The sequence below is a fragment of the Mucilaginibacter arboris genome, assembly GCF_009754915.1.
GTDB lineage: Bacteria > Bacteroidota > Bacteroidia > Sphingobacteriales > Sphingobacteriaceae > Mucilaginibacter_A > Mucilaginibacter_A arboris.
This window is the reverse complement of record NZ_WPIK01000007.1, coordinates 56400-114070: the sequence shown is the minus strand read 5'-3', so window position 1 is coordinate 114070 and position 57671 is coordinate 56400. Positions and strand designations below refer to the sequence as shown.

Here is a 57671-nt window from a genome sequence, read left to right as displayed (position 1 = left end):
TATATTAATTAACAATGTGGCAACTAATTCCGGCTATAATTCTCAATACTACCAGGATCAATCTTCCATTGGTACAGGCTTCAATGCTAAAGTTGGCTTTATTTATAAACCGGTTGAAGCTGTCCGTATTGGCGCTTCTTTTACCACGCCAACCTGGATGACTATTTCTGATAACTACGCCGAAGCTTTACAAACACTTTATGCACAAGACCCTCCAGCTTATCTTAACAGCACTGGCAATCAACCTTATTTAACTACTTATAATTTGCGTACGCCGTTAAAAGCAAGTGGCGGAGTGGCTGTGTTTATAGGTAAATATGGCTTTATTTCCGGCGATGTTGAATATGTCGATTACAAAGGAATGAAGTTGAGTAGTGGTGATTATGATGCCTCTCAAGATAACTTTGATTTGGCACGCCTTTACAAATCTACTGTAAATGCTCGTATCGGCGCAGAAGCTAAATTAGAAGATTTCTTTATAAGAGGAGGTTTTAATTACCAGGGTAACCCCGAAGTTGGTATTGGTAGCCCGGTAAAAACTAGCAGTGCAGGTATAGGTTATCGTTTTGGTAAATATTATATTGATGCAACTTATCAATATGTGATGCACAACACTACCGTTTATCCTTACGAACTTGATCCGGCTTATAACACTGTTTTAAGTCCGGGGGCTAACCTTAAAAACACTTACAACAATGCCTTCCTTACTTTAGGTATGCGTTTTTAAAGAAAGAAGATTTTTCATAAATGTAAAGCCGCTGTAAAAAACAGCGGCTTTTTTTATGCGGTAAAAGAAGTATCAGGAATTAACAAGACCTTAGCTGTACGAAATATTATGGCTTACAAAAACCTGCAACATTTTATAGATACGCTTGAAAAAGCCGGCGAACTGGTACGGATCAAAGAAAAAGTTGATCCGAAATTAGAAATAACCGAAATAACCGACCGTGTTTCTAAGCAATATGGCCCTGCTTTGCTGTTTGAAAATACTGGCTATGATTTTCCTGTGCTGATCAATTCCATGGGAAATTATAAACGCATGTGCATGGCTTTAGGCGTGGAAGAAATGGACGATATTTCTAAAGAAATTGAAAGCTTGTTTAAAACCCTGACCGGGCCAAAAGACACCATTTTAGATAAATTGAAAATGTTGCCGAAGTTAGGACAGATTTCCTCCTGGATGCCGAAAACCATTTCGGGGAAAGGCACCTGCCAGGAAGTGGTCATGCAAAACCCCGATATGACCAAACTGCCGGTTTTAACCTGCTGGCCGGAAGATGGCGGCCCGTTTGTTACACTTCCGGTTATCCATACCAAGGATCCTTTAACCGGAATCCGCAATGTGGGCATGTACCGGATGCAGGTTTTTGAACCGCAACTAACCGGAATGCACTGGCATAAACACAAAGTTTCTGCACGCCATTTCCAGGAATATAAAAAGTTGGGCAAAAAAATGCCGGTTGCCGTTGCTTTAGGCGGAGACCCGGTTTATACTTATGCTGCAACCGCCCCCTTGCCTGATGGAATTGATGAGTATATGTTAGCCGGTTTTCTCAGAAAGAAAAAAGTAGAACTGGTACAATGTTTAACCCAGGATGTACAAGTTCCGGCGGATGCAGATTTTATTATCGAAGGTTATGTTGACCCGGAAGAAGATTACATCTGGGAAGGTCCGTTTGGAGATCATACCGGTTATTATTCCTTAGCCGATTGGTACCCGCGTTTTCATATCACCGCTATTACACATCGTAAAAATGCGGTTTACCCGGCCACGATTGTTGGCATTCCGCCGCAGGAAGATGCCTGGATTGGTAAAGCAACCGAACGTATTTTCCTCGCTCCTATTAAAATGACGATGGTGCCGGAAATTGTAGATATGGTTTTACCAATGGAAGGCGTATTCCATAATTTGGCAATTGTTAAGATCAGAAAAGATTATCCCGGACAAGCGATGAAAGTGATGAACTCACTTTGGGGCGCCGGACAAATGATGTTCACCAAAATGATTGTGGTGGTTGATGGCGATGTTAACATTCAGGATAACGCAGCAGTTGCAAAATACATTTCTGAAAATGTTGACCCGCAGCAGGATTTTATTTTCACTTCCGGTCCGATGGATGTGCTGGACCACTCCTGTTCTAAAGCTGCTTTTGGCGGGAAAATGGGAATCGATGCAACCAAAAAACATCCGGAAGAATTAAGAACAAACGAAGAAAAAGTATCGATAAAAACAGCATCAGCCATAAACAAGGAAGCCATTAAAATTCAAAATCCTGCTATTACGGACATGAATGATTCTTTGCTTCAATTAGGGATTTCGCTGATTTTTATCTCCGTAGAAAAAACAAAACCTGACCAGATCGAAGAACTTAACCAAAACCTGTTTAAACAAGGTTTGCTGGACGAAGTTAAAATTGTGCTTTATCTCGACCATACAATTGATATTTCTGATACGGCTGATGCCGTTTGGCGCTTTGCCAATAATATCGACCCAAAACGGGATGCTTTTGTTGTTAAGGCAAAAAACAATCAAAGCCTTTCTCATATTGGTTTTGACGGAACCAGAAAAACCAAAGAACTGGACGGTTTTGAACGCGACTGGCCAAACATCCTGGCAAACACAACCGAAGTAATTGAAAAAGTTGATGAAATGTGGCCGCGTTTAGGTTTAGGCGAGCTGATCAAATCACCTTCGTTAAAATACCAGAAGCAACTTTACAAAGGCGGAGCCGTGGTTTCAGAATAATGCTTCTTTTATCAGCATAAAATCAAAAACCTCGTTTGCTATTAACAAATAAGGTTTTTTATTGATAAAAGAAGTATTAGGGAATATGATTTGTCGGCATTATTCAAAAACCGGCAACCTGCAACCCTTAACTTACAACCGATCTCAGTCCTGATTGATAAATGAACGCAGCATCCAGGTATTTTTCTCTTTGTATTGCATAAACCCGTTCACCATATCATTTGTTCCCTGGTCTTCTGCGTTATCTGTTATTTCTAATATTTCGCGTTCCATTTCAATTAAAACGGCCATATCATCAACCAAAGCTTTCACCATAGCATCTTCGGGCATTCCAATTGTATTTACTTCTTTTATCTTAGAAGTTTTAATATAATCATTAAAAGTGCTGTAAGGCGGTTTTCCTAACGTTAAAATACGTTCTGCTAGTTCATCAATTGTAGTTAAAGCAGTTGTGTATAATTCTTCAAATTTTACATGTAATGTAAAGAAGTTGTGGCCTTTAACATTCCAATGGCAACCTCTAATTTTTTGATAATGAATATGATAATTTGCAAGCAAATCGTTTAAATGATCTACTACGGGTTTAACTTTATTTTCTTCCAGGCTTATTGCTTCCGCTTCCATAATTAATTTAATGTTTTTTATCACCAACACCGTTAAACTAAGTATTGTTTTGATCGGTGTTAACCCAAGTTTTATCCCCTACTTTGCAAACAAATGTCAGTAAAATTAAACCCAGTTGTTGATCATACTTTTTCCAGCTTGATCTGGAAATTAGAAAGTGATGCAGCAAATGATTTACTTTATATAGAAACCAGAAGTGCTGAAAACCAATCAACCGGTTTTTCTTCGTTTAATATAAAAACCGGGCAGGTGAATTTTCTTGAACTGGTTCCGGAAGAAAAATGGCTGGTTGGTATGGATGGCGGCCGGAAAGGGATACTCTTTTTATACGGTTATAAATCCGGCCAAAGCCCGGAACACAAAGGCATTATTGCTTTAAATGGGTTAACCGGGAAACAGGTTTGGGCAGATTACAACCTGGTACTGGAAACATTTACAAAGGAAGGCATCGTAGCTGCCGACCAGCGTTTTCAAACGAAGCGGAATGTGTTGCTTGATTATAAAACAGGGAACGCCTTAACCGATATTAAGAACCAGCAGGATGATGTAGAACCGGTTCAATATCCTTTTATGCTTCGTTTACTGCCAGAAAATATTGCTGCTTTAATTACCGGGACAATAACTGGCGATGTATGTTGTTTAAATTACAATTCGTACTTAATTATATCTTTGCACTCCAAAAATAACGGATATTTGGTACAACAGCTTTTTATTATCGAAAATGATACCCTAATATATCACGATTTATTGAACGAAAACATACAAAAGTTACAACCCGAAGCGTTTGTACTGATAAAAAATCATCTCGTTTATCTAAAAAATAAAATTAACCTTAAAGTTTTGAACCTTTAAACAGGAATTATAAACATGTTAAAAATTAAATACTTAGCCACTGTGCTATCGTTTTTCAGTCTTTGCAACCCTCTTTTTGCACATCCTTTAGCTGATTCTGTTGGTATCGAAAATCAGAATGGCAAGATGATCATTCTGCATAAACTCGACCCAAAAGATAATTATTACTCCATTGCAAGGCGTTACAACGTTAGGCCGAAAGCAGTGATGGATTATAACAACAATGCAAAAATGCAGATTGGCGCTATTATTAAAGTACCAACCGAACGGGCTTTTGTATCAAATTCTTCACCGGTAAAAACAGCATCGCCGGTAAATCCATCTTACACCAAAACCACTACCACAGAAGTTACCACAACTGCTGCAGCAGTAAATACTAATGCAGACCAGCCGGAATACACACAGTATAAAGTATCAGCCGGAGAAACGCTTTATGCTATTTCCAGGCGTTTCCAAGTTAAAGTTGATGATATTATTAACTGGAACAGTTTAAAAAGTAATAATTTAAATGCGGGGCAAATATTACGCATCAAACGCGAAGAACCGCAACCTGCAGCAGCGCCCGTAATAACGGCACCAGCAGAAACGGTGATGACGGAACCAAAAGACCGTACACTAAAAAGAGATTCTACACGTGTTACCACTGCATCAGACAGCTCCTCCGGTAACCGCCGTTTGCCAAATAACCGTTACGGGTTAACAGAAAAAAACGAAAAAGGAACGGCCGTTTGGATTAACGACCCAAACCTGGACCCTAAAAAGAAATATGTATTGCACCGTACTGCACCGGTTGGAACAATTATTAAAATTACCAACCCGATGACCAACAAAACTACTTTTGCTAAAGTTGTGGGCAGTTTTACAGAGAACGAAACCAATAAAGACGCTATTGTGGTGATGACTAAAGATGTTGCCGAATCTTTAGGGGCGTTAGATAAACGTTTTTATGTAAATTTAAGTTACGGCAGTCCGAACACGAATGAACAATAAACCTTTTGTAATTGGTATTGCCGGTGGCAGCGGATCTGGCAAAACCTTTTTTCTAAACTGCTTTTTAGAACATTTTTCTAAAGATGAAGTGTGTTTGATCTCTCAGGACGATTACTATATTCCGGTTGCAGCAGGAATGACAGCAGAAGAAAATAAACTATATAATTTTGATCTGCCAACTACCATTGACGAAGCTGCTTTTATAGCCGATGCGAAAAAGCTGTTAAACCACGAAACAGTTTATAAAAAAGAATACACGTTTAATAATGCTTCTGCTGTTCCAAAAATCCTGGAAATTAAATCGGCACCAATAATTATTATAGAGGGTTTATTTATCCTGCATTTTAAGGCAATTGCAGAAATGCTGGATTTAAAGATTTTTATTGATACGGAAGAAGAAGTTGCTTTACACCGCCGTTTAAAGCGCGATTTGATAGAAAGAGGCTATTCTGCAGAAGATGTAAACTATAAATGGATTAATCATGTATTGCCGGCTTACAAAGAGTTTTTGCTTCCGCACAAGCATCATTGCCATAAAATTGTGATCAACAATACACAGGTTGCAGAAGATATTATCCGTATTACCAGAGATATTTCTAAAGAAATTAGAGATACAGTTTTAAACTGATAAAAGAAGCATCAGCAAAAAACCTGATGCTTCTTTTATCTGCAAAAAATTTAAGGCCGCCGGCTTTGGTAACAAACCTTGTGTATAAAGCTTAGCTTTTCTACTACAACAGGTGTAATTATAAACGGATATAAATCTCTATTGCCCATACTTCGGTTAATGCTGTTCATGGCAAAACTTACTGGCAACCAGGTAGCAATAATTTTGGTAAAATCAGCAATCTCATAAGGATCTTGCTTTACATCTACATCTAAATGATCTGCTGATTTTGCAATTTGCGGATGCACACTTAAACCAAAAGAAGAACTGGTTTGCAGCGTATCCATAATATGCAGGTAGTGTGCCCAGGTTTCTGCCCAATCTTCCCAGGCATGAGAACTTGCGTAAGAACTGATGAAATGTTCGTTCCAATCAGCAGGAGGGCCTTGATTATAATGCTTTTGCAAAGCTTCGCCGTAATCTTCACGGTCATCACCAAACAATTGCCTGAATTCTTGTAAATAAACAGAGTTATCGATCAGCCTGTCCCAATAATAATGTCCAACTTCATGCCTGAAATGGCCAAGTAAAGTACGATAGGGTTCCATCATTGCTTTACGCGATTTTTCGCGTTCCACATCATCTGCTTCTATAATATTTAAGGTGATCAAACCATTATCGTGGCCTGTTAAAACACGTGGTTTCCCTTTTAAATCTGCTAAAAAATCAAATGTTAACCCTTTTTCTTCGTCATTTTTTTTACTTATTAAAGGAAGCCCCATCTTTAACAAACTGTACACTAAACGGTGCTTTGCATTTTCGATAACACGCCAATGTGCTTTTGCTTCGGGCTGATTTAAATTTGGAATGGTACTGTTTAAGTTGCAAGCCTGGCAATAAGGTGTTTCGCTGTCTTCTTTTACCAGCCAGTTGCAAACACCGTACTGATAGTTAAGGCAGTAACGATATTTTTGTTTTGTTTGATTATAAATGGTGTAAGTTTTATCTCCGGCAAAAACAAGCGGATATAGTTTCAAATCTTTCGCTTCAAAACCCAACGGATAACCACATTGAACGCAACTGGTATTTTCAAAATAAATAATTTGACTGCAATGCGTACATTTAAAAATTTCCATTGATGAGAATAATATTTTTTTTACTAAACTCACATTCTGCCTTTTTGATTGACTTCATACAGATTATTCGTTAGCTTGATTTATTCAGGGTTACTTTGCCAATCCGATTATTGCCCAAAGCGCTCCGATTGATATAATCGCCCATAAAAATACACCTTGCAACAAAGGCTTTGTGCCTACTGCTTTTATCACCTTAAAAGATAAACCGGAACCAATTAAAAACAAGGTAAGTGTTAAACCAGTTTTAGCGGTTCCAACAATATATGGAGTCAAAGTATTTATAAAAGGCAGGTAAGTATTTGCAATCATGGCAAGAATGAATAAACCGATAAAATAAGGAACAGCAACTTTGGTTTTATCAGTTTTGAACAAAAAAGCTGTACCAAAAGCTACCGGAATAATCCATAAAGCACGCGCTAATTTAACTGTTGTTGCCACTTGCAAAGCAATTGGGCCATATTTACTTGCTGCACCAACTACAGAACTGGTATCATGAATGGCAATGGCGCACCATAAACCAAATTGGGTTTGTGAAAGATGCAGGGCATGGCCAATCATCGGGAAAATAAACAAGGCAATAGAATTGAGGATAAAAACAGTTCCTAACGCTACAGAAATTTGCTTTTCTTCGGCTTTCATTACCGGAGAAAGGGCTGCGATTGCACTTCCACCACAAATTGCTGTACCAGCAGAAATAAGAAAAGATGTTTTTTTATCAATTTTCATCCATCTTCCCACGAAAGCACCTAACGCTAATACGCTAAAAATAGAAACAATGGTAAATAAAACACCTTCCCTTCCGGCTTGCATCGCACTGAAAATATTCATGCCGAAACCTAATCCTACTACCGATACTTTAAGTAATAGGTTTGTTGCCTGATGATTAAGGTGAAGATATGGATGCTTAATAGTTTGGGCAATAATCAAACCTAAAACCAAAGCCAACGGTGGCGACATAAAAGGCGCGAAACAAAAAGCGGCGGCGACAAGAAATATAATTTTTCTGCTTCGTAAACTTATATTTATAGGAGAAGAGTTATGATTTGTGAAATTTACAGCTTCCATTTTTCTTTGTTTTGTTGAACAAAGATGAACAGACAGCACAAGCCGGACAAGTTGCTAATTTTAATCTGCCATTACTTTAAGTTATGATAATGCTTGGCAAAACGCATAAATATTTCTACTAAACCTTCTGCTTTTCCCTGCAAACGGATCATATAAAACTTTCGTTCTATAGTTAAACCTTCTACATCTATTATGCGTAACTCTCCGTTTTGCAACTCTTTAGCAACAGCGTGAACAGATAAAAAAGCCATACAATTGGTATGTAAAAGATATGATTTAATGGTTTCTGCATTACCCAGATGGATTTCGACATTCAAATCAGCGATGCTTAAACCTAAACTTTTAAAAGCATAATCAATTACTTCCAACGTTCCTGAACCTTGTTCTCTCAAAACAAGACGAACTTCTTTTAATGATGCTGTTTTTATCGATGCTTTTTTTGCCCAGGGATGATTTTTGCTGCAAACCAGTACAATTTCATCTTTAATAAATTCATGGTAACTAATTTCCTGGTTTTTGGAGCGGCCTTCAATCAAACCTAATTCTATTTCTCTGGCTAACAGTGCTTTTTCAATCTGTTCTGTATTTCCGTTAATTAAACTAAGTTGTATAGCTGCAAATTTCTCCTTAAAACCTGCTAATAGGGGCGCAATTACATATTGGGCAATCGTTGTACTTGCGCCCATTCTTAACAAACCCTGGTTGTGCTGTGTTAAATCATGCAAATCAAAATCAATGCGGCGGTAAACAGCAAAAATATCTTCAGTATGTTTAAGAAGCAATTCCCCTGTTAAACTTAGCTTAATTTTATTACCGTTCCGCTCAAACAATTTAGTTTTATATTGTTCTTCCAGTTCACGAATATGTTTGGTAATGGCAGGTTGCGTAATAAATAGTTCTGTAGCAGCTTTAGTAAAACTCAATCGCTTGGCAACAGTATAAAAAACTTCTAATCTAAAATCAGCCATTGCGTCTAAAATAATGATTAATTTTTCCGAATCTAATTTTTGTGCTGTAAAAGAAGCATATCACTACCTTTATACCATTCTTAGCCCCGCCGTTCCCCATTAATTATTTCTGCTTTCCCCAATCAATTCGATGTATAAAACAATTACTTTTTTTTTAATTGCTTCCCTATCATTTCAGCGTACCTCTGCACAACAAACAGACACGTTAAAAAAACTGCAGGAAGTAGTTATAAAAGCTTATTTAACCCAGCAACCGCTTTTAACTGTTCCGGCAGCAGTTGGTACAATTAATTTGCCGCAACTGCAAATGCAATCCGGTTTTTCGCTCGTTCCGGCAGTAAATACAGTACCGGGCGTACGGATGGAAGAACGTTCGCCTGGAAGTTATCGACTTTCTATTCGTGGAAGTTTATTGCGTTCGCCTTTTGGAGTGAGAAATGTGAAGATTTACATGGATGAATTTCCGTTAACGGATGCTGGCGGAAATACTTACCTCAACCTGCTTGATTTAAGTGCGATACAAAACATTACTGTTTTGCGTGGCCCGGATGGAAGTTTATACGGCGCTAATTCCAACGGTGTGGTTTTGATCGATCCTTTTGGCAGCCATCAGCAGGAAAGTACAGCTTCTGTTGGGTTTGATGCTGGCTCTTACAACAGCTATCGCGAAAATATAGCGGTAAAAGAAGCATCTAAAAATAACCAGCTCAACATCAGCCAAAGCTGGCAACAATCGAATGGTTACCGGCAAAACAGTGCTTTAAAACGGAAGTTTATACAAGCTGCTGATACCTGGACTTATGCTGCAAACGGACAATTAAAAGCTTTATTTTTTTATACTGACATAGATTACCAAACGCCAGGCGGTTTAACGCTGCCCGAGTTTCTGCAAAACCCGCAGGCAGCACGGCCTGCAACTGCAACTTCGCCCGGGGCCATAGAGCAGCATGCAGCAGTTTACAATAAAACTGTTTTTGGCGGTGTTGCTAACGAGTCTTTTTATCTGCCTAACCTTAAACATGTTATTGCTGTTTACGGTATGCACACCAATTTTGATAACCCTTTTATTACCAATGAAGAAGTAAGATTAGAAAACACAATTGGTTTAAGAAGTTATTTGGAACTAAGCAGCAAACAGCATAATCAATTAGACTGGAAATGGGATTTGGGAACAGAAATGCAGCAAACCAAATCTGACATCAACAATTACGATAACAATAAAGGTGTGCGTGGTAGTTTACAGGCTTCAAGCCATATCCTCAGCAAACAAAGCTTTTATTTTACGCGCTTTGCTGCAACGATTATCAAAAAAATTCATGCTGAAACTGCGCTCAGTTTAAACAATTATAGTTACAACTTTACTGATGTTGCTGCCTCAGCCGGTAATAATCATTTCAAACCTGTACTGATGCCGAGGGTTGCCTTATCTTACCAAGTAACCAACAATTTTGCCTGGCGCGCAACTGTTAGCCGCGGTTATTCTACACCTGCAACAGCAGAAGTAAGGCCAACCAGTAACATCATCAATAATAATTTACAGGCAGAAAAAGGCTGGAATTACGAAACCGGTTTCAGAAAGCAAAGTACAAACGCACGTTTTAATATAGATGCTGCTGTTTTTTATTACCGCTTAAACAACGCAATTGTGCGTAGGTTAAATGATAACGGAACAGAATATTATTTGAATGCCGGCGGAACAAACCAGGCAGGAATAGAAACTTCGGTAATTTTCCAGATCATCCCTGCAAATGCAAATGATTTTGTCAGGAGTTTAACAATTAGCAACAGCTTAACTTTAAGCAGGTTCCGTTTCCGCGATTATTTCAATGCAAGCGCAAATTATTCGGGAAATAAATTAACAGGTGTTCCGGCAACAGTATCAGTCAGCCAGTTAAATGCAACGTTCCCTGCCCGGTTCTACTTCTTTTTACAGCACAATTATACTGCAAAACTTCCGCTTGATGATGCCAATACAGCTTTTGCAAACGCTTACCATTTGATACAAACTAAAGTTGGCTGGAACAAAAACCTCAGCAAAAAAACTAACTTAAACATTTATGCTGGAATTGATAATTTACTAAATCAGCATTATAGTTTAGGTAATGATTTAAATGCAGTTGGATTAAGATATTATAATGCTGCACCACTTCGTAATTGGTTTGCTGGCATTCAAGTTCAGTTTTAAACAAAAAACCGATACTGTTTTTATCTTGATAAAAACAGTATCGGTTTAATAAAAACTTATAACTATAATTATTGCCTTACAAAACTGTAAACCACGTAGCCGGTTTTTCCTCCGTATTCAACTGGCGATTTTATAGTCATGGTATTACCTGTATTAGCTGTAACTAATAAACGGTAACCTTCTGCTACATCTTTAGGCTTTTGATTCTCTGCTAATTTTTTCAACTGAAATTCTGCCCCGTTTGCACCCGAAGAAAATGACCAGTAAATGTTCTGTTTCGTGCCAACCGGACAACCGGTTGCATCGTTGTTAATTAAAAAATTACCATTTCCGCTATTGGTTAATTCCCAGGTACTGTTTTCGAAACATTTATAGGGCGCAAAACCAAATACAGATTGTACATTTTGTGGAAGCAATCCTTGTAAAGAAACGGCAGTTATTCCCCACTTTCCAGAAATTTTTCCTCGGGAAATAGCATTAGGGTTCTTTTTAAGACTTGAACAAGCCGAAAAAGCAAAGCTGATCATCAGAGCAGTTACTGCTATTAATAATGATTTTTTCATAATAAATATTTTGTTTTAGGTTGAGAAAGAAAAGATTGTAAATATAATTATCCTTTTACTACTAAAAAAATATATACTAATCTTCTTTCTCTGTTGAGGTTTATTAACAGAAACAATATTTATTTGTTGATAAAAGCAGCAAAAAATGCAATGTTACTTTTTATTCCGCTCGATCCAGGATTGATAAATCTCCTGGAAAACTGTTTCCAAGGATTTTGTAATCCCCCAATTCGGATAATGCGACTGCATTTTCCGTAAATCGCTGTAATAGCAAATATGATCGCCAATGCGGTTGGTTTCGCTGTAAGTGTATTTCATTTCTTTTCCGCTGATACCTGAAATGATATCGAAAGCTTCCAGGATAGAACAAGTATTCTCTTTCCCTCCGCCTAAATTATAAACTTCTGCTACACGCGGCGCTTTGATAAATTCTTCAATAAAACGGGCTACATCAAAAGAGTGGATATTATCGCGCACCTGTTTGCCTTTATAACCAAAAACAGTATAAGGTTTTCCTTCGAGATTACATTTAATCAGATAACTTAAAAAGCCATGCAGTTCTACACCTGTATGGTTTGGCCCGGTCAAGCAACCGCCACGTAAACAAGCAGTTGGCATATTAAAATAACGGCCGTATTCCTGCACAGAAATATCTGCCGAAACTTTAGAAGCGCCAAATAAAGAATGTTTGGTTTGATCTATTCTGAAGTTTTCGGCAATGCCGTGTTCATAATTCTGATCAGCGTAATCCCAGCGCTTTTCCAGTTCTGCCATTTCAATTTCGTTCGGTGCATCACCATAAACCTTGTTGGTTGACATGTGCACGAACGGGACTTCGGTATTATATCTCCGCGTAGCTTCCAACAGGTTAAAAGTACCGACCGCATTCGTATCAAAATCATCAAAAGGAATATCGGCAGCACGATCGTGGCTGGGTTGCGCAGCAGTATGAACGATGGCATCAGGTTTTACAGTGCTGATCAATCCGATCACGCCATTGCGGTCACGGATATCCAGTTCATGGTGATGAAAGCTTTTGATCCTGCTTTTTAAACGGCTTTCGTTCCAGCGCGTATCGCCATTGGCACCAAAAAAAACAGCGCGCTGGTTATTGTCAATTCCGTGGATTTCCCAGCCGAGATCAGCAAAATGGATACAAACTTCTGAACCTATTAATCCTGACGATCCTGTTACTAATAATTTTTTCATGTATAAAGTATCAGTTGCTTGTATGAGTTTATGCGTAAAAAAGTTTCAGAAAAGTATTTTAAGGGCAAAATAATTACAACCGGCCATCTGCTTCGCCAGCTTTCAATGCTCCTTTTATATCATAAATAATGGCGCGCTGCTGGTTTTTTAAACTGTTTAAATCCAACTCCTGAAATTCCTGATGTGCCACCGAAAGAACAATAGCATCATAATTATTTTTTAACTGTTCAGGCTGATTAAAAGTTGCAAAGCCATATTCCTGCTTTACTTCTTCCGGATCGGCCCAGGGATCGTAAACCGTTAATTCCGTTTCAAATTCGTTAAAAACCTTTACAATATCAATCACACGTGTATTGCGGACATCCGGACAATTCTCCTTAAACGTAAAACCAAGGATTAAAACTTTAGCCTGTTTAACCGGAATATCCTTTTTCACCATTAATTTGATTACTTCCAGTGCAATATACGCGCCCATCCCGTCATTTAATCGTCGCCCCGCTAAAATAATTTCGGGGTGATAACCTACTTCCTGTGCCTTTTGTGCTAAATAATACGGATCGATGCCCGTACAATGGCCGCCCACCAAACCTGGCTTGAACTTTAAAAAATTCCATTTCGTACTGGCCGCTTCTAAAACTTCGCCGGTATCAATTCCCATTAAATTAAAAATTTTGGCAAGTTCGTTCACAAAAGCAATATTGATATCGCGCTGCGAATTTTCGATCACTTTTGCCGCTTCGGCTACTTTAATGCTTGGCGCCAGATGTGTTCCTGCCTCAATAATTTCCAGATAAAGTCCGTTTACAAAAGCAGCGGCTTCGGGCGTAGAGCCGGAAGTGATCTTTTTGATGTTGACCAGTGTATGTTCTTTATCGCCTGGATTGATCCTTTCTGGAGAATAACCTGCAAAAAAATCCCGGTTAAACCTTAAACCGGAAACAGCTTCCAGAACGGGTACGCAGTCACCTTCTGTTAAACCCGGATAAACCGTTGATTCATAAATCACCAGGTCGCCTTTTTTTAAAGCTTTCCCAACCAATGCACTTGCTTCTTTTATCAGCCTTAAATCCGGACGGTTATGCTGATCTGTCGGCGTGGGCACCGCAATAATAAACACGTTGCAATCCGCTATTTTTTCTGCTTCCGAAGTACAAAAAAGCTTTCCGTTTGGGGCAAGAACAGCTTGCAGGCGTTCGGCTTCTACTTCGCGCGTACGATCAAAACCGGTAAGTAAACCGGCAATTCTTTTCACACTTACATCAAAGCCAATTACTTCAAATTTGGATGCAAATTCTACTGCCAGCGGCAAGCCAACGTAACCTAAACCAATAACAGCAATTTTAACCCGGGCAGGTTTTGGGTAGATAGAATAGGGTTTTGTTCTGCTTAGATCGGGCATCATGAATTGAGAGAGGGCAAATATATCAATTTTACCGAAGCAAAAACCAGTAATTAAGGCCGATGGATCAGGTGTTATAGATCTGATATACTCCTTTTACCACCCTTTTTTCTGCATCGCCAACTAAAACCGTGGCGATCTTTTTCTGGATCATCAGGTTTTCTGCTTCGCTGATAAATTCATTTTCGGCAATAATAACCGGGTTTGGGTTGAAGATATCTGCAATTTTAATAGTAGAAGTATCCGGGAAACGCATCAATCCGCGACGCAGGTCGCCATCGGTAATAATGCCTTCTGCCTTTTCTTCATCACCAATAATTACCAAACCTAAACGCCCTGCCGACATCTTTAAAATCAGGTCGGTAAAAGAAGCATTAGCTTTGATAAAAGGCAGGTTGTCTGTCCGCATTAAACCTTTTACCCGCGTTACTAATTTTCGGCCCAAACTTCCGCCCGGATGAAAGCGGGCAAAATCTTCCTGCATAAAATTCCGGGCTTCCATTAAAGCAACAGCCAAAGCATCGCCTAAAACCAGCATGGCTGTAGTTGAAGAAGTTGGTGCAAGCTGCAAAGGACAAGCTTCCTGCGTTATGACTAAGTTAAGGCAACAATCGGCATTTCTGGCCAGAGTAGAATTTGGGTTTCCGGTGATGGCGATGATTCGATTTTTATGCCATTTAAGAAAAGGGATTACTTTAAGCACTTCGTCTGTTTCTCCGGAAAAAGAAATCAAAACAATTACATCTTCTTTGCTGATAATCCCTAAATCGCCATGAAAAGCTTCGCTCGGATGCAAAAAAAAAGCTGGCGTGCCGGTACTGGAAAGTGTGGCAACAATTTTTTTTCCGATCAAACCCGATTTCCCGATTCCGCATACAATTACTTTGCCTTGGGTATTTAAAATCAGTTCTACAGCTTGCTCAAAAGTTTCGTTGAGATGATTGGCAACGCGTTGTAACGATTCTATTTCTGTTTGAAATACCCGTTTGGCAACTGCTAACCTGCTACTTTCCATCGGCCAGTTCGCTAATCAAATTTTCTACATCTTCTAAATAAAGCATATTTGGCCCGTCGCTTAAAGCATTGTCCGGATCAGGATGTGCTTCCATAAAATAGCCATTTGCACCGAAAGCTTTTGCGGCGCGCGCCATAGATGGTACGAACTTTCTGTCGCCGCCAGTTTTGCCCCCTGCCCCGCCCGGCCTTTGTACGGAATGCGTGCAATCCATACAAACCGGATGACCAAATGCTTTCATATCATCGATATTTCTGAAATCGACCACTAAATTGTTATAGCCGAAAGAGTTACCGCGTTCTGTTAAAATGATTTGGTTATTGCCTGCTTCTACCACTTTTTGTGCCGGGTAGAACATATCCTGACCGGATAAAAACTGCGCTTTTTTAATGTTCACAATTTTACCGGTTTGAGCAGCAGCAACCAATAAATCTGTTTGCCTGCATAAAAAAGCGGGAATCTGTAAAATATCAACTACTTCGGCAGCAACTGCAGCCTGAAAAGGTTCGTGAATATCGGTAGTTACCGGTAAACCAAAATTCTCTTTTACGGCTTGCAACAATTCCATTCCTTTTTCTATTCCCGGTCCGCGATAAGATTTGATCGAAGTGCGGTTGGCCTTATCAAAAGAAGATTTAAAAATGATGTTTACATCTAACTTTTCGCGGATGGCAACCAATTTTTCTGCCACTAAAAACAGCAGTTCCCGGTTTTCCATTACGCACGGGCCGACGATAAAAAAGGGTTTGGTTTGGAGGAGGTTGAAATCCATTGGCTTTATTTAAATATGAAGCCCAAAGATAGGAGTTGAAGCAGAAAAAGTGTAAGTTGTTTAGAATTACTACTAATTAGTAATGACCTTTTAAAGAGTGTATAATTATTTTTTCATCTTGCAATTCATAAATAAGCCGATGCTCTAAGTTTATCCTTCTTGACCATAATCCAGTTAAATCATGTTTAAGCATTTCTGGTTTCCCAATCCCTTCAAATGGTTCTTCGGAAATAGCTTCAATCAATTGTGTTATTTTTTTTAAAACTGATTTGTTTCCGCTTTTAACCCAAAAATCTAAATCTGCTTTAGCCTGGGGTTGAAAGACTATTTGCATAGTTCTTTCAATTCGTCAAGTGTTATTACCGTCCCTTTTCCATCTTTCAAATCCTGTTGGGATTGCTTAATCTTGGCCACAAACTTTGGGTCATAAGGGCTTTTTTCTGTTTCAAAATCCACTTTTAAAGCTTTAGCCAAGGCTTTAAAAACAGACAGTTGCTCTTTATTTTTAGGATGAAGGATTAAAATTTCCATATTTCAGATTTATGATTTTTATTTTTCGCTTGCTAATGCTTCTTTTATCGGTAAATAAATTTGTTAAGCTACAATTAAAAGTAAAAAAACCTTCTGAAATTATTTTCAGAAGGTTTTTATTAATTCTGATTTATATTAATTTTTACCAGAAAATCGAATAAATAGCAACCAGCAATCCGCAGATAATTAAACTTCCGGCGGTAAAAGCAGGTGTAACACGGAACATTTTGGTATCCACTTCTAAAGCATTTGGCCTTAAACCTTTGCTGTTTTCAATTATGCTAATGATGTACATCCCGATCATACAAATAATAAATACGAAACCCATCCGGTCTAAGAAAGGGATTTCATAAATACCTTGTGCATTTGCTTTCGAGAATCCGGTTGAAGCCAGAAAACTTAGATCAGCAAAGTTTGGCAAGAACTTAAATATTACGGAAAAGACAAACCCACCGATAGTTGCAAATAAAGCAGCGTTTGAAGTAGCTTTTTTCCAGAAAAAACCCATTAAAAACATAGCCAAAATTCCGGGGGAAACAAACCCGGTATATTCCTGAATATACTGGAAACCCTGTTTGCCTTCGCCCATTAAATTATTCCCTACCAGTAAAGAAAGTATCACACCTAAAATCATAGATACAACTACTGCAATTTTACCAAGGTTAACTAAGTTTGTTTCACTTGCATTTGGCCTGATCACTTTTTTGTAAATATCTAATGTGAAAATGGTAGCAATACTGTTTACTTTTCCAGCCAACGAAGCAACGATGGCTGCTGTTAAGGCTGCAAAAGCAATACCTTTCATCCCTACTGGCAATAAATTCAGGATGGCAGGATAAGCCTTATTTACATCGGTAGCACCAGTTGAAGTTAACATTTCGGTATGGAACATCCCCTTTTGGTACAACACATAGGCTGCAATTCCGGGAACAACCACAATAACAGGCATTAAGATTTTAAGGAAAGCAGCAAAAAGCAAACCGCCCCGTGCTGTTTTTAAATCAGCGCCCAAAGCTCGTTGGGTAATGTACTGGTTACAGCCCCAATAGTTTAGATTGGTAATCCACATACCGCCGATTAAAACACTTAAACCCGGCAGATCCATATAATTTTTATTATCCCTTTTAAAAATCATGTGAAAGTGATCGTTTGCGTTTGTAGTTAATAACTTCAGGCCATTAAAAACGCCGGTTGTCCCTGATTTTTCGCTTACCAAGTTTAAGGCGATATAAGATGCAACCAAGCCACCTAATATTAGAAAGAAAACCTGGATAACATCTGTATAACCGATAACCTTCATCCCGCCTAAAGCAATGATGATCGAGAAGATAGCAAGTAAAACAATACATAATACTACACTAAACCCGGAAATTCCGCTAATAGCCAAAGCGCCTAAATAAAGGATAGACATTAAGTTAACCACGATATACAGCAACAACCAGAAGATAGCCATAATCATAGCAACCGTACCATTGTAGCGCTGGTTAAGGAATTGGGGCATTGTAAAAATTTTATTTTTGAGGTAAACCGGAATAAAAAAGATAGCTACAATAACCAATGTCAGAGCTGCCATAAACTCATACGAAGAAATAGCAAGGCCCATTTGAAAACCAGAACCGCTCATGCCGATAAATTGCTCAGCAGAAATATTGGAAGCAATTAAAGAGGACCCGATGGCCCACCAGGTAAGGGAACCTTCGGCAAGAAAATAATCTTTAGAAGATGAAACGGCAGTTCTTTTACGTTGGTAAACCCACCATCCGTATAAGGCTACGATTAAAAAATAAATTACGAATACAGCGTAATCCGGTGTTTGAAGTCTATTCATTTTTAACTTAGGTTTGAGGGTGTCAATTTAGACATTTTTAGTAATTGTTATACAATCTTTAGCAGATAAACTTACAGTATTATTCTGATTACAATCGATTGCAACAATAGAAGAATAAAAATTAAGCCCAGGTTTAATTATCTAACCAGTGTAAACAAAAAAAGACCTGCATTTTGCAGGCCTCTTTTTTCAATGCTTCTTTTATCAACTATTTTTATACCCCCAGCAGTAATCTCGCCGGATCTTCTAATAATTGTTTTACGCGGACTAAGAAACTAACCGATTCCCTGCCGTCCACAATCCGGTGATCGTATGATAAAGCCAGATACATCATCGGGCGGATAACCACTTGTCCGTTTACTGCCACCGGCCGCTCAATAATATTATGCATACCTAAAATTGCAGATTGCGGCGAGTTGATAATTGGCGTAGATAACATCGAACCAAAAACGCCACCGTTGGTAATGGTAAAAGTTCCGCCTGTCATTTCATCAATCGTCAACTTGTTTTCACGCGCTTTACCGGCTAAGGCAACAATTGCTTTTTCAATTTCTGCCAGGCTCATGCTGTCTGCATTACGGATAATTGGAACAACCAGGCCTTTTGGCGCAGAAACAGCAATAGAAATATCAGCAAAATTGCTGTAAACTACTTCCTCACCTTCAATGCGTGCACCAACTGCAGGCCAGTCTTTCAAAGCTTCTGTAACTGCTTTTGTAAAGAAGGACATAAAGCCCAAACCAACCTGGTGCTTTTCTTTGAATTTATCTTTGTATTTGGAACGCAATTCCATAATTGGCTGCATATCTACTTCGTTAAAAGTAGTCAGCATGGCTGTTTCATTTTTTACGGCAACCAATCGTTTAGCAACTGTTTTTCGCAAGGAAGACATCTTTTCGCGGCGTTCTCCGCGACTGCCAGCAACAACAGGCTGAGGCGCAGGAGCAGCAGGTTTTGCAGGAGCCGGAGCTGGTTTACTTTCAGTTTTTGCTGTCGGTTTAGAAACTTCCGCTTTCTGTGCATCTTCTTTGGTAATCCTTCCGCCAACACCGTTACCATTGATATTTTTCGGATCAAGTCCTCTTTCAGCCAATATTTTCGCTGCTGCAGGCGAAGGAACACCAGAAGCATAAGTTTTAGGCTGATCACCGGAACCGGCAGAAATTTCTGCTTTTTCTGCTACTTCTTTTACCGGTGTTTTTTCTGTTTGAGGTGCACCTGCGCCAGCTTTAATCTTACCAACCAACGCCCCAATCATTACCACATCACCTTCCTGGGCAATCGTAGTTAGTGTTCCGGCGCTTTCTGCATTCAGTTCAAACGTTGCCTTGTCTGATTCCAGTTCGGCAATGGGTTCGTCCATTTCTACCTGTTCGCCGTCTTTTTTCATCCAGCGGGTCAAGGTAACTTCCTGTATTGATTCGCCAACAGCCGGAATTTTGATCTCAATTTCCTGTGCAGCAGATGCTGTTACTGTTTTCGGAGCTTCTGCTGATGCCGGTTCAGTGTTTACTGGTTTTGTTTCTGCCGATGCTTCTTTTACCGGCGTTTTTTCTGCAGGTGCTGTAGCGGCATCAGCAGATTCAATGGTGCAAACAACATCGCCAATAGCCAGTACATCACCTTCTTTTGCAGTAGTTCTAAGTGTTCCTGCTGCTTCGGCTGTTAATTCAAAGGTAGCTTTGTCTGATTCCAGCTCGGCAATAACATCATCCATTTCTACATGGTCACCATCGTTTTTTACCCAGTTTGATAAGGTAACCTCAGAAATGGATTCGCCTACCGGCGGAACTTTGATCTCTAAACTCATATTTTTTATAAACTATATTTCAGGATTTAATCAGCTCCGGCATTCGCCATATCAGCTGTTGTTTCTTCTACTTCTTTTTTTACGGCTTTACCGGCCGGTGCTTCAAAAGCTTTGCCTACAATATATAACTGTTGTGCAGCGTGTTGTTTGGCATAACCTGTTGCGGTGCTGCTGCTTTCTTTACGCGATACAACCTCCAGTTCCAGTTCTGTATGGCGAAGCTTGCGGCATAAATAAGGCCATGCACCCATATTTTCCGGTTCTTCCTGTACCCAAACCCAACTTTCTGCCTGGTTGTATTTAGTTTTAATTTTTTGCATTTGTAATACCGGCGTCGGATACAATTGCTCTACACGAACAATGGCAACATCTTTACGCTGATCAGTTTGCTGTTTTTCCAGCAGATCGTAATAAATTTTTCCGGTGCAAAATAAAACCCTTTTTATCTGTGCTGCATCAACAAAATTATCATCAATTACTTCGTGAAATTTTCCTTCCGTAAAATCAGTAATGTTGGAAATACATTGAGGGTTTCGTAATAAACTTTTGGGGGTGAAAACAACCAAAGGTTTACGGAACTCATGCACAAGCTGGCGGCGAAGAATATGAAAAAAGTTTGCCGGTGTAGTGCAATTGGCAACCTGGATATTGTTATCGGCACAAAGCTCCATAAAACGTTCTATCCTTGCAGATGAATGTTCCGGCCCTTGACCTTCATAACCATGCGGCAATAACATTACCAAACCGTTTCCGCGCTGCCATTTTGTTTCTGCACTGGCAATATATTGGTCGATAATAATTTGGGCACCATTAGCAAAATCTCCAAATTGAGCTTCCCAAATGGTTAAAGCATTTGGGTTGGCCAAAGCATAACCATAATCAAAACCTAAAACACCATATTCGGAAAGGTGGGAATTATAGATATGAAAAGCTGCCTGCTGATCAGAAATATTTCTTAGCGGAACATATTCTTCCTCAGAATCTTCTAAAGTCAAAACCGCATGGCGATGGGAGAATGTACCGCGTTTTACATCTTCTCCGCTTAAACGGACCACGTGGCCTTCGTTTAATAAAGTACCGTATGCCATCAGTTCGCCCATTGCCCAGTCAAAAGTTTTGGTTTCGTTTACCATCTTTTGGCGGTCCTGGAACAATTTCTCAATCTTTTTAAAAAACTGCTTTCCTTGCGGTAAAGCTGTTATTTTTTTAGCAATGGTTTCAAATTCTTCTGTACTTACTGCAGTATCCGGAGAAGACAGAAAATCTTTATCCGTAGCCAAACGCAAACCTTTCCAGGCGCCTGCAAATACTGGTTTTACTTCCGAAAACTTCTCTTCGGATTTAGATTCGTTCAATTTTTCCTGCAGCATGGCGCGGAAATCCTTTTCCATTTGCTTAGCCAGTTCTGCATCTATGCTGCCTTCAGCTATCAGCTTCTGGTTGTAAATTTCTTTTGGGTTCGGATGGCTTTCTATTGCTTTATACAAAAGCGGCTGCGTAAATTTTGGCTCGTCGGATTCATTATGGCCAAACCGTCTATAGCACAAAATATCAATAAAAACATCTTTATGGAAAGCCTGGCGATATTCCATTGCCAGATTAATAGCGTAAGTTAAGGCTTCAACGTCATCACCATTTACGTGAAAAACAGGCGATAAAACAGTTTTGGCAATATCGGTACAATAAGTACTGGAACGGGCATCTTTATAATTGGTAGTGAAACCAATTTGGTTATTGATAACTAAATGAACTGTTCCGCCCGTACGGTAACCTTCCAGTTTCGACATCTGCAAAACCTCATATATAATTCCCTGGCCGGCAACAGAAGCATCACCATGAATTAAAATCGGCGCAATTTTTTTATCATCGCCACCATATTTAAAATCGATTTTAGAACGTGTTAACCCTTCAACTACCGGATCAACTGCTTCCAAATGCGAAGGGTTCGGACAAAGGCTTAAATGTACTTTTTTACCGTCAGAAGTTTCTACATCGGTAGAATAACCTAAATGGTATTTTACATCGCCGCTAAAAGGTTCTTCTTCATCAAATCCTTTTCCTTCAAATTCAGAAAAAATAGTTTTATAGGTTTTTTGCAGGATGTTGACCAGTACATTCAAACGGCCACGATGTGCCATGCCAATTACAAATTCTTCGATCCCTAATTTCGACCCTTTTTCGATAACAGAATCCAAAGCCGGGATTAAAGACTCTGCTCCTTCTAAGGAGAAACGTTTTTGTCCGAGGAATTTTGTTCCCAAAAAGCTTTCAAAAACTACAGCTTCATTCAGCTTTTTTAACAGTTGTTTTTTTTCTTCCAGAGAGAAATGCGGCGTGTTGCGGCTTCTCTCCATCCGTTCTTCAAACCAGGTGATTTTATCCGGATCGCGCAGGTAACGATATTCTGCACCGATAGACTGGCAATAGGTTTGTTCCAGCAGATCGCGGATGTCGCTTAGTTTTGCAGGCCCTAAACCTACTTCAACACCTGCGTTAAAAACGGTATCCAGATCAGCATCGCTTAAACCGAATGTTTCCAGTTCTTTTCCCGGAACGTATTTCCGTCGCTCGCGAACGGGATTGGTTTTAGTAAACAAATGACCGCGGGTACGATAACCGTTGATCATGTTTAAAACGTTGATTTCTTTTAAAAAATGTGATTGATCTGTAGGAGCTGCACCAACGGTTTGTGCTGCAGCTGTTTGTTCTGAACGCCCGAAATCAAAGCCTTCAAAAAACTTCTGCCAGCCAAAATCAACCGATTCCGGGTCTTGCTGGTAGTTTTGATAAAGTGAATCTATGTACGCTGCATTAGCGTTATTTAGGTATGAAAGAGTATTCATGGAAAATCCAATCAGTGAAACACTACAAAAGTAAGAATTTAAAATACAAACAAACCCATTTTTTGTAGCTTAAATAATACCGGCCAAAAGTTTAACTTTTTGTATTTGAAATAAATAAATTTAGGTTTAATCCTTTTTAAAATAAGTATAAAACATGTTTCTATCGGCAATGCTTCTTTTATCACCCTAAAATTAATTGACTAACGTTATGCATCTATTATATATAAATAACTGTAATTTAGGTAAAGCTTTTAATTTATAGACAGATGGATACTATGCTTATACAATTGACCAATCAAAAAGCAGCAGGGCTTTTACGTGAGTTGGAAGAATTGAACCTGATTAAAGTTTTGGAAGAAAATAGGCTTGATGAAAAAACCAAACTATCCGACAAGTACAGAGGTATCATCAGCAAAGAAGAAGGCGAAAAACTGAATGGACACATACAACAAATGCGTAGCGAGTGGAGCAATATTTGATTGATACCAATGCTGTTTCCGATTATTTTTCTTCTTCCTTTTCTGAAGAAGGCATACAATTTATGGATGCTGTTTTAGACGCCGTTCCCAATCTTTCTGTTATTACACAAATAGAACCATTGTGCTGGAATACCAATACTGCTATTGAACAAAAAGTAAATGAATTTATTGATGACAGTACTATTTTAGCCATTACAACTGATGTTATTCGTTATTGCATAAAAGTACGAAAGGCAAAAAAATAAAAACGCCGGATGCCATTATAGCTGCTACAGCTTTAGCTTATGATTATACACTTATCACTAATAATGAAAAAGACTTTTTTGCTATTGCAGGATTAAGAATTGTTAATCCTGCAAAACTGTAATTTAAGAGAGCTTTACAATGCTTCTTTTATCACCCTAAAAAATTACAACTCATCAACCTGCTTTTTGTAAGTTTCCGCCTGCTCTAAAATCTTTTCCAAATCTTCCGGTTTTAAGCGGTGCAAATTTCCGTAAATCAATTTTAAACGCTGGTTATCTGCCAAAAGATGTTCATTTCTGAAGAAAAAATCCCAGTACAAACTGTTGTATGGACAAGCTTTTTCGCCGTACTTTTTATTTTTATCGTAAAAACAGCTTCCGCAGTAATTACTCATTTTGTTGATGTAAGCTGCCGAAGCCACGTAAGGTTTTGTACCAACTATTCCGCCATCTGCAAACTGGCTCATGCCGCGTGTATTTGGTAATTGCACCCATTGCATCGCATCAATATAAACGCCCAGATACCAGGCATCAACTTCATCCGGATTACTGCCGGAAAGCAAAGCAAAATTACCAATTACCATTAAGCGTTGAATATGATGCGCCCAAGCAAGGTTGAGTGATTGCCCGATACAATGCTTTAAACAATTCATTTTGGTTTCTCCCGTCCAAAACCATTCCGGTAGTTTGGCCTGGTGATTGAAAAAGTTCTTCTCCGCAAATTCCGGCATTTTGTTCCAGTACAAGCCCCGCATGTATTCGCGCCAGCCTAAAATCTGCCTTACAAAACCTTCTATTTGTGGCAAGCTGATTTGTTTTTGATTGTATTGCCAATAAGAAATTGCCTGATTGACTACTTCCTTTGGAGAGATTAACTTAACATTCAAGGCAAAAGATAAACGGGAATGAAAAAGTGAAGCATGTTCTTGCAGCATTGCATCTTCATAAGTGCCAAAGTGCGGCAGCAGGTTTTGACAGAAGTAATCGATCAGCTTTAAACCTTCTTTTCTGGAAAGCGGTAAGGCAACTTTTTTGGCTTCTACATTTCCAAAATAAGGAACTTGCATAGCATCAATCATCTTTTTAATCTCACCTAAATCGTGATTAAAACTCAAAGATTCAGGCAACGGAACTTTGCTGTCATAACGGTTTCTGTTATCAGGATCATAATTCCACAAACCGCCAACCGGTTCGTTTCCGTTCATCAACAGATCGTGCTTTTGACGCATGTGCCGGTAAAAGCTCTCCATAATCAGTTGTTTTTTGCCGGAGAAAAAATCGCCAACTTCTTCCCGCGAGGTAAAAAAATGTTCGGTATCGTAAGCTTTGGTTTGAATATTTAAGGATTTACAAAAGGACTTTAACTGCTGATCTAATCGGTATTCATCAGGCAACAAATATTCAAACTGTTGGATGCTTCTTTTATCGATGATTTTTTGAAGGTTGCCTGTTAAGGTTTGCTCATTTTCCCGATCATTTAATTTAAGATAAATAACCTCGTGCCCAGCTTTTTGCAACTGGTAAGCAAAGTTGCGCATCGCAGCAAAAAAAGCGAGGATTTTCTGGATATGGTGCTTTACATAAGTTTGCTCCTGCATCATTTCCATCAACACATAAACCGTTTCCGGTTTTGTTTCCCGAAACCAGGAATGGTTAGTGTTTAGCTGGTCGCCTAAAATTAAACGTAATGTTTTTTTCACCAATTTTTAGTTGATAAAAGAAGCATGGGCTTTAAAAGATGCTTGCGTTTTTATCTGATAATTTTTGCCATTTAGGCTGGATAATCGGGGCCGGATAATCTTTTCCTAATTGAATACCATAAACAGCCAATTCTTCTTGGGTTAAAAAGAAAGGCGTATGGATTTGTTTTCCCGGAATCGCGCTTAATTCTGGCACCCAAAGCTTTACAAACTGGCCTTTCGGATCAGCCTCACCTGCTTGTTTAATAACGTTTAACAAACGGCTTTCTTTCGCATCATTGCCAACGCCCGCAATAGAAGCCCAGTTTCCCCAGGTACTCGCCGGACTATAATCAATCAGCTTTTCTTCAAAATAAGCAGCGCCCCGCGTCCAGTCAACCTGTAAATCTTTCACCAAAAAGCTCGCTGCATTTTGCCGTCCGCGGTTACTTGCATAGCCGGTTGCGTTCATTTCGCGCATGATGGCATCGATAAAAGGAACGCCCGTTTGTCCGGTTTTCCATTTCTCCAGCAACTCGTCCTGGTTGGCTGCTTCCAATGGCGCTTGTCCTTTAAAACCCGCTTTCTGGAAAAACTGGTTGCCGTATTTTTTAAACATAAAACGGTAATAATCGCGCCAAAGCAATTCCAAAATTAAGGCATGTGTAGAATCATTACTGCCATGTGCTTTTTCGTATTGCTGCACTTCCCAAAAAATTTGCCTTGGCGAAACGCAGCCCATCGACAACCAAGGCGACATTTTGGTAGAAGAATCTGAGCCCAGAACCAAATTGTGGCTTGCTTTGTAAGTTTTTAGCAGGTTTTTCTCCCAAATAAATCCATGCAGCCTTTTTAAACCTTCGGCTTCGCCGCCGGTAAAACGCATTACAGCACGTTCATCATCAAAAGGCTCTGTTAAACCTAATTCTGCTAAAGTTGGGATTTCTCCGGCATCTGTTATTTCCGGCGTTGTTATTTTTTTGGGAGCGATGGCACAACGGCGCACCTGACTATCGCGTTCTACTTTTTTGCGGAAAGTGGTAAACGCATCCGGAATATCTTTGACCGGGAACGGAAGATCTTCTTTGTTGTGTAAGGTATGGCCGATAAAATGCTTCAGGTTCAGCTTCAGTTTCCACAAAGCTGCTTCAACTTTTGATGAAATATTGGTTTCCTCAAAAGCAACTTCACGGTGATGGTAAACTTCTGAAACCTGGTATTGCTGCGCCAGTTCCGGGATAATAATGGCCGGATCGCCAGTACGAACAATGAGATTTCCGCCTAATTGCTGTAATGCTTCACGCAAGCCAGCAACAGATTCATTGATAAACCTTGCCCTAAAATTACCCGTTTTTTGTGTGCCAAAAGAAGTAGTGCGGTAATAAAAAGGATCATAACAATAAACGGGCAAAACAGTATCCGCTTTATTAACGGCTTCTGTTAATACCTCGTTATCGTTAATCCGCAAATCGTTTCTAAACCAAACTAAAATCGTTTTACCGCTCATCATTTATAATCATTACAAATAAAGCATAAAATGATTGCTTTTGGTACTCTCTGCATAAGCTTATTTAGCTTTCCGGCACCGCTCACTGCAATATTTTACTTCTTCCCAACATTTCCCCCATTTTTTCCGCCATTCAAAAGGCCGTTTACAAACCACACAGGTTTTAGAAGGAAGCGTAGATTTAGTGTATCTTTTAGTTTCGGGCATATTTAACCTTGCTTGGACAGAAAGAATCATCGGGTTAAAGATGAACAAAGAAAAGCCACTTATGTTACCCAAGCATCTTAACAAGTTTTAGCCGATAAAAGAAGCATGAGCCAAAATAAAATTTACACTTACGATGCCTTAATGCAGATGGAAAAGCAATACCGCGCCATGTTTATCAACAGTTTGGGCGGCTTTAAAAGTTTGCAATTGCTGGGAACGATTGACGAAGTTGGAAACACCAATCTTTCTGTTTTTAGTTCCATCTTTCATCTCGGTGCAAACCCGCCGCTGGTTGGTATGGTTGCCCGTCCGCCCGGCCCGCAGCACGATACTTTAAAAAACATTAAAACAACTGGTTTTTATACTTTAAATAATGTGCTTGCTGATTTTTACAAAGAAGCACATCAGGCAAGCGCGCGTTATCCTTCCGGCGATTCTGAATTTAAACATTGCGGTTTTACAGAAGGTTATGTGGATGGATTTAAAGCGCCTTACATTTTAGAATCTTCTTTATCCATTGGTTTGGAACTGAAAGAAATTATGCCGGTAACTTTAAACGAAACCAGCATTATCATCGGCGAGATTAAATGGGTTAAGGTTGATGAAGGTTTTGTGAGTGATGATGGCTTTGTAGATCTGGAAAAAGCAGGTTCTGTTACCGCTTCCGGTTTAGACAGCTATCATGTAACTAAAAAACTGGCACGTTTAAGTTATGCCAAGCCAGAAAAATTTCCGGAAGAATTAAACGTTAAATAAACGGCCGATGCTTCTTTTACCGGTGTTTTTTAGGTAAAGCACTATTTGTCAGCCTAACATCAAACCTTAACGAACCGGCGGTCAACCTTAAAAATACTTCGTAATTTAATAGCAGAATTAGATACTTCTTTTATCCGATAAAAATTATGGCTTCAACAGAAAAAATACAGAACGATTATATTGATTACGTATTGACAGAAGGCGAACAGCCTAAATCAGTTTACATTTTTGCTAAAAAACATGAGTTTTCCGAAGAGGAATTCTACCAGCATTTCGGCTCGTTTGAAGGCGTGGAACAAAGCATCTGGACGGATTTGGCTTTAAAAACCATCGCCGAAATTAAAACGCAGGAAGTCTGGCCGCAATATACTTCCCGCGAAAAAGCATTGTCATTTTTCTACAGCTTTTTCGAATTATTGAAGGGTAAAAGAAGCTTCGCCGTTTTTAGCAGCAAACGTGCCGCAAAAGGTATGGGAACGCCTAAAATTTACGCAGGTTTAAAAGAGGAATTTGAAAATTTTAGTGTACAGATTTTGCAGGATGGCATAGAAACCGGTGAATTGGCCGACCGCAAGTTCCTGGCTAACCGTTACAAAGATGCACTTTGGATTCAGTTTGGTTTTGTTTTAAATTTTTGGGTGAACGATGAATCCAAAGGTTTTGAAAAAACGGATGAAGCGATTGAAAAAGGCGTGAATGTTACTTTTGATCTTTTCCAGCGTTCGCCGGTTGATAATTTGCTGGATTACGGCAAGTTTTTGGTGAAGAACGGCGGATTTGGGGAGAAGATGAAGTTTTAGGGAAGAGCGGGGATATTGGCGCGGAGAGCGGAATAGATAGCGAAATTAAATGGAAAGAATTTATCTGGATACTTCTGTGTTCGGCGGTTACTTTGATACTGAGTTTGAACTTTGGACGAAGATGTTATTTGACCGGATAATTGAAGGAAAGTATAAGGTTATCTATTCTGAGTTAACTGGTATAGAATTGCGTGATGCTCCTGAAAGGGTAAAAGAACTTCTTGCCAAGTTTCCTAAAGAGTCAGTTGAAACTGTAGAAAATTCTATTAGTGCCACAGATTTAGCCATTGCTTACATTGAAGAAAAAGTAGTAGGCAAAACCAGTATTTCTGATTGTAATCATATCGCCTTGGCAACGCTTAACAATGCAGATATTTTGGTTAGCTGGAATTTTAAGCACATTGTAAATGTAAATCGTATCCGCGGATACAATTCTGTTAATACCAAATTCGGACACAAAATTTTGGAAATAAGATCACCCAGAGAAATTTTAGAATATGAAGACTGAAACACAGCAAGGCGAATCTATGGTTGCCCAATTGCGAAAAATCCGCGATCAAATAAGTTTAGAAATTCAAGATATGAACTCAGAACAAATACTGGCATATTTTAAGAGCAAGAAAGGTTTACTTCCGCAAGAAGTTTGGGATAAAGCAAAAGAACATCAAACAGATCTGGAACAATTAAATTCAGATACCCTTAAGGATAACTCCGCGTCTAATCCTCCGCGTGAGGGATAGCAGCGGAAAGCCCGGAGCGAAGCGAGGACTTGGAACGGATAGCCCGGCCCGCATGGGCACGCCCAAATAGAGAAGTGCGCGGAGCGGAGAAAAAAGAGCGGGGAGCGAAGATCGTTATTTTATGCTCTTCGATCTCTCCGCTCGATATTGAACAGTGCCGAGCGAAAACCGTTGATTTTTCGCTCCTCGATCACCCCTCTCCGCTCGGTATTAAACAACACCAATTATTTGCCGATAAAAACAGCATGAACGAAGAAAACAAAGAACAGAACAGCATACCAACATCCAAAGTACAACGATCAGCCAGATTTGTAAAAACGGGTTTTAAAATTGGCGGCAATTACGTAAAGCATTATTCTAAAAAGTTATTCAACCCAGGCATGAACAAGGATGAGTTGAATGAAGATAATGCGGCGGATATTTATGAATCTTTAAGTGAACTGAAAGGCAGTGCGCTGAAAGTGGCGCAAATGCTAAGCATGGACAAAAATATTTTGCCTACGGCTTATGTAGATAAGTTTTCGCAATCGCAATATAATGCGCCGCCGCTTTCCGGTCCGCTGATTGTACAGACTTTTAGAAAGTATTTCGGGAAATCGCCGGAGCAGATTTATGATTGGTTTAATTTAAAATCTACCAATGCGGCTTCTATCGGACAAGTGCATGAGGCAGAATTGAACGGGGAAAAGCTGGCGGTAAAAATACAATATCCGGGTGTGGGCGATTCTATTTCTTCGGATTTGAAACTGGTCAAGCCTTTTGCTTTTCGTTTACTTGGAATGAGCGAAAAGGAACTGGATATTTACATGCGCGAAGTGGAAGAACGCTTGCTGGAAGAAACCGATTATGAACTGGAAGTGCGCCGTTCCATTGAGTTTACGGAAGCTTGCAAGGATTTGAAAAACGTTGTTTTCCCGACTTATTACCCGGAACTTTCTAAAAAACGCATCATTACCATGAGCTGGCTGGAAGGCAGGCATTTGAAGGAATATCTGCAAACTAATCCTTCGCAGGGATCCAGGAATTTGATCGGGCAGGCTTTGTGGGATTTTTATAATTTCCAGCAGCACGAATTGCGCGCGGTTCATGCTGATCCGCATCCGGGAAATTTTATGATCACGCCGGAAGGAAAATTGGGCGTGATCGATTTTGGCTGTATCAAAGAAATGCCAGACGATTTTTATTATCCGTTTTTTTCGACGACTTCTACCGATCTACTTCAAAATAAAGAAGAAACGATTAAAGCTTTCCGTCAGTTAGAAATGATTTTGCCCAATGATAATGCGCAGCAAACCGAGTTTTATTATCAGGCTTATAAAGAGATGATCGTACTTTTTGCTAAACCATATATGACGGACAGTTTTGATTTTAGCAAAACTGATTTCTTTGACCGTTTGTATGCTTTTGGCGAGAAAATTGCAAAAATGCCAGAATTTAAACAAGCCCGCGGCGTGAAACATTTTATTTATGTTAACCGTACCAATTTTGGTTTATATAACATTTTGCACGAGTTGAAAGCAGAAGTTAAAACCGATACTTACCGGCCACATGTTTTACTGGAATACTGATTTTTTGCCGGTAAAAGAAGCATCAACATTATACAAAGCAAGAAAAATGATAAAACAGTTATGTTTAGCTAATGTCTAATTCTTCAGATCCGCAGGAAATCAAGAAAGATCAGATCCTGAATGCTGCTTACCGGCGGTTTTCGCATTATGGTTATTCTAAAACCACGATGAATGATATTGCCGGCGATTTATCGATGTCTAAAGCGCTTTTATATTATTATTTTCCTGATAAAAGTCGGCTTTACGCAGGTGTTATCCGTAAACTTTCCGGCGAATATTTAACAGCTTTAAAGCATAAAGTACAGAAAAGCAGTACCATAGATGAGGCATTCTTTTTTATCCTGCAAAAGATGCATCAAACTATCTCTTCTCATTATAATTTTTTTGACTACATTAAGCTTAACCAGCAAAATTTGCCGGAACTGATCTGGAATGTTATCCAGGAAGTGCACGAAACAGAAGTAAGTTTATTAACCGAACTTTACCGTAAACAGGAAGGGGAAGCCTTTGCCAAAAAGTACGATTTGAAACAGCTTATTCAACTGATTTTTAAATCGCTCGAGACCGTGGGCACTTCTACCCATAAGCAAAAAACAACCTTTTTCCCGGATGCAGAACAGTTGGAAGTTATCTATACACAAAAAAAACTGCTGCTTCAAATCCTTCTCAACGGTTTAAAATCTTTATAAACCTGTAACATAATTTGCTTCCAGCCATCAAAGCAGTAATATACTTTTAATTTAAAAAACGTTCCTTTATTTCTGACCGTTCCTTAAAATTGTGGGTAGCTTAATGCAACTGTCAGCAGGAAGTAAATTACGTTGGAAACTTTAAAACCTAAAAATGTTTCCTTAGTTTTGACCCGAAATGTCAATTGGTCAAACAGAAAGAATAATTCAGGGCGGCGAAGAACTGTTTTTACAGGCAGGGATTAAAAGTGTAACGATGGATGATATAGCTAAACATTTAGGCATGTCAAAAAAAACCATCTATCATTTTTTTAGTGATAAAAATGAACTGGTAATTGCATTGGTAAAGAAAAAACTGGAAGAAGATGAGTGCCAGATCAAATCTATCATGCAAAATTCAGCAAATGTTATAGAGGAAATGATCAATATGATGAAATGTTCTGAAGAGATATTTTCAAGGATTAATCCAATTGTAATACATGATATGCAAAAATATCATCCTGACGCATGGAGCGAGTTTCAAAAGTTTAAGGCGGATGTTTTGGTAAAAACTTTAGGGCACCTTTTAACCAAAGGTATTGAACAAGGTTTTATACGCCCTGATATAGATGTTAAAATTTTAGCTAAAATGCGGGTGAACCAGGTAGAAATGGGGTTTAACACCTCTATTTTCCCTGTTGCAGAGTTTAGCACCTGGAAAGTTCAATACCAGTTGCTGGAACATTTTAATTATGGTATCTGTACCTTAAAAGGACATAAATTATTAGATCAATATAAAAACATAGTTAGTGATTGATAAATCATGCCGACATGGATAATTTGCTGAAAGAACTTTTTACTAATTAATACGAATAAGTAACTAAACCTATCACCTTTAGATGAAACGAATAATAATAATGTTGATTTGTATAATGGCTGGCTTTAAGGCATTTTCTCAGCCGCAACCTGCAAATCAAACTTTTAATTTTACCATAGCCGATTGTGTGAATTATGCTTATGAACATCAAAATTCTGTTGTTAACGCTAACTTAGATGTTAAAAGTGCCGAATACCGGGTTAAGGAAACTATTGGTATTGGCCTTCCTCAAATAAATGGTTCTGCTACTTTTACCGATTATTTAAAAATACCAACAACCCTTATTCCTGGTGAGTTTTTTGGTGCGCCCGGAACCTTCATTCCTGTAAAGTTTGGTGTTAATTACAATTCGGCCTTAGCGCTTAATGCAAGCCAGATATTATTTAGCGGCAGTTATTTAGTTGGTTTAAAAGCATCAAAAACCTATAAAGAATTATCAGCGCGCAATTATATCAGGTCTAAAATTGATGTGAATGTAAATGTAACAAAAGCTTATTATCAGGTATTGGTAAGCAATGAGCAAATTAGGTTGTTAGATGCAAATATTAACCAGCTTAAACAACAGTTAGATCAAACAACTGCACAAAACAAGCAAGGGTTTGTAGAAAAAATAGATGTTGACCGTATTACTGTTCAGTATAATAATTTGGTGACAACGCGCGAAAATACGCTTCGTTTATTGGCATTAAATTATCAGTTGCTAAAATTTCAAATGGGCATGCCTATAGAATACAATTTAATTTTGGTAGATAAATTAGCTGATGTTAACCTCGATAACAATGTTGCTGCGTTTACAACTGATACAGCTTTTTACCATAACCGTATTGAATTTGGCTTACAGGAAACACAAAGGAATTTGTATGCTTTGGATGTCAAAAACAGGATTTCGCAATATTATCCGTCATTAACTGCAAACGGAAATGTTTCATCCTCTTACCAAAACAATTCATTTGGGCAATTATACAATTCTTATTTCCCGTCAAGTTATATTGGCCTTACTTTAAATGTACCTATTTTTAGTGGCTTTCAACGCTTAAACCAGATTAAACAGGCTAAAATTACGTATTTAAAATCACAGAATGATTTGAATGAGCTTAAAAACTCCTTAAACTTACAGGCAAACCAGGCAAGTGTTACTTATATTAACGGTTTAAAAACGCTAAACAATCAGAAAGAAAGCCGCACACTGGCAGAAGAGGTATTACGTGTTTCAAAAATAAAATACCAGCAGGGCGTAGGTTCAAGTATCGAGGTTACACAAGCACAAACGGCTCTTGAAGATGCCGATAATCAATATATCCAGGGACTTTATGATGCTTTAGTTAGTAAAGTGGATTTGGATAGGGCTTACGGCAGAATTAAATAAAAATCTACTTAAATCAATTATTAGCAAAATGAAAAAAATATTATACATAACACCACTACTGTTTTTAGCAGCATGTTCTTCTAAGCCGAAGGACAAAAAAACTGAATTGGCAGATTTGCAAAAGCAGCAAGCTAAACTCAACACTAAAATTGCAAAGCTGCAATCTGAAACTGCCGGTGCAGACTCCTCAAAATCAACAGATGTAAGTACAATGGAAGTTAAACCCGGCCAGTTTACCAATTATGTACAAATACAAGGTAAAATTGATGCGCAGGATAACGTTACAGCTTATCCTCAAGCTTCCGGAACAATTGTTGCCATTAATGCAAAGCCTGGCCAGCATGTATCAAAAGGGCAAGTATTAGTACAATTGGATAACAGTGTTTTACAGCAAAACATTGCACAGGCACAAGCCCAGATAGCTTTGCTAAATACTTTATATCAGCGCCAAAAAAATCTTTGGGACCAGAAAATAGGTACAGAAGTACAATTTTTACAAGCACAAACCAACTTGCAGAGTGCCCAGAAACAATTAGCTGCTTTACGCCAGCAAGCAAGTATGTACCGCATTACTTCGCCTATTAATGGAACTATTGACCAGATGGATTTGAAATTGGGACAAGTTGCACAACCTGGTGTTACCGGTATCCGAATTGTAAATGCTGATAATTTAAAAGTTAAGGCTGATGTTCCGGAATCTTATGCTGCGAGTGTTGGTACAGGTAATAATGTTAAAATTTTAGTACCTGATGCTAATGACTCTTTAGTTACTAAAGTAACTTTTGCAGCTAAAGCAATTGACCCGACATCACGCAGTTTTGCAGTGGAAATTAAATTACCTTCACGTAAATCTCTCCGCCCGAATATGACAGCGATATTAAAAATTGCCGATTACAACAAATCCAAAGCTATTGTTATACCGGTAAAAGCGATCCAAAAATCAGAAGACGGTGATTATGTTTTTATTAACGAAAGCGGAACAGCAAAACGTAAAAACGTAAAAGTTGGAGCTACTTACGGAGGCCAGTCAGAAATATTATCAGGATTAAATGCCGGAGATCAATTGATTACCGCAGGCGCAGCAGATATTGAAGATGGTGATAAAGTCAAAGTTTTACAATCCGGAATTTAATGTATAATCAATGATCTCATAACTATGAAAGATCTTAAAAAAGAATTTGCTCCATCCAGTTGGGCAATAGATAATAAAACAGCGATATATGTGCTCATATTTTTGATCACGGTACTTGGCCTGATTAGCTACAACAATCTGCCGAAAGAAAACTTTCCGGATATTGCAGTACCCAAAATTTTCGTTACTACAGTATTTTCAGGCCAGTCTCCGCAAAACGTGGAAAACCTGGTAACCAGGCAACTGGAGAAGCAGTTAAAATCACTGAAAGGGCTAAAAAAGGTTACTTCAAACTCCGTACAAAATGTTTCCATCATCACTGCAGAATTTCAGGCTAATGTTAATGTAAAAGATGCCAAAACTGATGTACAGGATGCCGTAGATAAAGCTAAACAGGATTTGCCGCAGAACGATGACAACTTTAAAGAGCCTACCGTATCTGATATTAACGTTGCAGATCTTCCTATTCTTTATGTTAATATTTCTGGTGATTACGATCTGAAAAGGTTAAAAGAATATGCTGATATTTTAAAAGACGAGATAGAGGGTTATAAAGAAATCTCAAAAGTTGATGAAGTAGGTGCCTTAACGCCCGAAATTCAAGTGAATGTGGATGTTGAAAAGATGGCATCTGCACAAGTTAGCTTTAACGATATTATTCAGGCTATCGGTTCTGAAAATATTTTAACAACAGCAGGTACAATTAAAACAGACGGCGTTCGCCGTAGCATAGATATCAAACAGGATTTCAAAAATGCTGATGAAGTTGCCGCAATGTCTGTTAGGAACCCGAAAGGACAAACTGTTTACTTACGGGACATTGCCGAAATAAAAGATTCGTTTTTAGAACAGGAAAGTTACGCAAGGTTAAAAACCAACGATAACCCGAAATTCAAAAATGTAATTACTTTAAACGTAAGTAAAAGAGCCGGAGAGAATTTGATCCAGGCATCAGACAAGATCAATGCGCTGATCAAATTAAAACAAAAAACGGTTTTTCCAAAAGGGTTAAATATTACTGTAACCGGCGACCAATCTGATAAAACCCGTACAACGCTTAATGATTTGATCAACACCATCGTTATTGGTTTTATACTGGTTACCGTTATCCTGATGTTTTTCATGGGGACTACCAACGCTATTTTTGTGGCGTTATCCGTTCCGTTATCTTGTTTTATTGCATTCCTGGTAATGCCGGCCATTGGCTTTACGTTAAACATGATCGTGCTGTTCTCCTTCCTGCTTGCGCTGGGAATTGTGGTAGATGATGCCATAGTGGTTATTGAAAACACGCACCGTATTTTTGATAACGGAAAAGTACCGATAAAAGAAGCAGCTAAAATAGCAGCAGGCGAAGTGTTTTTACCCGTGTTTTCCGGCACCATGACAACGCTGGCACCTTTCGTTCCTTTAGCTTTCTGGAATAGCTTGATCGGGCATTTTATGTTCTTTTTGCCTATTACACTGATTATTACCTTATTGGCTTCCTTAGTGGTAGCTTATATCATGAACCCAGTGTTTGCGGTTGATTTTATGAAACCACACATAAAAGGAGAGCATGATCATCCAAAGTTTGATAAACCTCTAAAACGCACCCTTATTTATTTGGCCATAGCTACAGCAGTTGGTTATTGGATAAATGTAGGTTTTGGAAATTTTATGGTATTTATAATTGTTTTGTACCTGCTTAACCATTTTTTCTTATTAAAAGTGATAGACAGGTTTCAGGAAAATGTATGGCCGCGCTTTCAGGCATGGTATGCAAAGTGGCTGGAACGTGCTGTCCACAGGCCGGTAACCGTTCTCTTAGGTACATTTGGTTTGTTCGTACTTGCTATAGTTTTAATGGTTGTAAGGGGCAAAACACCTGAGTTTTTTCCGTCAGGCGATCCAAACTTTGCTTATGTGTATATTACCCTTCCGATTGGTACCGATCAGGCTACTACCAACGAGGTAACTAAAAAGTTGGAGCAACGCGTAGCTAAAGCAGTTGAGCCGGATAAGGATATTGTAACCTCCATCATATCAAATGTAACTAAAGGCGTAACCGACCCGCAGGATGAAGACCAGGGCGATTACGAAAACAAAGGTAAAGTAACTGTTGCATTTGTAGAATTTGGCAAACGCAACGGTAAGGATACCAAACAAGTTATCACTAAAATACGAAATTCAGTACAAGGAATAGTTCCCGGAGCTCAAATTTCTGTAACACAGGAACAATCTGGGCCACCCGTGCAAAAGGATATCAGCATTGAAATTATAGGCGATAACCTGGATACACTTGTTAGAACGGGCAATCGCTTAAAAAGCTACCTTGCAAAACAAAATATTGCTGGTATTGAAAACCTGATTGCCGATGTACAAAGCGACAAGCCTGAAATTGTATTTGATATTGACCGGGAAAGGGCAAACCGGGAAGGCATTAATACTGCACAAATCAGCCAGGCATTAGGCACGGCAGTATTCGGGGCAAAAGCTGGCGATTTCCGGAATACCAGAGAGGATGATTATCAGATTAAAGTAAGGGCATTAGAAAGCCAGCGTAGCAATATTGATGAATTGCGAAATTTAAAAATTACGTACCGCGATATGGGCCTGGGCGGTATAATCCGTCAGGTGCCTTTATCTGCTTTTACAGATGTCCGTTACACCAATTCTTTCAGTAATATCAAACGTAAACAGCAAAGAAGGGTGTTAACATTAGGGTCAAACGTAATCAAACCTTATAATGCAAACGAAGTAAACGCCAATATTTTAAGGGCAATTAATAATTTTAAAAAGCCGGATAATGTTATTATTCGTCAGGGCGGCGGTCAGGAAGACCAATTGGAAGCAGTTACCTTTTTAGGAGGGGCTTTGGCAACGTCTTTCGGCTTAATCCTGATTATTTTGATGATACAGTTTAATTCCATCGGTAAAACATTTATCATCATCAGCGAGATTTTCTTTAGTATTATCGGCGTATTGCTTGGTGTAAGTATTTTCGGGATGACGATGGCTATTGTTATGACTGGCGTTGGTATTATTGCATTAGCTGGTGTTGTGGTACGAAACGGAATCTTACTGGTTGAGTTTACAGATATGCTGATAGAGCAAGGCACGAGTGTACACGATGCAGTTGTTGAAGCTGGCCATACCCGGATGACGCCCGTATTGCTAACTGCAACTGCCGCCATTTTAGGTTTAATACCACTGGCAGTTGGTTTTAATATTGATTTTGTTGGCTTGTTTACCCATTTTGAACCACATATTCACTTTGGTGGTGATAACGTAGCTTTTTGGGGGCCATTAGCCTGGACCATGATTTTTGGTCTTGGTTTTGCAACAATCATTACCCTGATATTGGTTCCTTGTATGTATTTAATACGGGTAAATTTAAAAAACCGGCTATTTGGCAAAAAAGAAAAAGAAGTTAAAGAACCGGAGTTTGAAGCACTTGAGGTGTAATTAACCGATGCTTCTTTTAGCATACAAAAACCCGCGTTGCCCTGATGGTAATGCGGGTTTTTAGTTTTAGTAAGATATGAGAGCTATTTATTAGGCTACCAATTAAAGAATATTGTTTTTATGGAATACTATTTTTATGCTGATAAAAAAAGCATTATTCTTATACAAAACTTCGATCTAACGGTAAATAAAGCTAATTCTCATAATGGTTTTGTTTTATCAAACACAAATTAATTAGTAGTTATTACAAAACAAAAAACATACGGTAAAAGAAGCATTCCGTCAATATTAATGTATCCTGAGTAAATGTATTTTTCATGTTTTCCCTAATCATTTAACTGTTCAGAAAAAGATAATCCTGGTTAAACAGAGCCTTTTTTTGTTACTAATTAAAAAAACAGCCTGTTGTAGAACCTATTGTTAATGCCTGAAAAAAGGGAACGTCTGTAAGTTTATCATGACTAACAACCACGTTTTCAGCTTAAACAAGCATCAAATGAAATTATAGTCCGGGAAAATAAATTTCCTATTATTACCGCAGTTTAAACTGCTCCTTTATCTGCCACGCCATCTCAAAAGCTAATTTTTGTATTTAGCTTAAACTTTTACCTATAAAAGAAGTTACCGTTTGTATAAAGAGAAAACTTTATTTATACGCATCCTGCAAACCATTTAAATAAAAATTAATGACTGATTCGAGTGGCAAAAAGAGAGTGATTATCACCAATGTTTTTCCCTGTGTAGAAGGAGGAAAGTTTCCCGCAAAAGTAGTTTTAAATGAAGAAGTAACACTTTCGGCAGATGTGTTTTGCGATGGGCATGATGAAATTGCAGCAAGTGCCTTTATAAAGCACGACAGCGAACAAACCTGGACAGAGTTACCTATGGTTTTTGTGATAAACGATCATTGGGATGCTGTTTTTAAGGCACAAAAAATGGGCTTTTACGAGTTCAGGATACAGGGTTGGGTAGATCATTACACCACCTGGAAAAAAGGCCTGAAAAAAAAGTATGAAGCCGGACAGGATATTGCTGTTGAGTTACAGATAGGTGTTGAACTATTGGAACAGGCAGCAGCCGAAAATGAAAATCATAAAGCGGTGCTTCTGGCTTGGGCCGATCAGCTAAAACAAGCAGAAAGCCCGGAACAAGGCGTAGCTATTGCTTTAAGCGGTGCCATTGCTGCTACCCTATACAAATGCCGCCATCAGGAATTAATAACCGAATTTCCGGTAACCTATAAAATAGAAGTTGAGCGTAAAAAAGCAGCTTTTAGCACCTGGTACGAATTATTTCCCCGCTCTACAGCCGAAGAACCTGGGAAACATGGAACATTCAAAGATGTAATAAAGCTGCTGCCGCGAGTAGCCAGAATGGGTTTTGATGTGCTTTACTTCCCTCCCATCCATCCGATAGGCGAAGTAAACAGGAAAGGAAAAAATAATTCTCTTACCGCCGGCCCTGATGATCCTGGTTCGCCCTGGGCAATCGGTAACCGCACAGGTGGACATAAAGCCATCCATCCGCAATTAGGTACCATGCGCGATTTTAAAGCACTGATAAAAGAAGCATCTAAACACCATATAGAAATAGCAATGGATATTGCTTATCAATGCGCGCCAGACCATCCTTATGTAAAAGAACATCCGCAATGGTTTAAATGGCGGCCAGACGGAACAGTACAGTATGCTGAAAACCCACCCAAAAAATATGAAGACATATTGCCCTTTAATTTTGAAACGGATGATTGGGCAAACCTTTGGAAAGAACTAAAAAGTGTAATCGATTTTTGGGTTGATGCAGGCATACGTGTTTTTCGCATTGATAACCCGCATACCAAAGCTTTTCGTTTCTGGCAATGGATGATTGGCGAAGTAAGGAAAAAAACGCCGGAAGTTATTTTCTTAGCTGAAGCTTTCACTCGCCCGCGCATAATGGAAAGGCTTGGGAAAGCAGGGTTTAATCAATCCTACACTTACTTTACCTGGCGAAATACCAAAAAAGAGATAGAAGAATACATGACGGAGTTGACGAAAACCGAAATGCGTTATTATTACCGCCCTAACTTCTGGCCTAATACGCCTGATATTCTGCCGCCGGCTTTAATTAATGGTGGAGAAAATGCCCATATCATTCGTTTAATATTGGCAGCTACGCTTTCTTCTAATTATGGCCTTTATGGCCCGGTTTACGAGTTTGGCATCAATGAACCACATGGCACAAAAGAAGAATATGTGGATAACGAAAAATACGAGATCAAACACTGGAACTGGGCCCAATATACCAGGATAGGCGAAATTATAACCAGGGTTAACAAAATACGAAAGGAAAATACAGCTTTACATTCTACCTGGAATATTGATTTTGCTGAAACCACTAATGACCAGATTATTTGCTACGTAAAAACGGATGCAGCTACCGGCAACAGCCTTATTATTGTAGTTAACCTGGATGTTTTTAACATGCAAAGTGCCCAGGTTAAAATACCGATGCCAAAATTAAACATAGGTTATGATGAGCCTTATGTAGTTAAAGATCTGTTAAGCGGCAGCAAATACACATGGGGAGAATTAAACTTTGTTGAATTAAACCCATACCTGATGCCTGCCCATATTTTTAAAGTTGAAAAATTATAAAACCATGCCTGAGAACCTAAATCAGATTGACGATAAATTACACTGGTATAAAGATGCTATCATCTACGAACTCCATATCAAAGCATTCCGCGATGGAAATGGCGATGGTATAGGCGACTTTAAAGGATTAATGGAGAAGCTGGACTACCTTCAGGACCTTGGTGTTACAGCAATATGGCTGCTTCCGTTCTATCCATCGCCATTAAGAGATGATGGTTATGATATTTCAGACTATTATAACATCAACCCTTCTTATGGCGATATTAAGGAGTTTAAACTTCTACTGAAAGAAGCACATCAAAGAGGCTTAAAAGTGATTACCGAACTGGTAATTAACCACACTTCCGATCAGCACCCCTGGTTTCAGCGTGCACGAAAATCACCAAAAGGATCGGATAAAAGAAGCTATTATGTTTGGACAGATGATCCTAAACAATTTAAAGATGCCCGTATCATCTTCCAGGATTACGAAGCTTCTAACTGGACCTGGGACCCGGTAGCACAGCAGTATTACTGGCACCGTTTTTTTCACCATCAGCCGGATTTAAATTACGATAGCCCTTTGGTTCAGGAAGAGGTATTCCGGATTATGGATTACTGGTGTAAAATGGGTGTTGATGGTTTCCGGCTGGATGCTGTCCCTTATCTTTTTGAAAGAGATGGCACTAACTGCGAAAACCTTCCTGAAACCCATACTTTTTTAAAAAAGCTCAGAAAATATATTGACGACCGCCATCCGGGAACACTTCTTTTAGCAGAGGCAAATATGTGGCCCGAAGATTCTGCTGCTTATTTTGGCAATGGCGATGAATGCCAGATGAACTACCATTTCCCCGTAATGCCGCGTATGTTTATGGCTTTGCAAATGGAAGACCGATATCCGATTACTGATATTTTTGACCAGACTCCCGAAATACCTACAACTTGCCAATGGGCTATTTTCCTGCGTAACCACGACGAGCTGACACTTGAAATGGTAACCGACGAAGAGCGCGATTACATGTATAAAGTTTATGTAAAAGACCCGAAAGCGCGGATAAACTTAGGCATCAGGCACCGCTTGGCCCCTTTAATGGAAAATAACCGGAAAAAGATTGAGTTGCTCAATATAATGCTGTTCTCACTTCCCGGAACACCAGTAATTTATTATGGTGATGAAATTGGCATGGGCGATAATTTTTATCTGGGCGACCGTGATGGCGTGCGTACACCAATGCAGTGGAACTCCAGTCGGAACTCAGGTTTTTCTGAAACTAATCCGCAGCGTTTATACCTGCCCTTAATTCTGGACCCGGAATTTCATTATGAATCTGTAAATGTTGAACTTCAATCCAAAAACACTTCTTCCCTGTTATGGTGGATGAAGCGTGTGATCAGTACCCGTAAAAAGTACAAAGCTTTTAGCCGTGGCGACATGAAGTTTATACAAAGTGATAATGCAAAAGTATTATCCTTTACGCGTACGTATGAAGACCAGACGATGCTGGTTATCATTAATCTTTCCCGTTTTACACAACCTGCAGAAATAGACTTAACTGCTTATAAGGGTTATGTACCGATTGAAATACTTAGCCGCAACCGTTTTCCTGCTGTAAAAGAAGATGCCCCTTACTTTTTTACACTCAGTGCTTACGCCAGCCAGATTTTTTTATTAGAAAAAGTACATACAGAAATGGAGAATGAGCAACGCTTGCAGTCGTTCGAACTACAAAAATGGCGGGACTTACTGAGCAGGGAAGTTTTGGATGAACTCGAAAACAATGTACTGCCCGGTTATTTAATGCGCCTGCGTTGGTTTGGAGGTAAAGGAAGAGGATTAGAAACGATCCGGATTATAGACCAGGCACATATTCCATTAACCGAAAACAGTATTTACATTCTGCTAATGGAAGTTTCTTACAGAGATGGCTTACCGGATTTGTATCAGTTACCAGTTGCTTTTGCTAATGGCGAACTCTCTAATAAATTGCAGAATAATTGTCCTCAATCTGTAATTGCCCAACTTAAAGTAAATGGCGAAGAAGGGATACTCTACGATGCGATATATGGATTGGATATGCAACAGGCCATCATCAGCAATATGGGCAATAACCACATCGTTTCGCAAGGGGAAACTGAACTTATATTTTCTGGCATTAAGGCTTTAAAAGCGCATATTCAGGAAAACCCTATTACTAAGCCTAAAGTATTATCTGCAGAACAAAGCAATACCTCTATTACTTACGACGGTGCTTTTTACCTTAAAATTTACCGTAAGGTTGACCGTGCCATTAATCCGGATGTAGAGATTACCCGGTTTTTAACTGAAAAAGCTAACTTTAGCAATATACCTGCTTATATAGGGGCTATTGAATGGAAATTTGGCAATGAAACTATGGTTCTGGGCATGATGCAGGAAATGGTAAAAAGCAATAGCGACGGCTGGACTTATATGCTGGACAGGCTGGATGACTTTAATGAAAAACTGCTTTCAAGTACAGAAGCAATGCCGGTCCCGGAACCATTGGCAGGAAGTATATCAGAACCTGTAGCTTATGAAAAGCTGCCGGAAAACGTAAAAGTTTTACTGGATGGAACGGTTGCAGAACTGGTAAGGATATTAGGCGAACGAACAGGCGAATTACACCTGGCGCTTTCATCAGAACACGAAGATCCTGCCTTTAAGCCGGAAGATTATTCATTACATTACCAGCGCTCCCTGTTTTCTTCCTTACAATCCTTAGTCAGGGTAGCTTTCCAAAGTTTAAGCAAAAACATAAAGAAATTGCCGGACAACGTAAGGAAAGAGGCCGAAGAAGTGCTGGCGATGAAAGATGAAATATTAATTATTTTAAAGAAGATTTACAGCCGGAAAATAGATGTTACCAAAATCCGCATTCATGGCGATTATCACTTAGGACAGGTTTTATTTACCGGAAAAGACTTTTTGATATTGGATTTTGAAGGTGAACCTGCCCGAAGCTATAGCGAAAGACGGTTAAAATATTCCCCATTGCGTGATGTGGCTGGCATGATCCGTTCTTTTCATTATGCCGCTTATGGCAGTTTATTTTTGGATAACCAGATCAGGGGGGAAGACATCAGCAAACTGATCCCTTATGTAGAACAATGGTATCATTACATGTCGGGCTTCTTTATCAAATCTTATTTAAAAACAGTTGAAGGCTCAGGTTTCGTTCCAAAGCAAAGCGGGGATTTAGAAATACTGATGCAAACCTTTTTGCTGCAAAAAGCAGTTTACGAACTTAACTACGAACTTAACAACAGGCCAAACTGGGTAACGGTACCATTAAGAGGTATTAAATCTATCGTGATGAAAAACAGGTTGGAGAAACTTCAGCCACAGAACAGCTAAGTGTACGAAGATGGAAGAAATAGTAAACACCGAAGAGGCAGCATCCTGGTTTTCTTTGTTTTCCGACTTTGATATTGAATTATTTAAAGCAGGTAAACATTATCACTTATATAACAAGTTAGGGTCGCATCAGGTAGAACATTTGGGCAAAGCCGGCACCTATTTTGCTGTTTGGGCACCTAATGCAAAGTTTGTATCGGCAATAGGAAACTTTAACAACTGGGACCATTATAGCTATCCCCTACAGTTAAGATGGGACAGTTCTGGCATTTGGGAAGCCTTTATTCCTGGTATTAATGCAGGCGAATTCTATAAATATTTTATCGAATCTAATAACGGCTATCAGGTTGAAAAAGGCGACCCGTATGCCTTTTACTGGGAAACTCCTCCGCATACCGCTACCATAACTGCTGATTTAAACTATATCTGGACAGACGAAAGCTGGATGCAGCATCGCCAAAAATTGGTTCCTTTAAACAAGCCACTTTCTATTTATGAAGTGCATTTAGGTTCGTGGCGCAAAGTGATTGAAGCGGAAAATGAAATACGCTTTATGACTTACAGGGAAATGGCGGCAGAACTTCCGCTCTATTGTAAAAACATGAATTTTACACATGTAGAATTTATGCCGATTATGGAGCATCCTTTTTACGGCTCCTGGGGTTATCAGATTACAGGATATTTTGCTCCGTCCAGCCGTTTTGGTACACCTTAGGATTTTATGTTTTTGATTGATAAACTACATGAAGCAGGTATAGGTGTAATTTTAGATTGGGTTCCTTCTCATTTTCCTACAGACGAGCATGGTTTGGGTTATTTTGATGGCACCCATTTGTATGAATATGAAGACCCGCGTAAAGGTTTCCATCCTGACTGGAAAAGCCTTATTTTTAACTTTTGCCGTAATGAAGTACGTGCTTTCCTGATTTCCAATGCCTTATATTGGCTGGATAAATATCACATTGATGGTTTACGGGTTGATGCCGTTGCCTCCATGCTTTACTTAGATTACTCGCGTAAAGAAGGGGAATGGATACCAAATGAATATGGCGGCCGGGAAAACCTGGAAGCTATCGGGTTTTTGAAAGAATTTAACCAGACCGTACATAGCTACTACCCTGATGTATTGACGATTGCAGAAGAATCAACTTCATGGCCTGGTGTAACCCATCCAATTGCAAACGGTGGTTTGGGCTTTGATATGAAATGGATGATGGGCTGGATGCACGATACCTTAAGCTATTTTCAAACTGACCCTGTTTACCGCGGCTATCACCATGGGCAGTTAACGTTTAGCCTGGTTTATGCCTTTTCAGAAAAATTTGTCCTTCCGCTTTCGCATGATGAAGTTGTATATGGCAAGCATTCTTTAATTAATAAAATGCCAGGCGACCACTGGCAGCAATTCGCCAACCTGCGTTTGCTATTTAGTTATATGTATGGACATCCTGGAGCAAAATTAATTTTTATGGGCGGCGAGTTTGCCCAACAGCACGAATGGCAGCACGATTTTAGCTTAGACTGGCATGAAAACCAGTACCCGGAACATCAGGGCATACAGAAACTGGTTGGGCAGCTTAACCAGTTGTACAAGCAATATCCGGCGCTTTATGAAAATAATTATTCGGGCGAAGGTTTTGAATGGATCGAGATGAACGACCAGACAAACAGCGTATTATCCTGGATGAGAAAAGGTAAAAACGAGCAGGACAAATTGCTGTTCGTTGCCAACTTTACACCTGTTGTAAGGGAGAATTACCGTATTGGCGTTCCTAAATTAGGCTTTTACACAGAGATACTTAATTCTGATAATTTAAGTTATGGCGGCAGTAATGTTTTAAATGAAACGGTTTTGGAAACAGCACCGATACCTATGCATGGAAAAACGCATTCTTTGTCGCTTACTTTACCGCCTTTGGCTTTAATTGTTCTTAAATTTTCGCATACTTATGATTGGTATGTGGCGTAGATAAAATACTGATCAGAAATAAAAAACACCGGTAAAAGAAGCATCATAAAAATGATGCGGTAAAAAGCCTGCAGCTGAAGTATTGGATACAATGAATAAAATATATGTCATACTGTTTTTATCGGCATAAAAACAGCATGACATTTTTAATCAATTGGTAAAGTAAACCAAAAGGTACTTCCCTTACCTATAACGCTGTTTACACCAATTTTACCGCCATGCCTTTCAATAATTTCTGCAGCAATGTACAACCCTAAACCTAATCCCGAAAAATTGTATTCCAAAATATAAAGCCATAGCTATTGGAGAACCTTCAACTACCGTTTGCAAGAGATGTAGTTCATCTGTCAGCATTTTTTCTGTATCGGAATTAATATTTAAATAGTTAAAAGGTTAAACACATCATACAGAAAAAAGAGTTTTATACGCCAATATCCTCATTCCATAATTCAGGTTTATCTTTAATAAATTGCTGCATCAGGTTGTAACAAGCTGCATCATCCATAACATTTACTTGTACGCCTTTTGAACGCAACAGTTCTTCTTCGCCCATAAAAGTTTTGTTTTCGCCGATGATCACTTTGGGGATACCGTATAATAAGATGGTGCCCGAACACATGGGGCAAGGAGAAAGCGTAGTATATAATTCACATTCGCGGTAAACAGCGGCAGGTAAACGGCCTGCATTTTCTAAAGCATCCATTTCGCCATGTAAAATAGCGCTCCCCTTTTGAACCCTTCGGTTATGGCCGCGGCCAATAATTTTACCCCGATGCACCAATACAGAACCAATAGGTATTCCACCTTCTGCATAACCCGCTGCTGCCTCAGCATAAGCTGCTTCTAAAAAATTTTCCATTAAAGTATAAAGTATTAAGTTATGTACCAGTTAAAAATATTTTTTTAAGGTGCATAACAATTTTAAATAAATGTTTTAGTTTTATAGTAAACTAAAACTAAAAAATCAAAACTATGAAAATGTCAGCTCTTAAATCAATGATGATGGCAGGTGCAATAATGGTTGCTACTTGTTTAACTGTAAACGCCGCTCCGGTAAAAAGTACTCCTGCCAAAATGAGCCAAGATACCATGAAAAATGGTAAAATGGGCAAAATGAAAAAAGGCAAAAAAATGAAAATGAAAAGAGATACTACAAGCAAAATGTAACTCTCTGTTTCATTAAAGATCTAAAAAGGGCTGGTTTAACAATCAGTCCTTTTTTTATGCGCTAAAAGAAGCATTGTTGTTCCATAATAATTTTATGGACAACTTTTTTTAAACATGTTAAATAATTTGTTACAAAAGCACCAATTCCGTTTATTGAAATTATTATCTTTAGTTTCCAAACGCCAAACCCGTACCGCCATGAAAAAAATCAGTTTGATCCTCGAAAAAAAAGGCCGCCACGTTTATTCGGTAACCGCAGCAACTTCAGTATTTGATGCCTTACAGGTAATGATGGAAAAAAACATCAGTGCTTTGCTGGTAATGGAAAAGGAAGAACTGCTTGGTATTTTTACCGAACGTGATTATGCCCGCAAGCTTATTTTGCAAGGTAAATCTTCTAAAGAAACGATGATTGGTGAGATTATGACCGCAGATTTACTTACACTTTCTCCAAACCATACCATCGATTATTGCATGGAAATGATGACTGATAAAAAGATCAGGCATTTACCTGTACTGGAAAATAAATATGTGATCGGGATGATCTCCATCGGCGATGTTGTAAAGTTTGTTATTGAAGACCAGAAACAAACGATACAACAATTAGAAACTTACATTGCAAGTTAACAGTCGGTTTTTTGCCTGATAAAAGAAGTATCAGCCTAAAAAGTGAGCTTTAACCGTTCTACCACCCGGTTATTAATAAGGTGTTCAGAAACAATTTCATCTACGTCTGATAGTTGCACATGCCCGTAAAAGATGCCTTCCGGGTAAACCACTACTGATGGGCCCATCTCGCAGGTTTCCATACAACCCGTTCTCTGCGTCCTTATTTCGGTAGTTAAGCCATTATGTAAAATAGCTTTCTTAAAAGCAGCAACCAAAGCCAAACCATGCGCTTCGCCGCAGCTTACCCGTGCACCTTCCGGCCGCTGGTTGGTACAAATAAATAAATGCTTCTCGTATTTTCTATCCATAAAAACAGTATTGTAATTGCAAAGCTGCTCAAATCATGCTTATCATCAAACTTAATACTTTTAAAAAAGTTGTTTAAGGTTGATGGACAGGCACATATTAATTACAGGCGGCAGCGGTTTGGTTGGCAAACACCTTACGGCTCTTTTGCTGGATAAAGGTTACACCGTTAGCCATTTAAGCCGGAAAGAAAACCATATCCCGAAGGTAAAAACCTATTTATGGGATATACAAAAAGGCACGATTGATGAAAACTGCATCAATAATGTTGATATAATTGTCCATTTAGCAGGTGCAGGAGTTGCTGATGAACGCTGGACGGACGAGCGGAAACAAGAAATCATCAACAGCCGTACCCAATCCATCCGCTTAATTTATACGCTGTTAAAACAACATCCGCACCAAGTAAGAAAAGTTGTTTCTGCTTCGGCAACAGGTTATTACAGTGACCGTGGCGATGAACTAATGACAGAAGAATCTTCTCCCGCAGGAGATTTTTTAGGAAAATGTTGTATAGATTGGGAACAAGCTGTGGATGAAGGCGAAACTTTAGGGCTTGAAATTTTAAAATTCAGGACCGGCGTAGTTTTAACCGATGAAGGCGGCGCGTTAAAACAATTGGCTTTGCCTGTTAAGCTTGGTTTTGGTGCAATGCTTGGTTCTGGCAAACAATGGGTTCCATGGATCCATTTACAAGACACCATCGATCTTTATCTTTTTGGTATCGAAAATCCTTTAGCTGGCGTTTACAATATGGTTGCCCCTAATCCGGTAACCAACGCAAAACTTACCATTACTGCTGCTATACAATTACACCGGCCTTTATGGCTGCCAAAAGTACCCGCTTTTGCGTTAAAATTGTTTTTTGGAGAGATGGGCACAGTTGTTTTGGGCAGCACAAAAGTTTCGGCAGCAAAAACAGAACAAGCTGGTTTTGCATTCAAATTTCCTACGATAAAAGAAGCATTAAAAGAAATTTATGCCCGATAAACAAAGCATCAATATTTTTTGGTTGAGAAGAGATTTAAGGCTGAATGATAATGCCGCCTTATATCATGCCTTAAAAAGCGGTAAACCTGTTTTGCCTTTGTTTATTTTTGATACCATAATCCTGGATAAACTGGAAGACAAAGACGATGCACGCGTTACTTTTATTTATCAATCCTTAATTGAGCTGGACCAGAAGCTGAAGGATTTGGAAAGTTCTGTCCTCATTAAAAATACTTCGCCAAAAGAAGCATGGGTTGAAATTTTAGAGGAGTACAACGTTGATACTGTTTTTACCAACCAAGATTATGAGCCTTACGCCAGGCAGCGCGACCAGGAAATCAGCCAACTTTTAGCCGGTAAAGGAAGCAAATTCTGTACCTATAAAGATCAGGTTATTTTTGACCGTGATGAAATTATGAAAGCAGACGGCACGCCTTATACTGTTTTTACGCCTTATTCGCGGAAATGGAAGGAGAAGCTGAATGATTTTTATCTGAAAGCTTATCCGGTAGAAAAATACTTACAAAACCTGTTAAAAATTAAGCTGGATTTTCCTTCATTACAAGCCATCGGTTTTGAAACTAGCACTTTGCCAATTCCTGGTAAAGAATACAGAACAGTTATTGCAGATTATGCTAAAACGCGTGATTTTCCTGCTTTGCAAGGCACTTCCCGCATCAGCCATCATTTGCGTTTTGGTACGTTAAGTATCCGCGAACTGGCAACGGCAGCAAATCAATCCGAAGAAAAAACCTGGTTAAATGAGTTAATCTGGCGGGATTTTTATGCAATGATCTTGTGGCATTTTCCTCAAACAATCGATCATTCTTACAAATCGGATTTTGATAAGATTGAATGGCGAAACAACGAGCAGGAATTTGAAGCCTGGTGTAAAGGGAAAACCGGTTATCCGTTGGTAGATGCCGGAATGCGGCAATTAAATACTATTGGCTGGATGCATAACCGTTTACGAATGGTAACAGCGAGCTTTTTATCCAAACATTTACTGATCGATTGGCGCTGGGGCGAGCATTACTTCGCCCGTAAACTACTGGATTACGATATGAGCAGCAATGTGGGCGGTTGGCAATGGGCCGCAGGTTCTGGTACGGATGCAGCCCCTTTTTTCAGGATATTTAGTCCGGCTGCACAAACCAAAAGGTTCGACCCGAAATTTGAATACATTAAAAAATGGGTGCCCGAATATCTGGACCCGTTTAAATATCCGGCACCAATTGTAGATCATCAAAAAGCAAGGGAACGATGCCTGGCAGCTTTTAAAAAAGCGCTTAACAATTAGTAGTTTCCTGATGCTTCTTTTATGGCATAAAAATTTAGTTGGTAACAGCGGTTACGTTTACATCAAAATCCATAATAGAATTAGGAGGAACATTGTAATTACGCGTGTCAGGCGTTGTTGATGCTGCTGCAGAACCGTAAGCTAATCCAGAAGGAATCAACAACCGTATTTTTCCACCAGAATTTAAATATTGTAAACCCTCCTGCCAACCTGAAATATAAGTTGAAAGGGCTGCGGCATCTAAACTCTTAGATTCTATTACAGTGCCGCTTAAGAGCAAGCGTTTGGTATAAGTTATGGTTACGGTAGAAGTGCTGTAAACGGCATCTACACCAGAGCCCGGATCAACAATTTTATAATATAAGCCTGAAGGGCTTTTTGCAAAACCGGTGAGGTTATTTTTTTTGATATAATTCCTGATCTGGATGGTATCATAGGCCAACTGGTTTTTAACATTATAAAGGTAAACCGTATAATCCAGTGATTCATTTCCCGGGATATTAATTACCGCATCAGAACTTTTGTATCCATTTACACCATAAGCCTGTTTAGAAGGAATTATTAAGCGGATCACGCCATTACGTTTCTGTAAATACTTTTTAATGCCAAACTGCAAACCGTAGGGTAAAGTTGTACTGGTTACGCCAACGTAGTTACTGACGCGGTTTAAAACTGTATCGGTAGAAACGAACTTTCCATCAAGCGTTTTTACAGTAAAAGCATAAAAAATCTGGTCGGTATCAGTAAGTGAATTTCCTGTTGTGCCAGGTTTAATTATTTGATAATAAATTCCGCTGTCGCCCTGGCTCATGGTAAGGTTATTGGCAGAAATATAGTTTTGGATAGATTGGGTATCGAAAGATACAATGTTTTCATAATCCTTTTTGCAGGAAAACATGGCTAAAACAAGTACAGATAAAAAGGCGAAAGCAAATTGCTTCATTATAAATTATTTAATTTTAATTGGTAACGTTATATAAAGTAATATCAAAATCGAGGCACGAATTGCCCGGTATTTTCAAATTTGTTGTCTGGTCATACGGACCATAAGCATAACGCGATGGCACGAAAAGCCGTATCCTCCCATTTTTTTTTATCAACGGGATACCAACCTGCCAACCTCTTATCACACTGCCTAAAGTAAAAGACGGATGGTAAGCGTTGGTTTGGCTTAAAGTATCTTTGGCACCTAATATTTTTGCCGAATATCCAACCGTAATCAAAGTTGATTGTGTGTAAAGACTGGCAACATCCCCCGGGTTAATAATCTGATAATAAACACCAATAGTATCGCCTACTTTTTTTATAGGGATGTTGTTAGCGATTAAATAAGCCCGGATCTTGTTGCTATCAATCCCAATTTGTGCTAAATAAGCAGAATTATCTGTTTCCGCTTTTTTGCATGCCGATAAGGCAAGCAGCAATGCGAAAACAAAAAACAACCCTTTCATGCTAAATTGATAAAACGCAAATTTATTGTTTTAATCTGCAAAATCAGCACCTTAACATATTTTAACAAAATCAGGCTGGTCGAATGCTTCTTTTAGCACCTAAAAAACATCGATCGTAATTTACCAGCCCAGCTTGGTATCGTCCCCGCGTGGATCGGCACCTCCTTCATAATAACCCCATTTTGTTTTTAAGATTGCATCAACCCGGCCAATTGGGCCATGCGGTACAATTTTGTAACCTTTTTTCTCCAGTTTTTGGGTAGTTGCCCTATCCAATGCTTCTTGCTCAACTTCAACATCATCCGGCATCCATTGATGATGAAAACGTTTGGATGTTACTGCCTGTTGCATACTTTGATCAAACTCGACCACATTCAAAATCGTCTGAAAAACAGAAGTAATGATGGTAGAACCACCCGGTGTGCCAACTACCATAAACAGTTTGCCGTCTTTTTCTAAAATTGCCGGTGTCATGGAAGATAACATGCGCTTACCCGGTTGTATCGAATTGGCTTTCCCGCCTACTAAACCAAACATATTTGGTACGCCAGGTTTAGAACTGAAATCGTCCATTTCGTTATTCAATAAAAAACCAGCACCTTTTACTACTATTCCAGAGCCGAAAGCACCGTTTAAAGTAGTGGTGATGGAAACCGCATTTCCCTCTTTATCTACAATGGATAAATGTGTGGTCTGGTCGCTTTCGTATCCAACAAAAGAACCAGGCTGAATAGAACTGCTTGGCGTAGCTTGTGCCCAGTTAAAATCTTTCATCCTTGAATCCGTGTATTTAGGTTGAAGCAAACTATCAGCAGGAACTTTATAAAAATCCGGGTCGCCCAGATATTTAGAACGATCAGCATAAACACGGCGCTCTGCTTCTACCATCACCTGGACCGTAGAATCCTGGTTAAAACCCCACCGCTTTAACGGAAAAGGTTCTACTGAACGCAGCAGTTGCAGTAAAGCAATTCCGCCGCTGGATGGCGGCGGCATCGTGATAATTTTATAACCTTTATAATTGCCTGTAATAGCTTTGCGCCAAACGGAATGGTAGTTTTTAAGGTCGGTTTTGGTAATTAGTCCGCTTCCTCTTTGCATTTCAGCTACCAGTTCGTCGGCAACTTTTCCTTCGTAAAAACCGGCACGGCCTTTATCCCGGACCAGTTCCAAAGTAGCAGCCAAATCCTGCTGAACCATTATATCTCCTGCTTTCCATCCGCCTTCTTTCTGATAATAATTTTTACCCGGATTAAGCCTTTTGAAGGTAGTTTGATTGGAATTTAAGTTTGCTGCTAATTTTTCGGTAATTGGGAAGCCGCTTTTTGCAAGGTTGATGGCTGGCTGAACCAGGTCGGCCCATTTTAATTTTCCGTATTTTCGGTGTGCTTCTACCAAACCATCTACAGAACCGGGAACGCCGGAAGCCTGATGCGTATGCAAACTTTTATCCGGGATAATATTCCCTGCCGAATCCTGGTACATATTAGCACTTGCTGCTGCCGGTGCTTTTTCGCGATAATCTAAAGTATTAACCTCCCCTTTTCCAGAACGGTAAACCATAAAACCACCACCGCCAATATTCCCAGCAGTTGGATGCGTTACGGCAAGGGCAAATTGTACGGCTATGGCAGCATCAACCGCGTTTCCACCTTTTTTTAAAATTTCTAAACCTGCTTTGGCCGCTTCTGGATAAGCACAAACCACCATGCCGTTACGGTATTCCTGCCCGTTGTTTTTACCCAATTGCCCATTTACGCATCCAGCCGATAAAAAAACAAAGCCGCTGATAATGAGAAATAACCTCATGCTTCTTTTAACTGGTAATTTATTCATGGTAATAGCTGCTTAATTCCTTGCTAAAATATTATAATTCCGGCATAACCTTTAGAATTTAATTAGTCATACTGCTTTTAACTTTTAATTATTTTGGCAGATGGGCTGATAGATGTTATTAAAATTTTCATTTTTGCATCTTATTAAAGACATAACGCGATTAATTATTCTACATGAAAAAAATACTCTTTAACCTTTTATTTTTATCCGCAATTATTTGCTTTGGTAAAGCTGCAAATGCGCAAACTTACCAAACTGCTGCCGGGCTTCGGTTTAGCTACGAAAGTGGCGTTTCCGTTAAATACTTTACCAGTCCGACTATCGCTTTAGAAGGCACTTTAGGCTTTCGTGAAAAAGGCGCTGTAGTTACGGGATTATTTGAGATACACCAAGCAGCTTTTAATGTGGCTGAACTTAAATTTTATTACGGTGCCGGCGCACACATTGGCGGCGTTGGCAGCGGCACTTACCGGGTTTATAATGGTGATGTGCGGGTTTACAATTCATCTTCTCCTTTATTGGGTGCCGATGGTGTTATTGGTTTAGAATATCTGATACCAAGTTCACCTATAGCTGTAAGTGTGGATTTAGACCCGAGAATAGAAATATTCAGAGGGCCGATTTTTAGCCTGGCACCAAGTTTGGGTATTAAATATGCTTTTAAGTAAGATTTTAGGGTGGTAAAAGAAGCATCGTTTTTAGGGACGTACTTCTTTTATCACCTAAACATTATTTTTTATCCCCTTCGATCTGCTTAAAATCCAGGCGGAGATTACAAAAATAAATTTACTGCATCCTGCCTATTATCCCAAAAAATAAAAAGTTCTATTGAGGTTGCTTTTGCTCTATAAAAAGAGGCTTACTTGCTTAATTAAAACACATTTATGAGTTTCACTATCCTAAGAATAAGGATAAAGCCTTAATTTGCAATCACGGTCTTTTGAGCTACGGATTTTTCAATCCTGATTAATTTTAGCAGATAAAAGAAGCATTCTCCCACTACACTTCTTTTTTTGCCCTGTAACCAATTGGTGTTCTTGGTGTTTCTTCCTTTTCAATAAATTTACGCAGATAGGTAAAGAGTAGTCCTATCTTTTCATCATGCTTCATCAGTTGCTTTTCTACCTGCTCAACGCGTAGAAATACATCTTTATGTGCAATTAACATTTCTCTTATTTTAGTATAAATCCGCATGATTTGAATGTTAACCTAGATGGCCTGTTTACTGTTTAATACGCTGGATAACATAAGTACGCCATGTGCGGTAAAAGCATTAGGAAGCTTTCTTCGGCCGCCCCAACTTGATGTCGCATTTTGCGACTTCAAATTTGCAAACTCTTCCTCTGTTAGCGTAAACATAAAATCTTCCGGAAAACGATCAATGTTCCGTTTTACCTGTTCATTTAACCGTCGTGTTTCTACTCCGTATAGTGCTGCCAGATCTTCATCCAACATTACTTTCTCTTTCCTAATCATGTAGATCTTACTCATCACCACTTCATCGGGTATAGTTGCAGCCAGTTGTTTGCTCATGCTTTCAGGTATCTTTTATGCTTGTTTGGGTTGTAAATTTTTACCTGATAAAAGAAGCACATTAAACATCGTTATGCTTCTTTTATCACCTAAAAATTAGCTTTTATTAATCACAAACTTCCTGCTATAACTTTTCGATCCGGTTTTAATCTGCAAAATATAATTGCCATCGGCCATATTACTGGTATTGATGGTAGAATTATACTTGCCAAAAACAGTAATGGCACTGGTTTTCTGGTACATCAATTGCCCAATGCTATTCCAGACTGTAACCTGTAAATCGCCTTTTTCATACAACTCAAAGCTTAAATTCAATATTTCGTTGGTTGGAACAGGATAAATAATCAGGTTAATATCCGTCAACGGACTTTCAGTAGCTGGCAAAGTAAAATTAAGATCTGCCGAAGGCGAAATACAACCAGCCGAAGTGCTTACATCAACCCTGTAAGTGCCGGAAACTTTAGGCTGATAGGTTTGACTGGTTGCGCCTTCTATCAGCACATTGTTTAAATACCACTGGTTGCCATTACTAAAGTTAGAACTTAAAGTAACACCGTTTTGGGTAATCAGAGGTTTTGAAATCGGAACAGCTACGCGTGCAGCAGAAGCACAGCCTGCACTGGTAACGGTAAGATCGTAAAAATAATAATAGTAGGCAAGCGGTGTGGCAGAAGCATTGGTACCCGTGATAGAGAAAAAGCTACCAATGGTAAACGGATAACCCGTTACACCGCCATTATTACGATAAATGGTAGCATTATCTGCATAACTAATGTTGATCTGGTAAGTTCCGGCAGCAGGCAGCAGTAAATTTAGCTGATAAACCTGTCCAACATCCGATGCATCATCTGTTGCTGCACCGGTTTGCGGCTTGCTGCGTGTAGCGGTAACATTTAAAGTAACACTGGAAACCGTTTGCCCGGTAGAAGTGGTTGCCGTAAAAGTAATTGTTCCCGGATAACCAATATACAGGCGGGCACTTTTCAAAATAACCGGAATAGTAGTGTTGACGGTCATTCCGGAACCAAACTGGTTATAGCTCCCCGATGAAAATACATTTTTGGTTGCAGGGCCAACTTTGGCATTCAGGTCGTTTAAACCAGCATAAAAAGTATTGTTTACCGGTACTTGTGTTGTATTTACGGAAGCGCCGCTGGCAAAAGGAAGCGCATCTGCTGCATTTACATACCAGAATAAATTGCCATCGCCAGCACCACTTAACAAATACGAACTGGTATTGGCACAATTAATAGCCAGCAGGCTGCTTAGAACTGGTGCCGGGCTAATAGTTATTGTTCCGGTTGATTGGTTGTTGCTGCTTTTGGTATCGCCAGTTAAATTGGTTGTTGCTGCAATTTGATAAACGCTGCCAGCCGCAGCATTAAACGTTGTATTTAGAGTATAATCCTGCTCCTGACCGGGCGTAATTGTACCTGCGTAAGTTTCGTTAATGGTTGTAACTGCGCCTGCCGCATTGGTTACAGTTACCGTTAACGGAACATTACTGATAGCAGCGCTGCCGTAATTATGAAGCCTGATAGTAATTTGCTGTGCCGAACTACTGCAAGTACCGGTTGCAGCAGGGCTTACAATACTGGCCACGCCCACATCTTTAGTGCTTTTAACAAAGTTAACGCGGTAATCCTGGGTTTCGCCTTTGGCATAAATCCCGCAGGCAGTTACAGCAGTAGGATCGGTAGTTTCAGTTTCTACAATCCGCATTAAACTATAAGTATCCGTTGTTACAGTTGAGGGCACCAAAATATTACCGGTAAAAGAAGCATTACCGTTAATTACGGGAGATGTAGCTACCAGTTCTCCGGCATCATCAAAATCTCCATCGCC

At 39.2% G+C, this 57671-nt stretch carries 54 protein-coding genes (2 of these 54 cut by a window edge); 28 read left to right on the top strand and 26 right to left on the bottom strand.

Annotated elements, in window-relative coordinates; all coding sequences use genetic code 11:
- On the top strand, positions 1–727 hold the final stretch of the coding sequence (locus tag GO621_RS09300; RefSeq protein ID WP_157566313.1) for an OmpP1/FadL family transporter. It extends 779 nt beyond the left edge of the window; the window shows 727 of its 1506 coding nt (coding positions 780–1506); its start codon lies off the left edge, out of view; the stop codon is at positions 725–727.
- Between the two features lie 108 nt (positions 728–835).
- Positions 836–2746, top strand: a complete 1911-nt coding sequence (locus tag GO621_RS09295; RefSeq protein ID WP_157566311.1) for a menaquinone biosynthesis decarboxylase — start codon at positions 836–838, stop codon at positions 2744–2746.
- Positions 2747–2890: 144 nt separating this feature from the next.
- Here GO621_RS09295 and GO621_RS09290 read toward each other — a convergent pair whose 3' ends face one another.
- On the bottom strand, positions 2891–3370 hold the full coding sequence (locus GO621_RS09290; protein ID WP_157566309.1) for a Dps family protein: 480 nt from the start codon (positions 3368–3370) through the stop codon (positions 2891–2893).
- A 93-nt stretch (positions 3371–3463) separates the two neighbouring features.
- Between GO621_RS09290 and GO621_RS09285 the strand changes: the two genes are divergently transcribed.
- The 3 genes from GO621_RS09285 to GO621_RS09275 are packed head-to-tail and all read left to right on the top strand — an operon-like array spanning position 3464 to position 5840.
- Complete coding sequence (locus GO621_RS09285; protein WP_157566307.1) at positions 3464–4222, top strand: DUF4905 domain-containing protein; 759 nt, start codon at positions 3464–3466, stop codon at positions 4220–4222.
- Between the two features lie 15 nt (positions 4223–4237).
- Positions 4238–5212 (top strand): DPBB and LysM peptidoglycan-binding domain-containing protein, encoded by a 975-nt coding sequence (locus GO621_RS09280; protein ID WP_157566305.1) that lies wholly within the window; start codon positions 4238–4240, stop codon positions 5210–5212.
- Positions 5202–5840, top strand: coding sequence for a uridine kinase family protein (locus GO621_RS09275; protein ID WP_157566302.1), 639 nt, complete (start codon positions 5202–5204; stop codon positions 5838–5840). Before GO621_RS09280 ends, GO621_RS09275 begins: the two co-directional genes overlap by 11 nt.
- A 50-nt stretch (positions 5841–5890) precedes the next feature.
- Here GO621_RS09275 and GO621_RS09270 read toward each other — a convergent pair whose 3' ends face one another.
- The 3 genes from GO621_RS09270 to GO621_RS09260 form a co-directional block, all read right to left on the bottom strand.
- A complete protein-coding gene (locus GO621_RS09270) occupies positions 5891–6955 on the bottom strand; it encodes a zinc-binding metallopeptidase family protein (RefSeq protein ID WP_157566301.1) in 1065 nt (354 codons plus the stop codon).
- 90 nt (positions 6956–7045) lie between these two features.
- Positions 7046–8020: a YeiH family protein gene (locus GO621_RS09265; RefSeq protein ID WP_157566299.1), complete on the bottom strand. Its 975-nt coding sequence runs from the start codon at positions 8018–8020 to the stop codon at positions 7046–7048.
- 71 nt (positions 8021–8091) lie between these two features.
- Positions 8092–8988 (bottom strand): LysR substrate-binding domain-containing protein, encoded by an 897-nt coding sequence (locus GO621_RS09260; protein WP_157566297.1) that lies wholly within the window; start codon positions 8986–8988, stop codon positions 8092–8094.
- Positions 8989–9118: 130 nt separating this feature from the next.
- Between GO621_RS09260 and GO621_RS09255 the strand changes: the two genes are divergently transcribed.
- A complete protein-coding gene (locus GO621_RS09255; protein WP_157566296.1) occupies positions 9119–11173 on the top strand; it encodes a TonB-dependent receptor in 2055 nt (684 codons plus the stop codon).
- Positions 11174–11241: 68 nt separating this feature from the next.
- Here GO621_RS09255 and GO621_RS09250 read toward each other — a convergent pair whose 3' ends face one another.
- The 10 genes from GO621_RS09250 to GO621_RS09205 all read right to left on the bottom strand — a co-directional run bounded on the left by GO621_RS09250 (position 11242) and on the right by GO621_RS09205 (position 23143).
- Positions 11242–11736: a hypothetical protein gene (locus GO621_RS09250; RefSeq protein ID WP_157566294.1), complete on the bottom strand. Its 495-nt coding sequence runs from the start codon at positions 11734–11736 to the stop codon at positions 11242–11244.
- A 153-nt stretch (positions 11737–11889) separates the two neighbouring features.
- Complete coding sequence (locus tag GO621_RS09245; RefSeq protein ID WP_157566292.1) at positions 11890–12945, bottom strand: NAD-dependent epimerase/dehydratase family protein; 1056 nt, start codon at positions 12943–12945, stop codon at positions 11890–11892.
- A gap of 73 nt (positions 12946–13018) precedes the next feature.
- A complete protein-coding gene (locus GO621_RS09240) occupies positions 13019–14344 on the bottom strand; it encodes a nucleotide sugar dehydrogenase (protein ID WP_157566519.1) in 1326 nt (441 codons plus the stop codon).
- A gap of 67 nt (positions 14345–14411) precedes the next feature.
- A complete protein-coding gene (locus GO621_RS09235) occupies positions 14412–15359 on the bottom strand; it encodes a KpsF/GutQ family sugar-phosphate isomerase (protein ID WP_157566290.1) in 948 nt (315 codons plus the stop codon).
- Positions 15349–16131 (bottom strand): 3-deoxy-8-phosphooctulonate synthase, encoded by a 783-nt coding sequence (gene kdsA / locus GO621_RS09230; RefSeq protein ID WP_157566288.1) that lies wholly within the window; start codon positions 16129–16131, stop codon positions 15349–15351. Before kdsA ends, GO621_RS09235 begins: the two co-directional genes overlap by 11 nt.
- 76 nt (positions 16132–16207) lie before the next feature.
- Positions 16208–16465, bottom strand: coding sequence for a Txe/YoeB family addiction module toxin (locus GO621_RS09225; protein ID WP_157566286.1), 258 nt, complete (start codon positions 16463–16465; stop codon positions 16208–16210).
- A complete protein-coding gene (locus GO621_RS09220) occupies positions 16456–16662 on the bottom strand; it encodes a DUF2683 family protein (protein ID WP_157566285.1) in 207 nt (68 codons plus the stop codon). The genes GO621_RS09225 and GO621_RS09220 overlap by 10 nt, the downstream gene beginning before the upstream one ends.
- Positions 16663–16804: 142 nt before the next feature.
- Positions 16805–18490 carry a sodium/sugar symporter gene (locus tag GO621_RS09215; protein ID WP_157566283.1) on the bottom strand — a complete coding sequence of 562 codons (1686 nt, stop codon included), beginning with the start codon at positions 18488–18490 and terminating at the stop codon, positions 16805–16807.
- Positions 18491–18704: 214 nt separating this feature from the next.
- A complete protein-coding gene (odhB, locus tag GO621_RS09210; protein WP_157566281.1) occupies positions 18705–20300 on the bottom strand; it encodes a 2-oxoglutarate dehydrogenase complex dihydrolipoyllysine-residue succinyltransferase in 1596 nt (531 codons plus the stop codon).
- A 26-nt stretch (positions 20301–20326) separates the two neighbouring features.
- Positions 20327–23143: a 2-oxoglutarate dehydrogenase E1 component gene (locus tag GO621_RS09205; protein ID WP_157566279.1), complete on the bottom strand. Its 2817-nt coding sequence runs from the start codon at positions 23141–23143 to the stop codon at positions 20327–20329.
- A gap of 266 nt (positions 23144–23409) precedes the next feature.
- Between GO621_RS09205 and GO621_RS09200 the strand changes: the two genes are divergently transcribed.
- Genes GO621_RS09200 through GO621_RS19385 form a run of 3 tightly spaced genes read left to right on the top strand, consistent with a single transcriptional unit; the run spans position 23410 to position 23989 of the window.
- Entirely contained in the window at positions 23410–23622 is a 213-nt protein-coding gene (locus GO621_RS09200) for a hypothetical protein (RefSeq protein ID WP_157566277.1), read from the top strand.
- Complete coding sequence (locus tag GO621_RS09195; protein WP_157566275.1) at positions 23607–23867, top strand: PIN domain-containing protein; 261 nt, start codon at positions 23607–23609, stop codon at positions 23865–23867. The genes GO621_RS09200 and GO621_RS09195 overlap by 16 nt, the downstream gene beginning before the upstream one ends.
- Positions 23837–23989 (top strand): PIN domain-containing protein, encoded by a 153-nt coding sequence (locus GO621_RS19385; RefSeq protein WP_157566273.1) that lies wholly within the window; start codon positions 23837–23839, stop codon positions 23987–23989. The genes GO621_RS09195 and GO621_RS19385 overlap by 31 nt, the downstream gene beginning before the upstream one ends.
- A 42-nt stretch (positions 23990–24031) precedes the next feature.
- Here GO621_RS19385 and GO621_RS09185 read toward each other — a convergent pair whose 3' ends face one another.
- From GO621_RS09185 to GO621_RS09175, 3 genes are read right to left on the bottom strand one after another with little or no spacing between them, the layout of a single operon-like run.
- A complete protein-coding gene (locus tag GO621_RS09185; RefSeq protein WP_317163423.1) occupies positions 24032–25567 on the bottom strand; it encodes a cryptochrome/photolyase family protein in 1536 nt (511 codons plus the stop codon).
- 31 nt (positions 25568–25598) lie between these two features.
- Positions 25599–27056 carry a DASH family cryptochrome gene (locus GO621_RS09180; RefSeq protein ID WP_232335624.1) on the bottom strand — a complete coding sequence of 486 codons (1458 nt, stop codon included), beginning with the start codon at positions 27054–27056 and terminating at the stop codon, positions 25599–25601.
- 57 nt (positions 27057–27113) lie between these two features.
- A complete protein-coding gene (locus GO621_RS09175) occupies positions 27114–27290 on the bottom strand; it encodes a DUF2256 domain-containing protein (protein WP_232335623.1) in 177 nt (58 codons plus the stop codon).
- A gap of 75 nt (positions 27291–27365) precedes the next feature.
- On the opposite strand from GO621_RS09175, the gene GO621_RS09170 reads away from it, so the two are divergent.
- The 14 genes from GO621_RS09170 (at position 27366) to glgB (ending at position 46574) form a co-directional block, all read left to right on the top strand.
- Positions 27366–28016: a flavin reductase family protein gene (locus GO621_RS09170; RefSeq protein ID WP_157566269.1), complete on the top strand. Its 651-nt coding sequence runs from the start codon at positions 27366–27368 to the stop codon at positions 28014–28016.
- Positions 28017–28162: 146 nt separating this feature from the next.
- Positions 28163–28816, top strand: coding sequence for a TetR family transcriptional regulator C-terminal domain-containing protein (locus tag GO621_RS09165; RefSeq protein ID WP_157566267.1), 654 nt, complete (start codon positions 28163–28165; stop codon positions 28814–28816).
- A gap of 49 nt (positions 28817–28865) precedes the next feature.
- Positions 28866–29324, top strand: a complete 459-nt coding sequence (locus GO621_RS09160) for a PIN domain-containing protein (protein WP_157566265.1) — start codon at positions 28866–28868, stop codon at positions 29322–29324.
- Positions 29314–29556, top strand: coding sequence for a hypothetical protein (locus tag GO621_RS09155; RefSeq protein ID WP_157566263.1), 243 nt, complete (start codon positions 29314–29316; stop codon positions 29554–29556). The genes GO621_RS09160 and GO621_RS09155 overlap by 11 nt, the downstream gene beginning before the upstream one ends.
- Positions 29557–29585: 29 nt before the next feature.
- Positions 29586–31124, top strand: coding sequence for an ABC1 kinase family protein (locus tag GO621_RS09150; RefSeq protein ID WP_232335622.1), 1539 nt, complete (start codon positions 29586–29588; stop codon positions 31122–31124).
- 71 nt (positions 31125–31195) lie between these two features.
- Positions 31196–31813, top strand: a complete 618-nt coding sequence (locus GO621_RS09145) for a TetR/AcrR family transcriptional regulator (RefSeq protein WP_157566261.1) — start codon at positions 31196–31198, stop codon at positions 31811–31813.
- A gap of 178 nt (positions 31814–31991) precedes the next feature.
- Positions 31992–32609 (top strand): TetR/AcrR family transcriptional regulator, encoded by a 618-nt coding sequence (locus GO621_RS09140; protein WP_157566259.1) that lies wholly within the window; start codon positions 31992–31994, stop codon positions 32607–32609.
- Positions 32610–32724: 115 nt separating this feature from the next.
- Entirely contained in the window at positions 32725–34035 is a 1311-nt protein-coding gene (locus tag GO621_RS09135) for a TolC family protein (RefSeq protein ID WP_232335621.1), read from the top strand.
- 28 nt (positions 34036–34063) lie between these two features.
- On the top strand, positions 34064–35167 hold the full coding sequence (locus GO621_RS09130) for an efflux RND transporter periplasmic adaptor subunit (protein WP_157566255.1): 1104 nt from the start codon (positions 34064–34066) through the stop codon (positions 35165–35167).
- A 24-nt stretch (positions 35168–35191) separates the two neighbouring features.
- Positions 35192–38614, top strand: a complete 3423-nt coding sequence (locus GO621_RS09125) for an efflux RND transporter permease subunit (protein WP_157566253.1) — start codon at positions 35192–35194, stop codon at positions 38612–38614.
- Positions 38615–39300: 686 nt separating this feature from the next.
- On the top strand, positions 39301–41250 hold the full coding sequence (locus tag GO621_RS09120; RefSeq protein WP_157566251.1) for an alpha-1,4-glucan--maltose-1-phosphate maltosyltransferase: 1950 nt from the start codon (positions 39301–39303) through the stop codon (positions 41248–41250).
- 4 nt (positions 41251–41254) lie between these two features.
- Positions 41255–44605 (top strand): maltose alpha-D-glucosyltransferase, encoded by a 3351-nt coding sequence (gene treS / locus GO621_RS09115; protein ID WP_157566249.1) that lies wholly within the window; start codon positions 41255–41257, stop codon positions 44603–44605.
- Between the two features lie 10 nt (positions 44606–44615).
- Positions 44616–45320: a hypothetical protein gene (locus GO621_RS19285; protein WP_317163422.1), complete on the top strand. Its 705-nt coding sequence runs from the start codon at positions 44616–44618 to the stop codon at positions 45318–45320.
- Positions 45321–45326: 6 nt separating this feature from the next.
- Positions 45327–46574, top strand: coding sequence for a 1,4-alpha-glucan branching protein GlgB (glgB, locus tag GO621_RS19280; protein ID WP_317163421.1), 1248 nt, complete (start codon positions 45327–45329; stop codon positions 46572–46574).
- Between the two features lie 146 nt (positions 46575–46720).
- On the opposite strand, the gene GO621_RS09105 is transcribed toward glgB, so the two are convergent.
- On the bottom strand, positions 46721–46858 hold the full coding sequence (locus GO621_RS09105) for an ATP-binding protein (protein WP_157566247.1): 138 nt from the start codon (positions 46856–46858) through the stop codon (positions 46721–46723).
- 137 nt (positions 46859–46995) lie between these two features.
- The gene (locus tag GO621_RS09100; protein ID WP_157566245.1) at positions 46996–47433 is read right to left on the bottom strand and encodes a nucleoside deaminase; all 438 of its coding nucleotides are present in this window, start codon (positions 47431–47433) and stop codon (positions 46996–46998) included.
- Between the two features lie 113 nt (positions 47434–47546).
- Between GO621_RS09100 and GO621_RS09095 the strand changes: the two genes are divergently transcribed.
- Positions 47547–47741, top strand: a complete 195-nt coding sequence (locus GO621_RS09095) for a hypothetical protein (RefSeq protein WP_157566243.1) — start codon at positions 47547–47549, stop codon at positions 47739–47741.
- Between the two features lie 114 nt (positions 47742–47855).
- Positions 47856–48368: a CBS domain-containing protein gene (locus GO621_RS09090; RefSeq protein WP_317163420.1), complete on the top strand. Its 513-nt coding sequence runs from the start codon at positions 47856–47858 to the stop codon at positions 48366–48368.
- Between the two features lie 35 nt (positions 48369–48403).
- On the opposite strand, the gene GO621_RS09085 is transcribed toward GO621_RS09090, so the two are convergent.
- Positions 48404–48718: a (2Fe-2S) ferredoxin domain-containing protein gene (locus GO621_RS09085; RefSeq protein ID WP_157566239.1), complete on the bottom strand. Its 315-nt coding sequence runs from the start codon at positions 48716–48718 to the stop codon at positions 48404–48406.
- An 82-nt stretch (positions 48719–48800) separates the two neighbouring features.
- On the opposite strand from GO621_RS09085, the gene GO621_RS09080 reads away from it, so the two are divergent.
- Both GO621_RS09080 and GO621_RS09075 read left to right on the top strand, forming a co-directional pair.
- Positions 48801–49706 (top strand): TIGR01777 family oxidoreductase, encoded by a 906-nt coding sequence (locus tag GO621_RS09080; protein ID WP_157566237.1) that lies wholly within the window; start codon positions 48801–48803, stop codon positions 49704–49706.
- Entirely contained in the window at positions 49696–51006 is a 1311-nt protein-coding gene (locus GO621_RS09075; protein WP_157566235.1) for a cryptochrome/photolyase family protein, read from the top strand. The genes GO621_RS09080 and GO621_RS09075 overlap by 11 nt, the downstream gene beginning before the upstream one ends.
- A 34-nt stretch (positions 51007–51040) precedes the next feature.
- Here the strand turns inward: GO621_RS09075 and GO621_RS09070 are convergent, their stop codons facing one another.
- The 3 genes from GO621_RS09070 to ggt all read right to left on the bottom strand — a co-directional run bounded on the left by GO621_RS09070 (position 51041) and on the right by ggt (position 54293).
- Entirely contained in the window at positions 51041–51949 is a 909-nt protein-coding gene (locus GO621_RS09070; RefSeq protein WP_157566234.1) for an FKBP-type peptidyl-prolyl cis-trans isomerase, read from the bottom strand.
- Positions 51950–51965: 16 nt separating this feature from the next.
- The gene (locus tag GO621_RS09065; RefSeq protein ID WP_157566232.1) at positions 51966–52457 is read right to left on the bottom strand and encodes an FKBP-type peptidyl-prolyl cis-trans isomerase; all 492 of its coding nucleotides are present in this window, start codon (positions 52455–52457) and stop codon (positions 51966–51968) included.
- Between the two features lie 120 nt (positions 52458–52577).
- Positions 52578–54293 carry a gamma-glutamyltransferase gene (ggt, locus tag GO621_RS09060; RefSeq protein WP_232335620.1) on the bottom strand — a complete coding sequence of 572 codons (1716 nt, stop codon included), beginning with the start codon at positions 54291–54293 and terminating at the stop codon, positions 52578–52580.
- 173 nt (positions 54294–54466) lie between these two features.
- Here ggt and GO621_RS09055 point away from each other — a divergent pair, with 173 nt between their 5' ends.
- Positions 54467–54961: a hypothetical protein gene (locus GO621_RS09055; RefSeq protein WP_157566230.1), complete on the top strand. Its 495-nt coding sequence runs from the start codon at positions 54467–54469 to the stop codon at positions 54959–54961.
- Positions 54962–55292: 331 nt separating this feature from the next.
- Here the strand turns inward: GO621_RS09055 and GO621_RS19030 are convergent, their stop codons facing one another.
- The 3 genes from GO621_RS19030 to GO621_RS09045 form a co-directional block, all read right to left on the bottom strand.
- Entirely contained in the window at positions 55293–55487 is a 195-nt protein-coding gene (locus GO621_RS19030; protein ID WP_232335619.1) for a hypothetical protein, read from the bottom strand.
- Between the two features lie 15 nt (positions 55488–55502).
- Entirely contained in the window at positions 55503–55826 is a 324-nt protein-coding gene (locus GO621_RS19025; protein WP_232335618.1) for an ORF6N domain-containing protein, read from the bottom strand.
- A 96-nt stretch (positions 55827–55922) separates the two neighbouring features.
- Positions 55923–57671 carry the final stretch of a S8 family serine peptidase gene (locus GO621_RS09045; RefSeq protein WP_198170193.1) on the bottom strand. The gene runs 1941 nt beyond the window's last position, so only the last 1749 of its 3690 coding nucleotides appear in the window; the start codon falls outside the window, past its right edge; it ends in the stop codon at positions 55923–55925.

Coding starts and splice junctions, on each gene's coding strand:
- GO621_RS09295 (WP_157566311.1), top strand. CDS start 836: ATGGCTTACAAAAACCTGCAACATTTTATAGATACGCTTGAAAAAGCC.
- GO621_RS09290 (WP_157566309.1), bottom strand. CDS start 3,370: ATGGAAGCGGAAGCAATAAGCCTGGAAGAAAATAAAGTTAAACCCGTA.
- GO621_RS09285 (WP_157566307.1), top strand. CDS start 3,464: ATGTCAGTAAAATTAAACCCAGTTGTTGATCATACTTTTTCCAGCTTG.
- GO621_RS09280 (WP_157566305.1), top strand. CDS start 4,238: ATGTTAAAAATTAAATACTTAGCCACTGTGCTATCGTTTTTCAGTCTT.
- GO621_RS09275 (WP_157566302.1), top strand. CDS start 5,202: ATGAACAATAAACCTTTTGTAATTGGTATTGCCGGTGGCAGCGGATCT.
- GO621_RS09270 (WP_157566301.1), bottom strand. CDS start 6,955: ATGGAAATTTTTAAATGTACGCATTGCAGTCAAATTATTTATTTTGAA.
- GO621_RS09265 (WP_157566299.1), bottom strand. CDS start 8,020: ATGGAAGCTGTAAATTTCACAAATCATAACTCTTCTCCTATAAATATA.
- GO621_RS09260 (WP_157566297.1), bottom strand. CDS start 8,988: ATGGCTGATTTTAGATTAGAAGTTTTTTATACTGTTGCCAAGCGATTG.
- GO621_RS09255 (WP_157566296.1), top strand. CDS start 9,119: ATGTATAAAACAATTACTTTTTTTTTAATTGCTTCCCTATCATTTCAG.
- GO621_RS09250 (WP_157566294.1), bottom strand. CDS start 11,736: ATGAAAAAATCATTATTAATAGCAGTAACTGCTCTGATGATCAGCTTT.
- GO621_RS09245 (WP_157566292.1), bottom strand. CDS start 12,945: ATGAAAAAATTATTAGTAACAGGATCGTCAGGATTAATAGGTTCAGAA.
- GO621_RS09240 (WP_157566519.1), bottom strand. CDS start 14,344: ATGCCCGATCTAAGCAGAACAAAACCCTATTCTATCTACCCAAAACCT.
- GO621_RS09235 (WP_157566290.1), bottom strand. CDS start 15,359: ATGGAAAGTAGCAGGTTAGCAGTTGCCAAACGGGTATTTCAAACAGAA.
- kdsA (WP_157566288.1), bottom strand. CDS start 16,131: ATGGATTTCAACCTCCTCCAAACCAAACCCTTTTTTATCGTCGGCCCG.
- GO621_RS09225 (WP_157566286.1), bottom strand. CDS start 16,465: ATGCAAATAGTCTTTCAACCCCAGGCTAAAGCAGATTTAGATTTTTGG.
- GO621_RS09220 (WP_157566285.1), bottom strand. CDS start 16,662: ATGGAAATTTTAATCCTTCATCCTAAAAATAAAGAGCAACTGTCTGTT.
- GO621_RS09215 (WP_157566283.1), bottom strand. CDS start 18,490: ATGAATAGACTTCAAACACCGGATTACGCTGTATTCGTAATTTATTTT.
- odhB (WP_157566281.1), bottom strand. CDS start 20,300: ATGAGTTTAGAGATCAAAGTTCCGCCGGTAGGCGAATCCATTTCTGAG.
- GO621_RS09205 (WP_157566279.1), bottom strand. CDS start 23,143: ATGAATACTCTTTCATACCTAAATAACGCTAATGCAGCGTACATAGAT.
- GO621_RS09200 (WP_157566277.1), top strand. CDS start 23,410: ATGGATACTATGCTTATACAATTGACCAATCAAAAAGCAGCAGGGCTT.
- GO621_RS09180 (WP_232335624.1), bottom strand. CDS start 27,056: ATGATGAGCGGTAAAACGATTTTAGTTTGGTTTAGAAACGATTTGCGG.
- GO621_RS09175 (WP_232335623.1), bottom strand. CDS start 27,290: ATGATTCTTTCTGTCCAAGCAAGGTTAAATATGCCCGAAACTAAAAGA.
- GO621_RS09170 (WP_157566269.1), top strand. CDS start 27,366: ATGAGCCAAAATAAAATTTACACTTACGATGCCTTAATGCAGATGGAA.
- GO621_RS09165 (WP_157566267.1), top strand. CDS start 28,163: ATGGCTTCAACAGAAAAAATACAGAACGATTATATTGATTACGTATTG.
- GO621_RS09160 (WP_157566265.1), top strand. CDS start 28,866: ATGGAAAGAATTTATCTGGATACTTCTGTGTTCGGCGGTTACTTTGAT.
- GO621_RS09155 (WP_157566263.1), top strand. CDS start 29,314: ATGAAGACTGAAACACAGCAAGGCGAATCTATGGTTGCCCAATTGCGA.
- GO621_RS09145 (WP_157566261.1), top strand. CDS start 31,196: ATGTCTAATTCTTCAGATCCGCAGGAAATCAAGAAAGATCAGATCCTG.
- GO621_RS09140 (WP_157566259.1), top strand. CDS start 31,992: ATGTCAATTGGTCAAACAGAAAGAATAATTCAGGGCGGCGAAGAACTG.
- GO621_RS09135 (WP_232335621.1), top strand. CDS start 32,725: ATGGCTGGCTTTAAGGCATTTTCTCAGCCGCAACCTGCAAATCAAACT.
- GO621_RS09130 (WP_157566255.1), top strand. CDS start 34,064: ATGAAAAAAATATTATACATAACACCACTACTGTTTTTAGCAGCATGT.
- GO621_RS09125 (WP_157566253.1), top strand. CDS start 35,192: ATGAAAGATCTTAAAAAAGAATTTGCTCCATCCAGTTGGGCAATAGAT.
- GO621_RS09120 (WP_157566251.1), top strand. CDS start 39,301: ATGACTGATTCGAGTGGCAAAAAGAGAGTGATTATCACCAATGTTTTT.
- treS (WP_157566249.1), top strand. CDS start 41,255: ATGCCTGAGAACCTAAATCAGATTGACGATAAATTACACTGGTATAAA.
- GO621_RS19285 (WP_317163422.1), top strand. CDS start 44,616: ATGGAAGAAATAGTAAACACCGAAGAGGCAGCATCCTGGTTTTCTTTG.
- glgB (WP_317163421.1), top strand. CDS start 45,327: ATGTTTTTGATTGATAAACTACATGAAGCAGGTATAGGTGTAATTTTA.
- GO621_RS09100 (WP_157566245.1), bottom strand. CDS start 47,433: ATGGAAAATTTTTTAGAAGCAGCTTATGCTGAGGCAGCAGCGGGTTAT.
- GO621_RS09095 (WP_157566243.1), top strand. CDS start 47,547: ATGAAAATGTCAGCTCTTAAATCAATGATGATGGCAGGTGCAATAATG.
- GO621_RS09090 (WP_317163420.1), top strand. CDS start 47,856: ATGTTAAATAATTTGTTACAAAAGCACCAATTCCGTTTATTGAAATTA.
- GO621_RS09085 (WP_157566239.1), bottom strand. CDS start 48,718: ATGGATAGAAAATACGAGAAGCATTTATTTATTTGTACCAACCAGCGG.
- GO621_RS09080 (WP_157566237.1), top strand. CDS start 48,801: ATGGACAGGCACATATTAATTACAGGCGGCAGCGGTTTGGTTGGCAAA.
- GO621_RS09075 (WP_157566235.1), top strand. CDS start 49,696: ATGCCCGATAAACAAAGCATCAATATTTTTTGGTTGAGAAGAGATTTA.
- GO621_RS09070 (WP_157566234.1), bottom strand. CDS start 51,949: ATGAAGCAATTTGCTTTCGCCTTTTTATCTGTACTTGTTTTAGCCATG.
- GO621_RS09065 (WP_157566232.1), bottom strand. CDS start 52,457: ATGAAAGGGTTGTTTTTTGTTTTCGCATTGCTGCTTGCCTTATCGGCA.
- ggt (WP_232335620.1), bottom strand. CDS start 54,293: ATGAATAAATTACCAGTTAAAAGAAGCATGAGGTTATTTCTCATTATC.
- GO621_RS09055 (WP_157566230.1), top strand. CDS start 54,467: ATGAAAAAAATACTCTTTAACCTTTTATTTTTATCCGCAATTATTTGC.
- GO621_RS19030 (WP_232335619.1), bottom strand. CDS start 55,487: ATGCGGATTTATACTAAAATAAGAGAAATGTTAATTGCACATAAAGAT.
- GO621_RS19025 (WP_232335618.1), bottom strand. CDS start 55,826: ATGAGCAAACAACTGGCTGCAACTATACCCGATGAAGTGGTGATGAGT.